Source organism: Enterococcus sp. AZ129 (assembly GCF_051714505.1).
Lineage (GTDB): Bacteria > Bacillota > Bacilli > Lactobacillales > Enterococcaceae > Enterococcus > Enterococcus faecalis.
Genome location: NZ_JBIORY010000002.1, coordinates 57,341 through 115,011, shown reverse-complemented (window position 1 = coordinate 115,011; position 57,671 = coordinate 57,341). Strand labels below are relative to the sequence as shown.

General features: G+C 30.6%; 54 protein-coding genes and 4 pseudogenes (2 of these 58 running past the window's edge). 15 read left to right on the top strand and 43 right to left on the bottom strand.

The features are described 5' to 3' along the window. From IGJ90_RS14515 to IGJ90_RS14500, 4 genes are all read left to right on the top strand, one after another. Positions 1-840, top strand: the 3' portion of a protein-coding gene (locus tag IGJ90_RS14515; protein WP_192411295.1) for a hypothetical protein. Its footprint begins 99 nt before the window's first position; the window shows 840 of its 939 coding nt (coding positions 100-939); the start codon falls outside the window, past its left edge; the stop codon is at positions 838-840. A 246-nt stretch (positions 841-1,086) separates the two neighbouring features. Then, entirely contained in the window at positions 1,087-1,689 is a 603-nt protein-coding gene (gene fic, locus IGJ90_RS14510; RefSeq protein ID WP_192411294.1) for a protein adenylyltransferase Fic, read from the top strand. A gap of 694 nt (positions 1,690-2,383) precedes the next feature. Further along, complete coding sequence (locus IGJ90_RS14505) at positions 2,384-2,650, top strand: type II toxin-antitoxin system RelB/DinJ family antitoxin (RefSeq protein WP_002369771.1); 267 nt, start codon at positions 2,384-2,386, stop codon at positions 2,648-2,650. Continuing rightward, entirely contained in the window at positions 2,643-2,918 is a 276-nt protein-coding gene (locus tag IGJ90_RS14500) for a type II toxin-antitoxin system YafQ family toxin (RefSeq protein WP_002360769.1), read from the top strand. Before IGJ90_RS14505 ends, IGJ90_RS14500 begins: the two co-directional genes overlap by 8 nt. Positions 2,919-3,806: 888 nt before the next feature. Here IGJ90_RS14500 and IGJ90_RS14495 read toward each other — a convergent pair. The 3 genes from IGJ90_RS14495 to IGJ90_RS14485 are packed head-to-tail and all read right to left on the bottom strand — an operon-like array spanning position 3,807 to position 9,102. Continuing rightward, on the bottom strand, positions 3,807-5,099 hold the full coding sequence (locus IGJ90_RS14495) for a glycoside hydrolase family 125 protein (RefSeq protein ID WP_192411293.1): 1,293 nt from the start codon (positions 5,097-5,099) through the stop codon (positions 3,807-3,809). 19 nt (positions 5,100-5,118) lie between these two features. Then, on the bottom strand, positions 5,119-7,737 hold the full coding sequence (locus tag IGJ90_RS14490; RefSeq protein WP_192411292.1) for a glycoside hydrolase family 38 C-terminal domain-containing protein: 2,619 nt from the start codon (positions 7,735-7,737) through the stop codon (positions 5,119-5,121). 30 nt (positions 7,738-7,767) lie between these two features. Beyond that, positions 7,768-9,102 (bottom strand): PTS sugar transporter subunit IIC, encoded by a 1,335-nt coding sequence (locus tag IGJ90_RS14485; RefSeq protein ID WP_104680790.1) that lies wholly within the window; start codon positions 9,100-9,102, stop codon positions 7,768-7,770. 157 nt (positions 9,103-9,259) lie between these two features. On the opposite strand from IGJ90_RS14485, the gene IGJ90_RS14480 reads away from it, so the two are divergent. Beyond that, positions 9,260-9,976: a GntR family transcriptional regulator gene (locus tag IGJ90_RS14480; RefSeq protein ID WP_174114384.1), complete on the top strand. Its 717-nt coding sequence runs from the start codon at positions 9,260-9,262 to the stop codon at positions 9,974-9,976. Positions 9,977-10,210: 234 nt separating this feature from the next. Here IGJ90_RS14480 and IGJ90_RS14475 read toward each other — a convergent pair whose 3' ends face one another. The 5 genes and pseudogenes from IGJ90_RS14475 to IGJ90_RS14455 all read right to left on the bottom strand — a co-directional run. Beyond that, entirely contained in the window at positions 10,211-10,483 is a 273-nt protein-coding gene (locus IGJ90_RS14475) for a bacteriocin immunity protein (protein WP_192411291.1), read from the bottom strand. Positions 10,484-10,507: 24 nt separating this feature from the next. Continuing rightward, positions 10,508-10,792 carry a bacteriocin immunity protein gene (locus IGJ90_RS14470; RefSeq protein ID WP_192411290.1) on the bottom strand — a complete coding sequence of 95 codons (285 nt, stop codon included), beginning with the start codon at positions 10,790-10,792 and terminating at the stop codon, positions 10,508-10,510. Positions 10,793-10,905: 113 nt separating this feature from the next. Continuing rightward, on the bottom strand, positions 10,906-11,709 hold the full coding sequence (locus IGJ90_RS14465; RefSeq protein ID WP_010709168.1) for a CPBP family intramembrane glutamic endopeptidase: 804 nt from the start codon (positions 11,707-11,709) through the stop codon (positions 10,906-10,908). A 134-nt stretch (positions 11,710-11,843) separates the two neighbouring features. Further along, a complete protein-coding gene (locus IGJ90_RS14460) occupies positions 11,844-12,131 on the bottom strand; it encodes a bacteriocin immunity protein (protein ID WP_225624574.1) in 288 nt (95 codons plus the stop codon). A gap of 131 nt (positions 12,132-12,262) precedes the next feature. Next, positions 12,263-12,400, bottom strand: a pseudogene (locus IGJ90_RS14455) (leucocin A/sakacin P family class II bacteriocin); the annotation flags it as partial. A 251-nt stretch (positions 12,401-12,651) separates the two neighbouring features. Here IGJ90_RS14455 and yajC (IGJ90_RS14450) point away from each other — a divergent pair. After that, positions 12,652-12,900, top strand: a complete 249-nt coding sequence (yajC, locus tag IGJ90_RS14450; RefSeq protein ID WP_202499197.1) for a preprotein translocase subunit YajC — start codon at positions 12,652-12,654, stop codon at positions 12,898-12,900. A 22-nt stretch (positions 12,901-12,922) separates the two neighbouring features. On the opposite strand, the gene IGJ90_RS14445 is transcribed toward yajC (IGJ90_RS14450), so the two are convergent. The 10 genes from IGJ90_RS14445 to IGJ90_RS14400 all read right to left on the bottom strand — a co-directional run bounded on the left by IGJ90_RS14445 (position 12,923) and on the right by IGJ90_RS14400 (position 20,561). Further along, on the bottom strand, positions 12,923-13,123 hold the full coding sequence (locus tag IGJ90_RS14445; protein ID WP_010709164.1) for a hypothetical protein: 201 nt from the start codon (positions 13,121-13,123) through the stop codon (positions 12,923-12,925). Between the two features lie 434 nt (positions 13,124-13,557). Continuing rightward, a complete protein-coding gene (locus IGJ90_RS14440; RefSeq protein WP_438768438.1) occupies positions 13,558-14,571 on the bottom strand; it encodes a DUF916 and DUF3324 domain-containing protein in 1,014 nt (337 codons plus the stop codon). After that, positions 14,568-14,774 carry a hypothetical protein gene (locus tag IGJ90_RS14435; RefSeq protein ID WP_438768436.1) on the bottom strand — a complete coding sequence of 69 codons (207 nt, stop codon included), beginning with the start codon at positions 14,772-14,774 and terminating at the stop codon, positions 14,568-14,570. Before IGJ90_RS14435 ends, IGJ90_RS14440 begins: the two co-directional genes overlap by 4 nt. Positions 14,775-14,796: 22 nt before the next feature. Continuing rightward, positions 14,797-15,036: a hypothetical protein gene (locus tag IGJ90_RS14430; protein WP_240186057.1), complete on the bottom strand. Its 240-nt coding sequence runs from the start codon at positions 15,034-15,036 to the stop codon at positions 14,797-14,799. 184 nt (positions 15,037-15,220) lie between these two features. Continuing rightward, positions 15,221-15,787: a WxL domain-containing protein gene (locus IGJ90_RS14425; protein ID WP_202579671.1), complete on the bottom strand. Its 567-nt coding sequence runs from the start codon at positions 15,785-15,787 to the stop codon at positions 15,221-15,223. Between the two features lie 71 nt (positions 15,788-15,858). Beyond that, positions 15,859-16,497 carry a SpaA isopeptide-forming pilin-related protein gene (locus IGJ90_RS14420; RefSeq protein ID WP_438768434.1) on the bottom strand — a complete coding sequence of 213 codons (639 nt, stop codon included), beginning with the start codon at positions 16,495-16,497 and terminating at the stop codon, positions 15,859-15,861. A 15-nt stretch (positions 16,498-16,512) separates the two neighbouring features. Beyond that, the gene (locus IGJ90_RS14415) at positions 16,513-18,183 is read right to left on the bottom strand and encodes a bacterial Ig-like domain-containing protein (protein WP_181034003.1); all 1,671 of its coding nucleotides are present in this window, start codon (positions 18,181-18,183) and stop codon (positions 16,513-16,515) included. Positions 18,184-19,590: 1,407 nt separating this feature from the next. Then, the gene (locus IGJ90_RS14410; protein ID WP_113851218.1) at positions 19,591-19,701 is read right to left on the bottom strand and encodes a type I toxin-antitoxin system Fst family toxin; all 111 of its coding nucleotides are present in this window, start codon (positions 19,699-19,701) and stop codon (positions 19,591-19,593) included. Between the two features lie 302 nt (positions 19,702-20,003). Beyond that, the gene (locus IGJ90_RS14405) at positions 20,004-20,345 is read right to left on the bottom strand and encodes a bacteriocin immunity protein (protein ID WP_438768432.1); all 342 of its coding nucleotides are present in this window, start codon (positions 20,343-20,345) and stop codon (positions 20,004-20,006) included. Continuing rightward, positions 20,346-20,561, bottom strand: a complete 216-nt coding sequence (locus IGJ90_RS14400) for a leucocin A/sakacin P family class II bacteriocin (protein ID WP_104680805.1) — start codon at positions 20,559-20,561, stop codon at positions 20,346-20,348. Between the two features lie 249 nt (positions 20,562-20,810). On the opposite strand from IGJ90_RS14400, the gene yajC (IGJ90_RS14395) reads away from it, so the two are divergent. Next, positions 20,811-21,059, top strand: coding sequence for a preprotein translocase subunit YajC (gene yajC, locus IGJ90_RS14395; RefSeq protein WP_202499197.1), 249 nt, complete (start codon positions 20,811-20,813; stop codon positions 21,057-21,059). A 22-nt stretch (positions 21,060-21,081) separates the two neighbouring features. Here yajC (IGJ90_RS14395) and IGJ90_RS14390 read toward each other — a convergent pair whose 3' ends face one another. The 6 genes from IGJ90_RS14390 to IGJ90_RS14365 form a co-directional block, all read right to left on the bottom strand. Continuing rightward, a complete protein-coding gene (locus tag IGJ90_RS14390) occupies positions 21,082-21,282 on the bottom strand; it encodes a hypothetical protein (protein ID WP_010709164.1) in 201 nt (66 codons plus the stop codon). A gap of 254 nt (positions 21,283-21,536) precedes the next feature. Continuing rightward, positions 21,537-22,550, bottom strand: a complete 1,014-nt coding sequence (locus IGJ90_RS14385) for a WxL protein host-binding domain-containing protein (protein ID WP_202579668.1) — start codon at positions 22,548-22,550, stop codon at positions 21,537-21,539. 217 nt (positions 22,551-22,767) lie between these two features. After that, a complete protein-coding gene (locus tag IGJ90_RS14380; protein ID WP_104680814.1) occupies positions 22,768-23,343 on the bottom strand; it encodes a WxL domain-containing protein in 576 nt (191 codons plus the stop codon). 71 nt (positions 23,344-23,414) lie between these two features. Beyond that, entirely contained in the window at positions 23,415-24,053 is a 639-nt protein-coding gene (locus IGJ90_RS14375) for a SpaA isopeptide-forming pilin-related protein (RefSeq protein WP_104680813.1), read from the bottom strand. Between the two features lie 15 nt (positions 24,054-24,068). Next, complete coding sequence (locus IGJ90_RS14370; RefSeq protein WP_438768430.1) at positions 24,069-28,301, bottom strand: InlB B-repeat-containing protein; 4,233 nt, start codon at positions 28,299-28,301, stop codon at positions 24,069-24,071. Positions 28,302-28,343: 42 nt separating this feature from the next. Then, entirely contained in the window at positions 28,344-29,012 is a 669-nt protein-coding gene (locus tag IGJ90_RS14365; protein WP_258076854.1) for a hypothetical protein, read from the bottom strand. A gap of 887 nt (positions 29,013-29,899) precedes the next feature. Here IGJ90_RS14365 and dltB point away from each other — a divergent pair. Continuing rightward, positions 29,900-31,099, top strand: coding sequence for a D-alanyl-lipoteichoic acid biosynthesis protein DltB (gene dltB / locus IGJ90_RS14360; protein ID WP_181034001.1), 1,200 nt, complete (start codon positions 29,900-29,902; stop codon positions 31,097-31,099). Between the two features lie 798 nt (positions 31,100-31,897). Continuing rightward, positions 31,898-32,455 carry a DUF805 domain-containing protein gene (locus tag IGJ90_RS14355; RefSeq protein WP_181034000.1) on the top strand — a complete coding sequence of 186 codons (558 nt, stop codon included), beginning with the start codon at positions 31,898-31,900 and terminating at the stop codon, positions 32,453-32,455. A gap of 1,028 nt (positions 32,456-33,483) precedes the next feature. On the opposite strand, the gene IGJ90_RS14350 is transcribed toward IGJ90_RS14355, so the two are convergent. The 4 genes from IGJ90_RS14350 to IGJ90_RS14335 form a co-directional block, all read right to left on the bottom strand. Further along, positions 33,484-34,083: a tyrosine-type recombinase/integrase gene (locus IGJ90_RS14350; RefSeq protein ID WP_192411281.1), complete on the bottom strand. Its 600-nt coding sequence runs from the start codon at positions 34,081-34,083 to the stop codon at positions 33,484-33,486. 131 nt (positions 34,084-34,214) lie between these two features. Further along, entirely contained in the window at positions 34,215-34,421 is a 207-nt protein-coding gene (locus IGJ90_RS14345) for a hypothetical protein (protein WP_010818055.1), read from the bottom strand. A 1-nt stretch (position 34,422) separates the two neighbouring features. Then, positions 34,423-34,707 (bottom strand): hypothetical protein, encoded by a 285-nt coding sequence (locus tag IGJ90_RS14340; RefSeq protein ID WP_289867765.1) that lies wholly within the window; start codon positions 34,705-34,707, stop codon positions 34,423-34,425. 13 nt (positions 34,708-34,720) lie between these two features. Beyond that, a complete protein-coding gene (locus IGJ90_RS14335) occupies positions 34,721-35,305 on the bottom strand; it encodes a recombinase family protein (RefSeq protein WP_033659946.1) in 585 nt (194 codons plus the stop codon). A gap of 264 nt (positions 35,306-35,569) precedes the next feature. Here IGJ90_RS14335 and mazE point away from each other — a divergent pair, with 264 nt between their 5' ends. Both mazE and IGJ90_RS14325 read left to right on the top strand, forming a co-directional pair. Beyond that, positions 35,570-35,791, top strand: coding sequence for a type II toxin-antitoxin system PemI/MazE family antitoxin (gene mazE / locus IGJ90_RS14330; protein ID WP_192411351.1), 222 nt, complete (start codon positions 35,570-35,572; stop codon positions 35,789-35,791). Positions 35,792-35,793: 2 nt separating this feature from the next. Further along, entirely contained in the window at positions 35,794-36,150 is a 357-nt protein-coding gene (locus IGJ90_RS14325) for a type II toxin-antitoxin system PemK/MazF family toxin (protein WP_192411352.1), read from the top strand. A gap of 196 nt (positions 36,151-36,346) precedes the next feature. On the opposite strand, the pseudogene IGJ90_RS14320 reads toward IGJ90_RS14325, so the two are convergent. Then, a pseudogene (locus IGJ90_RS14320) lies at positions 36,347-36,597 on the bottom strand (hypothetical protein). A 271-nt stretch (positions 36,598-36,868) separates the two neighbouring features. On the opposite strand from IGJ90_RS14320, the pseudogene IGJ90_RS14315 reads away from it, so the two are divergent. The 3 genes and pseudogenes from IGJ90_RS14315 to IGJ90_RS14305 all read left to right on the top strand — a co-directional run. Then, positions 36,869-37,523: pseudogene (locus IGJ90_RS14315) on the top strand (IS21 family transposase); the annotation flags it as partial. Continuing rightward, positions 37,518-37,984 (top strand): annotated as a pseudogene (gene istB / locus IGJ90_RS14310) (IS21-like element helper ATPase IstB); the annotation flags it as partial. The pseudogenes IGJ90_RS14315 and istB, both read left to right, overlap by 6 nt. A 644-nt stretch (positions 37,985-38,628) precedes the next feature. Next, positions 38,629-39,069: a TIR domain-containing protein gene (locus tag IGJ90_RS14305; RefSeq protein ID WP_438768427.1), complete on the top strand. Its 441-nt coding sequence runs from the start codon at positions 38,629-38,631 to the stop codon at positions 39,067-39,069. 513 nt (positions 39,070-39,582) lie between these two features. Here IGJ90_RS14305 and IGJ90_RS14300 read toward each other — a convergent pair. The 9 genes from IGJ90_RS14300 to IGJ90_RS14260 all read right to left on the bottom strand — a co-directional run bounded on the left by IGJ90_RS14300 (position 39,583) and on the right by IGJ90_RS14260 (position 49,704). Beyond that, positions 39,583-39,897: a hypothetical protein gene (locus IGJ90_RS14300; protein WP_438768425.1), complete on the bottom strand. Its 315-nt coding sequence runs from the start codon at positions 39,895-39,897 to the stop codon at positions 39,583-39,585. Positions 39,898-39,907: 10 nt separating this feature from the next. Further along, complete coding sequence (locus tag IGJ90_RS14295) at positions 39,908-40,234, bottom strand: hypothetical protein (protein ID WP_192411353.1); 327 nt, start codon at positions 40,232-40,234, stop codon at positions 39,908-39,910. A 201-nt stretch (positions 40,235-40,435) separates the two neighbouring features. Next, positions 40,436-43,102, bottom strand: coding sequence for a MucBP domain-containing protein (locus IGJ90_RS14290; protein ID WP_438768423.1), 2,667 nt, complete (start codon positions 43,100-43,102; stop codon positions 40,436-40,438). Between the two features lie 123 nt (positions 43,103-43,225). Continuing rightward, on the bottom strand, positions 43,226-43,435 hold the full coding sequence (locus IGJ90_RS14285; protein ID WP_438768394.1) for a hypothetical protein: 210 nt from the start codon (positions 43,433-43,435) through the stop codon (positions 43,226-43,228). Further along, on the bottom strand, positions 43,435-43,821 hold the full coding sequence (locus IGJ90_RS14280) for an LPXTG cell wall anchor domain-containing protein (protein ID WP_438768392.1): 387 nt from the start codon (positions 43,819-43,821) through the stop codon (positions 43,435-43,437). Before IGJ90_RS14280 ends, IGJ90_RS14285 begins: the two co-directional genes overlap by 1 nt. A 2-nt stretch (positions 43,822-43,823) precedes the next feature. Then, a complete protein-coding gene (locus tag IGJ90_RS14275; protein ID WP_438768390.1) occupies positions 43,824-44,852 on the bottom strand; it encodes a DUF916 and DUF3324 domain-containing protein in 1,029 nt (342 codons plus the stop codon). A gap of 377 nt (positions 44,853-45,229) precedes the next feature. Next, positions 45,230-45,946: a WxL domain-containing protein gene (locus IGJ90_RS14270; protein ID WP_438768388.1), complete on the bottom strand. Its 717-nt coding sequence runs from the start codon at positions 45,944-45,946 to the stop codon at positions 45,230-45,232. A 744-nt stretch (positions 45,947-46,690) separates the two neighbouring features. Further along, entirely contained in the window at positions 46,691-47,845 is a 1,155-nt protein-coding gene (locus IGJ90_RS14265; RefSeq protein WP_438768421.1) for a WxL domain-containing protein, read from the bottom strand. Between the two features lie 398 nt (positions 47,846-48,243). Beyond that, positions 48,244-49,704, bottom strand: coding sequence for a glucosaminidase domain-containing protein (locus IGJ90_RS14260; protein WP_438768419.1), 1,461 nt, complete (start codon positions 49,702-49,704; stop codon positions 48,244-48,246). An 847-nt stretch (positions 49,705-50,551) separates the two neighbouring features. Here IGJ90_RS14260 and bsh point away from each other — a divergent pair. Next, positions 50,552-51,529, top strand: a complete 978-nt coding sequence (gene bsh / locus IGJ90_RS14255) for a choloylglycine hydrolase (RefSeq protein ID WP_438768417.1) — start codon at positions 50,552-50,554, stop codon at positions 51,527-51,529. Between the two features lie 374 nt (positions 51,530-51,903). Here the strand turns inward: bsh and IGJ90_RS14250 are convergent, their stop codons facing one another. From IGJ90_RS14250 to IGJ90_RS14230, 5 genes are all read right to left on the bottom strand, one after another. Beyond that, positions 51,904-52,263 carry a hypothetical protein gene (locus tag IGJ90_RS14250; RefSeq protein ID WP_438768415.1) on the bottom strand — a complete coding sequence of 120 codons (360 nt, stop codon included), beginning with the start codon at positions 52,261-52,263 and terminating at the stop codon, positions 51,904-51,906. A gap of 1,004 nt (positions 52,264-53,267) precedes the next feature. Further along, positions 53,268-53,525: a Txe/YoeB family addiction module toxin gene (locus IGJ90_RS14245; protein ID WP_202576384.1), complete on the bottom strand. Its 258-nt coding sequence runs from the start codon at positions 53,523-53,525 to the stop codon at positions 53,268-53,270. Further along, complete coding sequence (locus IGJ90_RS14240; RefSeq protein WP_202576382.1) at positions 53,518-53,787, bottom strand: type II toxin-antitoxin system Phd/YefM family antitoxin; 270 nt, start codon at positions 53,785-53,787, stop codon at positions 53,518-53,520. Before IGJ90_RS14240 ends, IGJ90_RS14245 begins: the two co-directional genes overlap by 8 nt. A 307-nt stretch (positions 53,788-54,094) precedes the next feature. Next, entirely contained in the window at positions 54,095-55,516 is a 1,422-nt protein-coding gene (locus tag IGJ90_RS14235; RefSeq protein WP_438768413.1) for a helix-turn-helix domain-containing protein, read from the bottom strand. A 235-nt stretch (positions 55,517-55,751) separates the two neighbouring features. Further along, positions 55,752-57,671, bottom strand: the 3' portion of a protein-coding gene (locus tag IGJ90_RS14230; protein WP_438768411.1) for a MucBP domain-containing protein. 921 nt of this gene lie beyond the right edge of the window; the window shows 1,920 of its 2,841 coding nt (coding positions 922-2,841); its start codon lies beyond the right edge, outside the window — the gene reads right to left on this strand; it ends in the stop codon at positions 55,752-55,754.

Sequence of the window (57,671 nt, the reverse complement as noted above, 5' to 3'; positions counted from 1 at the left end):
AGTAAATTATGGCGTAATGAGTATAGTTCTTTTACACAGTGGATTAAACATTTAGCATATGTAACAGGAGTAACTGAATCTCTAATATGGAAAAGAAAAAAAGCAGGAGAAATATACTTTGACTACCAACAACGAGCAAGAAGTAGGGGAGTTAGTGTTCCTAACATAGAGGACGTAGAAGTCAGTCCAGATAACTTTGAATTAGTAGAAAAAATTAGCCAAGGAAATAGCCAAATCAAAGATGAATTAATGCAACAAGTTTTAGCAAAAGATATTAAGCGATCTGATTTAGTAAACACTTGGTCAACTATTAAAACGATTCAAGCTAAAGAGGGTGGGGGAATCGTTAAAAAGAATAGATACTCTAAAATTGATAGTAGTGACGAACAAATATTTACTATATCTGATTTTTCGTTTGCATTGTCAGAAAGTTCATGGTTACAAATTGCTAAGAATTCATATCACAAAGGAAAATCAGTTTATAAGCTAATTCCCAATTTTTCCTTTTATTCTTCGTTATTGATGAGATCTGTTACTTTAGATTTTTTATTGCTAGAAAACGTGTCTAGTAAATATACACAAGAATTAAATACACATAGCATCGAAATAGTTTTTTCGGATAACAAACTTAACAATATAATTTTAAATACTAAAACTAATTATAGCTGGGTCGTTGTTCCTGAAGATATCTCACTCATTGCACTTAAACAGCTTCCTAAAGAAATAGGGTTATTAAAAATTTCATCTAAAAGAATAATACAAGTTGTTAGGAATGCAGCACTTACTAATGAAACTAGTAAATTAGATATTTTACAAGCATTCATCGTTAAAACTATATAAATTAATATCTTATATGTAGAAAAAAGTGTTTATTATACATCATCAATAATCTATCATGACGATGCAGCATATCTCAAAAATGGCATTGAGTTTATTTTTACCATATGAAAAAATGGGAATAGCAAGTGTCTTTATATTTTTGATTGTTATGTAGATTTCGTGCTAAAATACATTGAAAAACTTAGCATGAAAGTTGAAAGAGTTATTGAAAAAAAAGGATTAATAATTAATAGGCGGTGAATTCAGTTGTTAGAAAACAAATTAGGTATTATTAATCAACTTGAGTTAAACAGAGTTGAGGAACGTGTCAGTAAAGAAAAGGCAAAACAATTATATGACTCTGGAGATATTGACAGAGTAGAAATTGGAACATTCAAGGGGCTATCATATATTCATAATTATTTGTTTGAAGATATTTATGAATTTGCAGGTAAAGTTAGAAGTCAAAATATTTCTAAAGGAAATTTTCGCTTTGCACCAGTAATGTACCTAGAAATCGCTTTAGAACATATAGATAAAATGCCCCAAAGAAATTTAGATGAAATTGTAGCTAAATATGTTGAAATGAACATCGCTCACCCTTTTCGTGAAGGTAATGGTAGAGCTACAAGAATATGGTTAGACCTAATTCTGAAAAAAGAATTAAAGCAAGTTGTAGACTGGAACTTAATTAATAAGGAAGATTATTTGTCTGCAATGGAAAGAAGTCCGGTCAACGATTTGGAAATCAAATACTTATTCTCAAATGCTTTAACTAATAAAATTAATGATAGAGAAATCTTCATGAAGGGTATTGATATTAGTTATTATTATGAAGGATATACCGAATACAGCGTTGAGGACTTATAAATATTAGTTTTGACTTCAACGTGGATTACTTAGGACACTTTACAGCTAACTAAATAAACAAACCTAAAATACTTCACCAGATAAATAGACAGCCGTTTTCCGCCGACTGCCTAAGATTAAGATAGATTTGTAAAGAAGTGAATAATATGCTTCCTACAATAAAATTCTAACATATTTAACTTTATTAAGCTAAAATTTTGCTAATACTGTATGCAACATTACTTAATATCAAAAATTGAATACATTATTTATTTTACTGATTTTTTTCAAATTAATACCAGTCAGTTTTCTCACAGTGATACATAGCACTGTGAGATTGTTTGAACTCCTAATGTTTTAAAAAGTCAACATTATTTGAAGTTAACTTCAAATAATGTTGAAATAATTTTATAATAGAATTTTACTTCAACAGAAGGATGAAAATGTTTAAAAGATCTATTTGTTTTAATTAGCTTATTCAGTTTAAAGATTCTGAATTTATTAAGGTTATTACCGAGATTCGTTGTGTAGGAAAATCAGTCTTGTTAATTCTTTGTAAAGAATATTTATTAGAAGAAGAGGTGTCTTAAACTACAACATTTACATAAATCTTGTATCCTTTATAAGATAGAACGTTTGAATCAAACAAACAACAAAAAATGTTGCTTTCAACAACATTAAATGTTATTGTTATTCACATAAAGGAGGGATAAAGTTGGCCACTACAAAAAAGAAACCTATACATGTAAATGTTGATGAAAATTTAAAAGAAGAAGCAGAACAATTATTTGATGATTTAGGGTTAAATATGACAAGTGCAATTACTATTTTCTTAAAACAGTCTATTAATGAGCAAGCAATTCCTTTTATGATTAATAAGGGAAACAAAGAAACTCTACAAGCATTAAAAGACATTAAAGAGGGAAACGTTCATGGTGGATTTTCTTCCGTGGAGGATTTAATGGAGGATTTAAATGCTTGAAATATTTTACACGAACCAATTCAAAAAAGACTTTAAGAAAGCAAAGAAACAAGGAAAGAATTTAGAGAAGTTAAAAGAAGTACTAGTACTTTTACAAGAACAACAAACATTGCCACCAAAGTATAAAGACCATGCACTAACAGGAAATTATATAGGCACACGAGAATGTCATATTGAACCAGACTGGTTGTTGATTTATAAAATTGATGGTGATAAATTAATTCTAACTTTAGCTAGAATAGGCTCACATAGTGAATTATTCCGATGAAACAGAATTAAAATTAAATTACTAAAATAATGTCAAATACAACTTAATTTCTGAAGACTACATATGATAAATACAGAATAGGTTAGAGCATTTGTGCAAATTCAAATCAAATAGGATATATTACTTTGGTTTATGCTTGGAGAACTAGATGTTTCTAGTTCTCTTTTTATTTCTTTAATCAAATTTAATGATAAACATTGCTAAACAAACGATTTAAAACAAAAAATATATGTAAATTACTTAAACAACCCGATTCCAAATATCGAAAGTTTTCTAGAAACCTGCAAACAAATTTTACATTGTTATAAAAAAATAAAACGAACAATACTATGTATACGTAAATCGAAACATGTTATAATAGATCAAATCACGAACTATTGTTATACTAAAACAATTATATGTTGCACTTAACCCTAACATTCTCCCTTTTTGTTCTACTTTTAATAATATATCTTATGTTAACTAGATTATTTATATTATAAAAACCTAATCGATAATTATTTCAAGTTTATTAGTATTTTTTTACACACTATTCCTATCAGAAAAATATCCTTATACTAAATCACCACCTTTTCGTAAATTGCGAACTACTACGTCAATATAACTTATCATATTCATCAAAATGCTTTACTGCCCTGTATCGTTAATATAGTACTTTTTGTTTAAAATTGTTTTGATAGACACATAATCTCCTAGATATATAGATCTTCTCTGTTTAAAACACCATAAGATTAGCTATTTAGCTTAATCTTATGGTGTTTTATTTATTTCTAAAAAAACTCCATTACTCTTGAGTTATTTTCTTTGTGATTAATTATTTAATAGTTTGTGCCAAATAAAATTACAAAAAAACTAAGTTCTTTAAAACATACTAAAGCTTCCCTTATTTTATCTTGTTTGATTTAATTTTAAATAATGAAAAACTAGCTCACAGTACATCATATTTGCCCAAGAAAACCATTCTCTTGTATAGTTTTTAGGATTCTCTACATCAATTCCTTCGTGACATTGCAAAGTTTCTGCATCTGTTTTTGCAATTTGATTGATTTTTTCTCTCACAAAGTCTTTATTTGACGAAGTTAAGCCTTCTACTGCAAGTGAAATTGGCCATACATAATTTGGAGGAGTATGTGGACTACCAATTCCTGCTAAATATTTTCCTGAGTAATAATAGGGATTTTCTTTACTTAGAATCTTTTCACGTGTTTTTTTATAGGTTTTATCATTTTCCTTTAAACAGCCTAAAAAAGGTAATGATAACAAACTAGGAATATTAGCATCATCCATAAATATATGATTTCCTAATCCATCAATTTCATATGCATAATAACTATCGCCTTTTTCATCTTCTAAAATAGCATATTTTTGAATTCCTAACTCTATATCTTTCTGTAATTTAGTTATCTTGTTTCGCAACACTGATTGGTTTTCTTTAAAATTCAATATTAAAAGCTCTTGTAACTGCTCTAATATTGATAGAATGAAGAAATTCCCTGGAATAAAATAGCCATAAACACACGCATCATCACTTGGTCTAAAGCCACTCCAAACCAAACCTGTATAAGCTACTGGAGATCCTTTACCATTTCGAGTCAAAGTATCTGATTCTGGACAATTTGTTCGTTGAAAAAAATATTCTGATGAATTATGATGTTGTTCTTTAATAAATGTATCAATTATTAATTCAGTAACCCTCCAAAATTCATCAGTTAAATGTTTTGTATAACCTACTTTTTTATACAAAGTAATTGCTAAAAAAATTGGTGCACACAAAGAATCAATTTCAAATTTTCTTTCCCAAACCCATGGAGAAATTGGTACATTCGATATATCATCACTGTAATGTTGATTAGTTGCTTCTTTATTAAATGCGTTCGCATACGGATCATGTTTTATATATTTTAATTGTTGTTGTAATACTCCTTGAACTAACTCAATAATTTTAGGCACTTCTTTTACAATTTCTAAATACGGCAATATTTGAAAAGTTGAATCTCTTAGCCACATTGCTGGAATATCTCCTGTTGCTATAAAAATCTCTCCATTGTCTCTAAAAAAAGTTGTATTAGTAATTGTATCAACTAAAGCAAGTTGAAATAATTTTGTTGCTTTTGCATCATTTAATTTGACTGTAGTTGCATATTTTTGAATTTCTTTTATTAGTTCTTGTTGATTTATCACATCATTACTCCATTTCTATTTAATAAAAAATGCCATATGTTCTTATTTCTCCTGGTTTAAATGACTCCATAATTAATACTTCTAAGTTTTCAGCTATTGAAACAAGTGGTTTTCCTTCTAAGTTAAGTAATTTTACTTGAACAGGATGCTCAAACACTAGTGTCCCTGGTGATTTTTTTTCTTCATTGGTTGGATTATATAATCGTAATTCCATACCTGGTTTATTTGCTGTCGCATAAAGACTACTAAATACAACATTCGAATGAACAAGTGTTACTTTCGTGTGAAGCTCTTCGTTCACTTTGATTGGATTTACCGGAAAATATTGAATAGGTGTCGTAAATCTATTTATTTCTTGCGTTTGATAATAAAGTCTCTCTTGGGTTGTTTCTAAATATTTTGTTTGTAATTTTTGTATATCAAATATTGTATCTAATACAATACTACCTTCAAATACAATTGGACCCACTAATTGACTATCTGGTGTAGGAACTTCTCTCATTTGTAGACCAGAAGCATCTCCAGGTCTTCTCAACGTATCTGGTCTCCCTAAATATCCTACTCCTCTAAAAACAGTAATCGCTAAAATTTGCTTATCATTATCAAGAACTTGAAAATCTTTACTACCTCTTGTTAAAAACGACCAACTTTCTTGTTCGTCATGTAAATTGGCTACATGTAACATTGGTCTCATACTTGTTGGCTCTTCTTTATATCCTATTTCTTTCCAATCAGATAAATGTTCATCATTAATTGGACGTTGAATCACCCCGAATGGGGTATCACTTGTGGAAAATGCAGCATTTGTTTCTGTTTCTATCATTAATCTTAGTCGATGATCCAATACCTGATTATCTAGGTTCAGTTTAACATCAATTAAATTTGTATATTTATTTAATTCTAAAATTAATTCATAATTTACTACTCCATCTAATATTTTTTCTTTCCTAGAAATTAAGTTATACGGTACAGTCCAACTACCTTCAATAACCATTCGACTAATTAATTCACCTTGTTCAATAGAAAGGTGTTCGTAATTTTCAAAATCAAGTTGTACTATCCAATCATTAAATGCTGGTGAATAATCATACGTATCTCCTTCATCTCCACCATCTTCAAACCATAAAAAATTATGACACCATTTATCCAGTTCTTTTGAATAAAGACAAATTTGCCCTTTTTTTAGTTGAATAGTATACCATTCGTTTGATATTTCAGTAGCTCTTATACGTTTAGGAGGATTTTCAACTGTTTCTTGAATTTCATAGCATTCATATCCCATTGAAGGTAATGAACATTCAATCGCTATTTCAGTAACAAAATAATGTTCATCTTTCATCATTTTTGTATTTCTTCTTAATAACGCAGCATTTTCTCTTCTCTGATTCAAAATTTCTACGTTAATATTTTTTCCCCTTGAATCAACTAGTGAAAAATTAGACATTTTTGTAGAAATTTCTACTTTACGAATTGTCGTTAATTCAAAAGGCAGTGGGTTCCAAAGGAAAACTTTATTATCCTGTCCTTCATTTAAAGAAATGCTTAGTTTCCGTAATAAATAATCAATACATGCTTGTACTTCTTGTAATCCATTGATACCTCGCATATAAATATCTTGATTCGTTTTATCGCTATTGCAGCCACCAGCACTATCATGAGCTTGTCCTCTCGCAACAACTTTCCAAAGACTAGTAATTAAACCTTGCTTAACAGAAATGCCATAATTTTTAGCTACAACAGATAGTGGCTCTAATTGATACGTTAGTTTACGCTCCAATCGATCATAAATTTGCTTCAAATCATATCTAGAAGAATAAATACCTCGATGTATTTTTGAATCCGAAGGCTCAATAAATTCACCAGATAATTCTGGAAACTCAATCGATTCTTTTTCTAATGCTTTAAAAAAAGCTGGGTAGTTACTTTCTATAAAATGTATATTATCTTTGCTTTCAGCATTTGCTAACGTAATTCGTTGTTTCAAATCAAAATCAACAGCTCTTTGATCTCCACCAACAGGTAATAAATGTGATTCATTAGTTGCTTGTGTACTTATTTTTTCTACTAACTCATCAAATTTATTTTGTTCAATTAATTCTACTCCAGCATAATAGCCATTTTTGATATTAGCCGTTAATACTTTTGAGCCATCATTGCTCGTCCAATAAAAATAACGAGCGTTTGCTTCTTTCGGCATTCCTCTCCAAAATAAAGCATGTTGAATATCAAAGCCTTGATAAATCTTTGGCATATCTTGACCTTGTCCAAAAGAGTCGGGTAAATACCCAACTCGCATTACATTTCCTAAAGCTTTTGCTTCCGAAATTCCTATTTTTAAATTACGAATAATCGATTCACCAGAAGTGGTCATTTCATCAATTTGTGTAAACCATGGTCCAATAAACAATCGGCCTTCTTTTACAAATTTTCTAATCTCCACCTCTTTTTCTGGAAATAACGATAAATAATCCTCAATAATCGACATTTGTCCATCCAGTGTATAAAAATCTAGTTGATTTGTTTCTAATGCTTCTAGAACTTCATCCATATGAAAAATAAATTGTACACGTGCTTCCTGACGTGTGAAATACCATTCATAATCCCAATGAGTATGGGCAACAGTATATATGTTTTTCATGAGTTTGCTCCTTTTCTTCTACAATTAATTTTATGATTCAATTGAACCAGCTGATAATCGTTCTTGTCTCTGATTTAACACAACAAAAGGTGCATACATAAGAACATCAAGAACAACCAATACAAACGTTAAAATTACTGGACTAATGTGAAAAGCTCCTAAAACCCATGTGCTAAGAAAAATTGGTTCATTACCAGAATTTAAAACAACTAATGGTACTACCCATCCTAAAGAAGTTACTATATATGCAATTACTGCATTAACAACAGGAACAACAATCCATGGGATAAACATCAAAGGATTTAAAACAATTGGTAAACCAAAGATAACTGGTTCATTAATTCCAAAGCATCCAGGAACTAATGATAGTTTAGCAACTTCTCGCTCTTTTTCTCCTTTTTTCGTAAAAATCAACATAGCTATAATTAAACCAAATGTAGCCCCTGAACCACCAATCATTGCATAAACATTTGTCATAGTATTTGGTGCTATAGAAATATCTGCAAAGCTTTGTGTTTCCGCAAATTTTGCCACATTTTCTAAGAAAACTGGTAACCAAAAAGCTGAAACTACACCCCAAACAATATTAAATCCATGTAATCCTAAAAACCACAAAATTTGTTGTAACAAAATAACAATAATGATTGCTGGTAATCCTGTTCCAACTGTTAATAATGGTTTAATTAAAACTTCTGAAATCATTTGTAATAAAGATACGTAGCCCAAGGATTGAATAATAATTCTAAGAATGCCAAATATTAGTAATACTTCACTAATAGGTATCAAAGAAAAGAAAGAATCAAATACATTTTGTGGGACATTTCCTGGCATTTTAATTGTAAATTTGCTTCGAGTAAAACGAGAAAAAAGAGCTACTGCAAGCATACCTACAATAAGTGCTGTAAACATCCCTTCATAACTGAAGAAAGAAGAGGCAAATCCTTCAATAATATCTGCCTTCGAATCCAGATAGTTCACATTGTTAGGAACCATTACAAAATAAGCTGACAAAGCAAGTAATGTAGCTATAATCGGATTTAAACGTTCATTCTTTTCTTTATTTTTTAATTCAACTGCATATGAATAGGCAGAAGAAAAGACAACAATAATTGCCACAATACCTAAAGTTGCATTTCCTAAATAACCAAATAGATTACTTATATTTGATAAAATTGCATTTTCAATTCCTTGACTTTTTATCAAAGCATCTATTTGCATTTTAATTAAGTTTGAAAATGATCCTACAACTGTAAATGGAATTGTACGAACAAATGCATTTTTTATGGCTTGTAAAATAGTATTTCCTTCAACCCAAGCAGAAACTTTTAGTAATGGTTCTTGAAGCTTTTGAATATCAAATCTCATAAATAGTACATCCTTCCAAATTTTATAGAAAACGTTTCCTGATTTAATTATATACAAATATCTATATTTGTAAATATTATTCACAAAAATTATATATACAAATTTATTAAGCTGGTGTACAATGTATATACAAATGAAAAGAATAGGAGTTTACAAATTGTATAAATATCGCGAAATATATTCAGACATTAAAAAGGATATTTTAACTAATCACTATCGAGCCGGCACTTTATTACCCACTCAAGAATTTTTTGCTGAAAAATATAACGTTTCTCGAATTACTTTAAAAAAAGCACTCTCATTATTAGAAAATGAAGGATTAATATATAGCAAACAAGGTTCTGGCACGTATATTCGGCCAATTATTGATAATAATACAAGTGAATTATTGCCTTTAGATTTACCGATTGGGGTTACATACTCTCATCGCGATCAAAAAATTGAAAGTAAAATTTTATTTTTTGATGCACGTTTACCTACCAAAGATGAACAACAACAATTATCTTTAAATACACCCGACCCTATCTATGAATTTAAAAGAGTTCGCTTATTAAATGGTAAAGTTTATAGTTTTGAACATGTAATTATGCCTGTGTCAATTGCACCTATTACTAAAGAAATTTTACAAGGTTCTGTATATGATTATTTAGGAAAAGAATTAAAATTACAATTGGTTGATGCGCGGAGAGTTATATACGCAGACAAAGCAACCGAAGAAATTAGTAATTCATTGAATATAAAAAAAAATGATGCCGTTCTTGTTATTGAACAAATTGGATATGATCAAAAAGGTAGGGCATTCGAATTTTCTAAATCTTACTTCATTAACAATAAAAGTAAATTTGTTTTAGATGTTCACTTAAACAAATCATAAATTGTACAGTTATCCATAATATTTAATGTAATAACGAACGTTTAAATATCTTTATTGCATAATTTTACCTAGTAATATTTTTGAAAATAGCTTAGAAGTGCTCTCTCAAATTTACAGTATAGTTAAATTCCACCTATATTTTAAGATTCATAAATATAGTCAAAAAACAACTAAAAAACTCACTGCTCTAATCGACAGTGAGTTTTTGTGTAATACATACTAGTTTATATTTAATTAAAATCCTGACCATCCTTTAAGTGGTTGTATCAGTGTTAGTAATTCTAACAGTTCACTAGGCGTTTGAAAATTATTTCTTAACGTAAATCCACTAATTATTGGTTGTAGCTCTTTTCTAAAATCATAGAATAATTTTCCTGATAAAGCTTCTTTTCTTATTTTCAATAAAAGATCCTTTAAGTTTTTATCTGAAAAAATTTGTGGATTCGCTAATGCATTATTTGTTAATTGAATAATTTTTTCTAGTACTTCTTTCTTCTTGGTATCCATAAACTCTCCTAAAAAAACGATTGTTTAACTCCAAATAGCGATAGACGCCCAGCCTCTATATTTTTGACCCTCTTTAGTCATAAATTTTTGCAATTCAATAATTGATTCAGGCATTTCAAAATGATGTCTTGCTAAATACTCACTATTAATTGCACTTAATTTATAACAAACTTCACCAATATTAGTTTCATTAGTTGTCAATCTTTTGGCACACTCAAATAACTTATCTTTCAAACCCTTATATTCATTTATTTTAGGGGCATTATACGATTTACTAAGTAACTTTAGCAATTCTTGTTGTTTATTCATTTTAAACTAATCCTTCCTATCTAGGAGCCTAGGGCTCATGCTACACCCAACCATTTTTTTAATTTCCCTTGAAGCTTTCAGCTTTTCCTATCTTTTATACAACTTTGTCCTTTTTAAAATAAATAATTCAAATTCTTATTATCTTTATTTAATTGAATTAAGCAAATAATAGACACAATCGCAATTGGTATAAATACTAAAAATATTTGTTCCCAAGACGATGCCGCAGTTCCTTTGTCAATTATTGTTGGCTGAAAATCGATTAAAAAATGCAAGAAAATAACATATTTTAATCCATTAAATCGAATTCGGATTACAGAGAAGCATAAGCCTAAAACTGTTGCATAAAAAATTTGCTGCATGGTTGCTTCAAAAGATTGCGTTGTTAAATTAGAAATGTGCAATACTCCAAATAAAAAGGAAGACGCTATTGAAGCAAAAACTAAAGAATACTTATTTTTTTTAAATATTTCTAAAAATGATGAAAATGCTAATAATCTAACTAAAAATTCTTCAAATACAGCTGCTGCAATAGCTACAAAAAAAGAATTTACTAATAAATTTAGTCCTCCACTGAAAATATCTTCAGTATTTTTTGGAATATTTATTACTATCAATAAAAACAGCACTAGAATTATTCCTAATATCGCTAGCCAGATATTTGTAATTTTACTAGTTAACAATCTATCATTAGTTAACTTAAACGTTCTTACTAATAAATATGAAATCCACGCTAAAATACAGTTAAAACCAAATTGTAAAACAGATTTTAAAATAGACGGATCTTCTATAGGTATATATTCTATACCTATATTACTAATTAAAAAAACTACATATATAACTACTACCATAATAATTTTAAAAAATATCGATTTCTTCATCTCTTTATTATCATACCTTTGTAAAAAAATTTGCATACCTATAAATTTTCATCCACAACTAAATTCCAATATCAGAGTAAATAACTAAAAAGTTACCTAGATTAAAAAAACTACAAAGTTGTCTAGGACAACAAGATTTTGTAATTATTTGATTGAACGCAGAACCATTACTACCTAATAGGTACTTTTTCAGAATAACTATAGAATTGAGACTTGTCTGTGAAATTAGCTTTATATTTACTGTTAATTTCAGCCTTTTTAGATATATCTCCCAATTCAATTAATAACTTTTCATCATTTCCTAAAAAATGAATTTTATTGTCAAATCCAACAATATAGATATAATTCACCATTTTATTTATTAATATTTCTGGATATTTTTCACTATCTATTTTTTTATAGACTTGCAGTAAAACATCTGTAATATCTAATATAGCTTTGGTCTTATCACGCTTCATTAAACTATTATATAGTTCATGAATTATTTTTTTGTTCCCTCAATATCAATCATTTAAATCCTTCCTTCACTAAAACTACCAAACAAATTATCTTCCCAACGTTTAACTCCTTCTGACCAAGCTTGTCCTCAATTTACCCAACATTTTTGCTTATTACAATAGACCCCATTTCCGTAATACGTGCCAGCTTCTACATTTGTTCCTAATGCTGTAAAACCAATTCCAATCATGCCACAAATAACTAAGCTTTTAACTAATTTCTTTTTCATGAATGTTCACCTCGAAAATAAAAATTAGAAAACGTCTTCTATATAGAAATTATAGAACTATTGGTATAGTTTTGTAAATGTAAAAATAAAAGAATTTCCCTAACATTTTTGTAAGTTGGTATCCATCAATTTCAATTGTTTTTTACCTGATTATTGTACCATTTCATTCGAAACAAATATTGCCATCAATACTTTCTTTTTATAGAATAGCCTTGATGTCTATATAAAAATTTTCAAATTAACAAGGAGAAATGAAACTGATGCTTATCATGTTGCTAGTTATTGTTGCTATGTATTTTTATCTGTTTCGTACACAAAAAAAGCAACAAAAAGAACGACAAGATTTTTTTAACAATTTACAACCAGGAGACGCTGTTGTGACTATTGGAGGGTTACATGGAGTAATATCTGAAATATCTTCAGATAAAAAGAAGGTAACTCTTGACTGTGAAGGTGCACTTTTCGACTTCGATCAACAATCTATACGAACGAAAAAATAAGCAAAAAGGAATCCCTCTCTGCTTATTTTTTTCTTTTATTTGGTAAAGAATAGCCTAACTCTTTCAACTGTTTTTTCGTGACCACATGACGAAATTCTCCATCAAAAACAATCACTGTATATTGATTTATCACTTCAACTTTTCCTTTGAGCGTTTGTCCCATGACAGATTGACAATGCACAAAGGATCCGATATCTATTAAATCTTTACTTTTTTTGGCCAAAACACAACCTCCGAAAATAATGATTAAAACCACCTATCTAGTTAGTAGGTGGTTTGGAAGAAATAGTCTCTGAAGAACAATTTCAACGTAACAGTCTATAAAAATTTTATCGTATTAACTTTCCTATTTCAATCTTAACTTCTCTAAAAAATCTTGGTACAATTATTCATGACTTTTATTTAACTAGGAGGAAATCATGAATATACTCTTCTTAAGTATCTGCCTTTTTTATATAGCCGCTATCTTAACAGGAGTTTATCACTGGCGAAATAACAAAAAGAAATAAAGAGGACATTTAGAAATTTTCCATCCCAAAATAAAAAGGTAACAACCGCAAAAAAATCGAGGTTTAAATTCATGACATTATTATATTGAGGGTGCGATCGTTACCTTAGTTCATTTTACCAATTTTTTTGCTAATTTTAAATCCCTCATTATTTCTTCTTTTTCAATACAACTATAAGAATAATCAACAGTAAGAAAATAATTCCTACTAAGCCAAGTACTAACCACTGAACGTTTCTGCTTTCTTCTTTCTCTGAAACATCTGTTTTATTCAATGCAGTAGCTTTTTCTTCTGTAATTGTAAATGATTTTTTTAATTGCCATTCTTGCTTTTCTGACCTTACGGTCATTTTTAACGTATACTTTCCTGCCTTCATTGCTTGTTTTTCATAATAAATTGGAAACTGAAACAGACTACTAGGCGCTATTTGCATGTCTTCTTTCTTTTCACTTAACACTTCTTTTCCACTAGCATCTGTTACACTTGCTTCAATCGATACTTTATTAATATAGTTTGCCGTTTTATTTTCAATTGCTGCACTAACTACATTCCGACTATTTACCTGTGTAGGGGTTACTTCTTTTAACATAACGGCATTTTCTACAGGTGTTTTGTCTCCATGAACAAGTAACGCAATAGCATAGGCAAATTTATTTTTAAACATCCCTGTTGTTTCATCTGAAGTCTTTTCTTCTGTAACATCCCGGAGAGTAATTCCTCCCGCCACAATGCCTGCATAATCTTTAGTCGGAACAGAAACATTTACTACAAAATCTACCGTCTGTTTAGAGGCAATTGTCTGCTTTTCTTTTTCAAAAGAAGCAACTTTCGTAATATCAAAAGGGACACTCGAAGTAAGTTGATTTTGAGTCTTGCCATATTCCACTACACCATTAATATTGGTGGTTGCTGGACTCAATTCCCCTGCCACTTCAATTGCTTCTTCCGAATTGTTTGTTACATGTATAACCAAAGGAACAGCTTCATTCACGGGTAATGACAAATCAAAATATGTTTTGCTTTTATCCACTTGATACGCAGATTGTTCTGCATTCACTGAAAAATCTGCTTGATTTTCTGTCGCTACTCCCGTAATGGAAAAACCTATTAAACTGAATAGCGAAATGATTCCTACTCCTATGTATACTGCTATTTGTTTCATACTCTTTCATCCTTTCTAATCATTTTAATTAGTCCAACTACTAAAATCATGGGTAATGTATAAACAATTGTTTGCCACCAAGTATCTGTAAAACCACTAAATATAGGCAGTTGTTTATCCAAAGAATAGATTACAGGTAATCCTATAATTGTTGCAAGATAGGAAAGAATAATTGATTGTACTTGTTGCCATCTTTTTTTCACAGTTCATCCCTTCTTTCATTAGTTATACGATTATCCCTTTGTTCTGACGCCATTTATTTAAATAAGATACAGAGACACCATAATAATCCGCAATCTCATGAAGTGTATACCCCAATGCTCGTAAACGCATATATTCTTCTTGACTCATTCTACGAATTTTTCTCTTATCAGAAGTTAATCGTCGTAATTCTTCACTACACGCCATAATTTTCTTATATAATTCACTGGTTTCATCTCTATGCCATTCATCATCTAATGCCATCAAACGTAATAATTCTATTCGTGTCGCTTTAATTTTGTTCTTGTCTTGAAGAATTTTTTCATCATTTATACATCTTGTTTCATACATATTTCTTTACTCCATTTACTTTCTTCCCACTGTTAAATACACCCATTATTCTTTGAAAAAAGGGAAGCGATTTGCTTCCCTCTATTTCTTTTATTATTTATGATGCTGGCGCATCCGTTAATGTCCAAGTTAAATCTGCAGTATATTGTTCTGCTGATTTTGTTGAAGTTCCTGGAACGTGTAATTTCACGCCTGTTGTTTGCCAAGTCCCAGTCGTCACTCCATTTCCGTTTCCAGCTGCTGCATTCATCACTTTCACTGACTGTTCTGGTGTCAAAGTCGTATCTGAAGCTGTGACTGTTTCATTACTTGAATTAGCTACTACTCCACTAGCTAGACTAACTTGAGCCCCTGTTAATTCTTTTACTCCAGCTTTCAACTTCCCTGCTGTAACTGTTAGTGTCCATCCAGCTGAAGAACCACGTAAATCTGTCACCTGAACTTCACTTTGTGCTTGCGCATCATAATCTTTATCTTGTGTCGTAATTTGTTGTGTACCAAAATCAAAACTTGGCACTTTATCCAACGTTAAGTCCCCTGCAGTAAATGTCACTTTCCCTGTAGTTTGTTGTGGTGCTACTGCATCTGCAGAAATTGAAGAGAATCCAATCCCTCCTGCAATCATAGCCACTGTCAATGCACTAGTTAATTTCATTGATTTCATAAATTTTCTCCTTCTTTCTAAAAAATATTTATATAAACAAAATCTAAGATTTGTTCATTCCACTTGTTTAGCTACTTTGTTATATATTTCCGATACATCCCATAAATAGTACTTGCCAAAATAAGGATACCTAGAATCATCCAAACGGATGACATTTTGACACCTGTTTTTGGAAGGTTTCCTTTTGCTTTTTTAGCTACTTCTTGTTTTTGAGCTACAGGCTCTTTACTGCTTGTACTTTGATTTTTATTCGTACTCTCTACAGGTGTTGTTGATTGCGTTGTACCACCTGTTTTTTTACTTTTTTCATTATAAGCTGTAACCTTTACAGAAGTTTGATCAAATCCCACTTCAAATGGGATTGGGGTTTGATCTAGTTGATACCCCTTTGGGCTTTTTGTTTCCACAAACGTATATTTTCCTGGAAACAATCGGGTAAGGTGTATTTCTCCTTTTCCATCTGTCGTCATCGATTGAGCTACTTCTACTACTGCTCCTTTTTCATCTCGTAGTTCAAACGTCGCTCCTGATAATACTTCTTTTGTTTCTTTATCCTTTTTTTGCAAAGTTACAGAGACTTCAATCGAACCATCACCAGTAAAAGTAATTCCAGCTTGACTCGTTTTAGACTCTGCATAAGTAGTAATGCCTAAACAAAAAGTCAAAACCATTAAGCTCCCCATTAACAACCATTGATAGACTTTTTTCATCGCTTCTATTCCTTTCTATGGCGTATCGTTTAACGTCCATTCAATTGTTCCTGTATACTCTCCTATTGAAGCCTCACCTGTTTTAATTTTCAATAAGATTCCTTTTTGAGCATTCCAATTTACTGTTATATCTGTGCTATCTTCCGACTCAGTAGTTGTTTTACTTGCTATCAATTGTGCAGAATTTTGTGTAATAATTTGTTCATCACTTTCTGTTTTATAAATTAAACTGTTAGGAAGTTCTTTTCCTTCATTATTTGTTAACACAGAATTCATTTTAGCTGTCAATTGCCACTTACTTCCTTTTCCTCGTCTATCAATAACAGTAAATTCTTCATTTTCAGAAAAGCGTGGCTCATAATAGCTTGTTCCTTTTTCTAATTCATGTATTCCAAAATCAAAAGTACTTGGAACATTCAATTCCAGTTTTCCTTTTACAGTAACTGTAGCAATTTTTTCAATGCTGCCATTTTTATAAGTTATTGGATATTTTCCTGGCCTTTGATTATCGACATTTCCAATTACCTGTATTTGATCAACAGTCAATGGAGTTCCTGATCTGTCAGTCGCTGAAACAAAATTATCTTCTTTCTTCCATGGATCTCCAACAAAAATCGAAGAATCTTTTACTTCAATACTACTCAAATCTTTATTTACTTGAATAGTATTGGTTACTATCATAGGATTATTTGCTACATTTTGTTGACTCCCAATAAATTTTACTGTGTTTGTCAGCTCTGTAATACCTGTAGAAATTTTCCCTTGGTATTTTACAATTAATTTCGTGTTTGCTTCCAAACTATTTAATGTAAAGCTGATTTTTTTCGTTGAATTTTCATGCATTGTTACTTGATTTGTGATGATTTCTTCCCCAGTCACTCCTACTTTACTAATAACTAGTGAATCAGGATCATACTCAAACCCTGTTGGTAATTCATCTTCAACAGTAATATTTTTTACATCAACAGTAGGTTTAGCTACTGTATTATTTAATTCACTTACATATTCAATAGTGTCTCCTTCGTAAAATTTGTCCGAAGAAGTATCACTTAAATTTTTCACTGTTTTTTGTGCTGTTAACTGATTTTTAGAACTAAAATAACCTGTTACACCAGAAACATACGTATTCCCATCCGCTGCTTGTGTAGTAATTCGCAAATTTAATGGAATTTGGGAGTAATCTCCAATAGAAAACTCTTTTATTTGTCCCTGAATTCTTATCGCCGGACTATAATTATTATCTGGCATTAACAACTGATCTGGAGTCAATGAAGCTGTAATTTTCTTATTTTCAGGACTATATATTACATCTTTTCCCCAAGTTAAAGGCTGTGATTTTCCATCTGGAAGAACAACTTGTGGCGCAATAGTTGTATCAATCTCAATTACATCATTATAATAAAACTCAAAATTCACTCTATTTATTTCTTTTTTCAATAACATACCTTCTACATGCAAATCCATTACTACTTTATCATTTGGGCCTACTTCCCAACCACCACTAATAGAAGAGCCATTTTGTGATTGATTCCCCGAGCTTATTGCCGTATTATCAGATATATTTCCAACACCTAAAACAGCAACCGTCTTTCTCAAATAGCCTTGTCCATTATTTTCAGAGTTTTCATTATAGCCATAATATGGCAAGGTGTTCTTATAATCCAACTCTTGTGCACTTGTTGTCATTCCTCCCAGAATAAATAGGATAAACACTCCTAAGAAAAAATTTTTTATGACTAACCAATACATTCTATTCTTAGTCAAAACCTTATCACTCCCTATTACTTTTTGAAACCATACAAAATTTTAAACTTATAGGCTTGATTAAACAGCTATAAAAATTTGACTTCTTACAACGCTGATTACCTCCTCTCTTAAGGGGTAAGAAGAGGTAAGAGCTATTTCTGATTCTGCTGCAAACACACTTCCTCCCTCTTTAATTTTATATAATAAAACTAACTTATCCCTTTAAAAAGCAATTTAGTTTTATCCAATTTTGCTATGCAATGCGACATAAACACCTTCCCTCTTTTACTATTTTTACAACTTCTCTTAAAGTGATTTCTCATCTTCAGAAAAAAGACTCAAGAAATTTTTGTCTTATTTTCAAACAAAAAAAGTTGTTATTTTATTGTTTTTTTCGCTTGATATGTAAGGTTTTAATTTATAAAAATAAATTTTTTTATTTAATCTTATTGAAAAAATATTATTTTTTGTGTAATTTTATGTATAGAAATATTCCTTGTAAAAGAGAGAAGTTTCGTTTCTAATCGAAAGCTATCAACAATAAAAAAAGAGACAAAAATTTCTTTTGTCTCTTTCACTATTTTTACCTAATAAATAACTTATACAACAATATAAATTTGTAGTCCTTTGACTTATTTGCAATCACTAAAATAAATATATCTATACGTTTATTTTAGTGTCTTTGATTTGATTTTTACATTTGTTGTTATAAACAACTTCCATATGGTAACAAACAACCATATTTTCCATTCCTCTTTTCAAATATACTTTATTAAAAATATCACAGTATTTTACACTATCTTTCAAAGATACAAAAAAGCGGATGGTAAAAGAAAGGTGTTATTTTATCGTAAAAAGCAAAAGACGAATTAGCCTGTATAGAAGCTAATTTGCTGAAAGAACTAGGGAATTGCCATGCGCGAATAACGAATAGAATAAAATTAACTCCTTTAGACCTAGTTCTTTCTATAAAAAAAGAAACAACTACTCACAAACGACTAAATAATTTATTACATAAAAAAGCACTAGGTCAATCATAAATATAACGTTTAAGAAAACTTACAATTATGTTAATCGTTTTCAATAAAACTTTATTAATCAAGTGTGCAACATAACTTACACGCATGGTCGTGCGCATAAACATGCACACAAATATATGTGTTAATTAGTTTCTAATTGTATAAAAATAGAACATTCACTTCTATTTGACCTTCTACAAAAATATGTTATACTAAAGATGCGAAACGACATTAAATCGTACAAATAACACAAAAAGCAATCCTACGGCGAATAGGATTGCTTTTTTTTACACTAGTTGCGACTCCTAGCGTGTGTGTTGATAACAGCTTACTTTCGGCTATCGTCTTCCTCGTCCAACACACGAGAAATCAATTCCAGAACCAATCCTACAAAGATTGGTGCGATAACCAACGACATTAAATCTTTCACAAATAACACACCTCCAATCGAGGCGAGCTGCCGCATTAATTATATCATAGATTGAAATTCTGCCAATTCAATAATAAAATCTTCAATAATTGATTTAACTGTCCTATGCTAGCGTGTAAACTCATTTACACTAGAAATATTTATACTTTCCTGAATCACTCGTAACTCTGCTTGCAAGACAACCACAGGTGCATTGTACATATGCAACGGCACTTATTTTATTGTTGTCTTTGATTACTGCACCTTGGTATTAAAAAAACTCACTGCTCTAATCAACAGTGAGTTTTTGTGTAATACATACTAGTTTATATTTATCTAATAGGTATTTTTTCAGAATAGCTATAGAATTGAGACTTATCTGTAAAATTAGCTTTATATTTACTGTTAATTCCAGCCTTTTTAGATATATCTCCCAATTTAATTAATAACTTTTCATCATTTCCTAAAAAATGAATTTTATTGTCAAAACCAACGATGTAGATATAATTCACCATTTTATTTATTAATATTTCTGGATATTTTTCACTATCTATTTTTTTATAGACTTGCAGTAAAACATCTGTAATATCTAATATAGCTTTGGTCTTATCACGCTTCATTAAACTATTATATAGTTCATGAATTATTTTTTTTGTTTCCTCAATATCAATCATTTAAATCCTTCCTCCACTAAAACTACCAAACAAATTATCTCCCCAACGTTTAACTCCTTCTGACCAAGCTTGTCCCCAATTTACCCAACATTTTTGCTTATTACAATACACACCATTTCCGTAATACGTAGCAGCTTCTGCATTTGTTCCTAATGCTATAAAACCAATCCCAATCATGCCACAAATAACTAAGCCTTTAACTAATTTCTTTTTCATGAATGTTCCCCTCGAAAATAAAAATTAGAAAACGTCTTCTATATAGAAATTATAGAACTATTGGTATAGTTTTGTAAATGTTAAAACAAAAGAATTTCCCTAACATTTTTGTAAGTTGGTATCCATCATTCCCAATTGTTTTTCGCCTGATTATTGTACCATTTTATTCAAAACAAATATTGTCATCAATACTTTTTTTATAAAATAGCCTTGATATCTATATAAAAATTTTCAAATTAACAAGGAGAAATGAAACTGATGCTTATCATGTTGCTAGTTATTGTTGCTATGTATTTTTATCTGTTTCGTACACAAAAAAAGCAACAAAAAGAACGACAAGATTTTTTTAACAATTTACAACCAGGAGACGCTGTTGTGACTATTGGAGGGTTACATGGAGTAATATCTGAAATATCTTCAGATAAAAAGAAGGTAACTCTTGACTGTGAAGGTGCACTTTTCGACTTCGATCAACAATCTATACGAACGAAAAAATAAGCAAAAAGGAATCCCTCTCTGCTTATTTTTTTCTTTTATTTGGTAAAGAATAGCCTAACTCTTTCAACTGTTTTTTCGTGACCACATGACGAAATTCTCCATCAAAAACAATCACTGTATATTGATTTATCACTTCAACTTTTCCTTTGAGCGTTTGTCCCATGACAGATTGACAATGCACAAAGGATCCGATATCTATTAAATCTTTACTTTTTTTGGCCAAAACACAACCTCCGAAAATAATGATTAAAACCACCTATCTAGTTAGTAGGTGGTTTGGAAGAAATAGTCTCTGAAGAACAATTTCAACGTAACAGTCTAGTAAAATTTTATCGTAATTCTTTTCATATTTCAATCTTCATTTTTATAAAAATCTTGGTACAATCATTTTTAAGTTTTATTTAACCCGGAGGTAAATCATGAATATACTCTTCTTAAGTATCTGCTTTTATATATTTGCAAGCTTTAAATCCCTCATTATTTCTTCTTTTTCAATACAACTATAAGAATAATCAACAGTAAGAAAATAATTCCTACTAAGCCAAGTACTAACCACTGAACGTTTCTGCTTTCTTCTTTCTCTGAAACATCTGTTTTATTCAATGCAGTAGCTTTTTCTTCTGTAATTGTAAATGATTTTTTTAATTGCCATTCTTGCTTTTCTGATCTTACGGTCATTGTTAACGTATACTTTCCTGCCTTCATCGCTTGTTTTTCATAATAAATTGGAAACTGAAACAGACTACTAGGCGCTATTTGCATGTCTTCTTTCTTTTCACTTAACACTTCTTTTCCACTAGTATCTGTTACACTTGCTTCAATCGATACTTTATTAATATAGTTTGCCGTTTTATTTTCAATTGCTGCACTAACTACATTCCGACTATTTACCTGTGTAGGGGTTACTTCTTTTAACGCAACGGCATTTTCTGCAGGTGTTTTGTCTCCATGAACAAGTAACGCAATGGCATAGGCAAATTTATTTTTAAACATCCCTTTTGTTTCATCTGAAGTCTTTTCTTCTGTAACATCCCGAAGAGTAATTCCTCCTGCCACAACCCCTGCATAATCTTTAGTCGGAACAGAAACATTTACTACAAAATCTACCGTTTGTTTAGGGGCAATTGTTTGCTTTTCTTTTTCAAAAGAAGCAACTTTTGTAATATCAAAAGGGACACTCGAAGTAAGTTGATTTTGAGTCTTACCATATTCCACTACACCATTAATATTGGTGGTTGCTGGACTCAATTCTCCTGCCACTTCAATTGTTTCCTCTGAATTGTTTGTTACATGTATAACCAGAGGCACAGATTCATTCACAGGTAACGACAAATCAAAATATGTTTTGCTTTTATCCACTTGATACGCAGATTGTTCTGCATTCACTGAAAAATCTGCTTGATTTTCTGTCGCTACTCCCGTAAGGGAAAAACCTATTAGACTGAGTAGCGAAATGATTCCTACTCCTATGTATACTGCTATTTGTTTCATACTCTTTCATCCTTTCTAATCGTTTTAATTAGTCCAATTACTAAAATCATGGGAAATGTATAAACAATTGTCTGCCACCAAGTATCTGTAAAGCCACTAAATATAGGCAGTTGTTTAATGTTTCGTACATATCTCTTACTTTATTCCCACTATTAAATGTCCCCATTCTCCTTTGAAAAAAGGGAAGCGATTTGCTTCCCTCTTTTTCTTTTATTATTTATGGTGCTGGCGCATCCGTTAATGTCCAAGTTAAATCGGCAGTATATTGTTCTGCTAATTTTGCAGATGTCCCAGGAACTTCTAACGTTACTCCTGTGTTTGCTGCCCATGTTCCAGTTGATACACCATTTCCTTGACCAATAGCTGCGTCTAATACTTTAACTGCCGAATCTGGTGTTAAAATACCATCTGTTACAGTCACTGTCTCACCGTTATCATTATTAGCTTGCCCTGAATGTAATGTTACTTGTGCACCTACTAACTCTTTCATACTAGCTGTTTTTAATTTCCCTGCTGTTACTGTTAAATTCCATCCAGCTGAAGAACCTCGTAAATCAGTTACTTGTACTTTACTTTCGTCTTGCGCACCATAAGTTTCCGTTGTAGCTTTTATTTCTTGTGCCCCAAAATTAAAATCAGGCACTTGATCCAAAGTTAAGTCTCCTGCAGTAAAAGTTACTTTCCCTGTAGAATTTTGTTTTTGTGGTGCTGCATCTGCAGAAATTGAAGAGAATCCAATCCCTCCTGCAATCATAGCCACTGTTAATGCACTAGTCAATTTCATTGATTTCATAAATTTTCTCCTTCTTTCTAAAAAATATTTATATAAACAAAATCTAAGATTTGTTCATTCCACTTGTTTAGCTACTTTGTTATATATTTCCGATACATCCCATAAATAGTACTTGCCAAAATAAGGATACCTAGAATCATCCAAACGGATGACATTTTGACACCTGTTTTTGGTAGGTTTCCTTTTGCTTTCTTAGCTACTTCTTGTTTTTGAGCTACAGGCTTTTTACTGCTTGTACTTTGATTTTTATTCGTACTCTCTACAGGTGTTGTTGATTGCGTTGTACCACCTGTTTTTTTACTTTTTTCATTATAAGCTGTAACCTTTACAGAAGGTTGATCAAATCCCACTTCAAATGAGATTGGGGTTTGATCTAGTTGATACCCCTTTGGGCTTTTTGTTTCCACAAACATATATTTTCCTGGAAACAATCGGGTAAGGTGTATTTCTCCTTTTCCATCTGTCGTCATCGATTGAGCTACTTCTACTACTGTTCCTTTTTCATCTCGTAGTTCAAACGTCGCATCTGATAATACTTCTTTTGTTTTTTTATCCTTTTTTTGCAAAGTTACAGAGACTTCAATCGAACCATCACCAGTAAAGGTAATTCCAGCATGACTCGTTTTAGACTCTGCATAAGTAGTAATGCCTAAACAAAAAGTCAAAACCATTAAGCCACCCATTAACAACCATTGATAGATTTTTTTCATCGCTTCTATTCCTTTCTATGGTGTGTCATTTAATGTCCATTCAATCGTTGTTGTATATTCACCTAAACTTGCTTTACCAGAGTCTACTTTTAATAACAACCCTGAATTTTCTGTCCAAGTTTTAGAAATATTCCATGTGAAATTATCTTCAGTTGTATTTTCAGTTTCTACTATTTGAGTATCTGAATCAGTTAATAGTTGTTCACCAGTCTTATTTTTGTATACCAAAGAGTTAAGTAATTGTTTTCCGTTATCAACATTCGTTAAAGGTTGTAATAATTTTACTCCTAGTTTCCAAGTATTATTCGAACCTCTATTATCAGTAACCGTTAATTCTTTACCTAAAACTTCTTCCACACCATAAATCTTATCTTCTTTAGATAGTTTTTTTGAGCCAAATCCTATCGAATCTGGAACTGATAATTGTAAGCCTTCAAGCCATACTGCATACAATCTGATTTCTCCATTTGCATTACTAACTAAATTTTTTACCACTTCTTTATCTTTATACTTAACATTACCATTTGGCTCTGTGGACCAACCTTTAAATATATATCCTTCTTTTATATATGCATTTTGTGTAAGATTTTCTGCTTGATCATATTTCATAACTTGGTCTGGCATTGTTCCCTTTCCACCATTTGCATCAAACTTAATCGTATAATCATTAGCTTCCCATACAGCATAAACTACTTTTGTATCCACAAAATCAATTTTACTATTTTCAAGGAAATCTGGTACAGTAGCTACGTTAGATTCACTCCAACCTTTAAAAGTATATCCTTCTCTTATTGGTATAGTCACATCAGATAATTGAACTGTATCTCCAAACCTATACTCTTTTGTTACTTCTCTTGGGGTATCCCCAAAATTATCGTTATATATCACATTAACTTTTTTAGCTTGCCAAATTGCTTTTAAGTTAATTTTCTTTTTAGAACTATTTTTAGTGAATTGTATCTTATCATTAGGACTATACCTATTTCCTTCTTCATCTTCCCAAGAAACGAAATTATATCCTGGTAATATTGGAATTATAGAAGGTATAGTAATTTCACCAGAGCCATCCGGTTTTAATAATATATTTTGAGTTTCTGGTATATTTGTAGCATCCGAGATACCTGGAACTAACACACTTGGTAAATTACTATCATAATAAACACTAGCTATTTCTGTAGAGAATATGACTTTTTCACTTACACCATTTAATAAAGTACCTGTTCCTACTTCTTGTGCAGAGTATTGAAATTGATTTACAGCTTTCTGATTTTCTGCTTTTGGAACAAAAAATTCTAAAATTGATTCAAATATAGAATTTGGCAATATTTGAGATTCTTCAAAATCTATAAATATTGCTGTTACAGTACTTAAATTTTTTGGTTTTTCAAGAGTAAAACCTAAACTTTCAAGTTTTTCGCTTGTCCAAGCATTAATATCTGTTCCGTATTCGGGCAACTCATCAACTGGTTTATTTGTATAGTATACTTTAGCACTAGTATTCGACTGTAATATTTCTTTAAATTCTATATTTCCTGTAGACCCTCTTTTATCTCCATCATAAGGCAGTACATTGTATATTTTAGCTTTATTAAAAGTTGTATTTCCTTCATTGGAAACAGCTACTTTCATTTGTGGTTTTTCTTCTTGATTTACACTTAAAATCGAAGTATTGCTCCAATTTGCTGAATTATTTTCCCGTACAAACGTTCTGCCAAATAATCTAGAACTTCTAACAATAGTTAGTGACGTGTTTTTTTCAACTGTTGCTGTATATGAGTGTGGAACATCATTCGACAAACCTAAAAGTTCTGCTAATTCTGATGAAAGATTATTAGTATATGAATCTATCTGTAAAAAATCTTTTCCAGTAATAGCAACTGCTGGTATCTTATAATTACCTTCCATAGCTCCATTTTTCACAGTAAATTCCAACGGAATTTCGAAGGCAACTTTTTCTCCATTCTTATCTACTGTCACGGAGCTTTCTATACTGTAATAATTATATTCATCATCTGTGTTTATTAATTTTACAACTACATTTTCTTTATATATTTTATTATTGACTTTATCTTCAAAAGTTTTTAATTCATTAGGATTTTTCAATTCTAAAACTTTAGGAATCGCTATTGCTATTTTAGGATTTTTCAATACACCTGTTGCTGAACTACCATTATATCCCTGAATAGTATAGTCAACCGTATCTCCTGGAGATTTGCCAAAAGAATTACTACTAACAATCTGGGCTTTTGCTTGCGTTGCCGCTGCAGTATAAAATACTTTTCCCATAGGTTGAGCTTTCTCAATTGCTATTACATTCTGTGGATTACTTTCGTCCTCATAATACATTTTAGCAGCAAAATCTATTTCATAAACTTTCTCTCGTTCAATTGTACTTCCATTTGGCCATTTACCACTTGTCCAATTTTTACATGTGTATCCTATTGCAAAACCATTTGATGGAAGAAAAACACCTTCAGAAGTCCCTGTTTCTCCCATTGGAATTACAGTAATTTTATTAATATATTCACCAGAAATTAAATCAGGGATAGGTACATTATGTATCCCTTTATATAGATTTGAAGAAACTTCCCTAGTATTACCTTCTGTATTTTTAATTTCAAAAACTGTTTTATAGTAAGTATCAGCAACATCTTTATTCGCTTTGGTTCCATAAATGGTTATAGAATTAAAATTGGCTAATGCTGAACTATCACTTTGTTGTAAAATTTCAAATTTCATTCCTTTAATAGGCTTCTTACCCGTATTTTTTGTAGTCCATACATGTTCGTAGGTTTTCCATCCAAATGCAATATTTTCTTTACTAATACTATTTGGTTCATTAATTACAACAGTAGCATTTGTAGAAGTCCCTGTACTATGATCTCCTCCCGTTCCACTAATTTGCCATTCAGGGGTATCAATTTTTTGATATTTAACTTGACTACTAATCACCTTTTTTTCAGAATTATATTTAAAATATTTCATACCAAAATTTACATAAAAATACTCTCCTGTTTTAATAGTTGATGGTGGAGTAAACTGAAAATCATACAGTATAGAATTTTTATTTGGATTTCCACCAGAATGCCAGTTAGTAAAACTACTAGAATCGTCTGTTAATTTTCTATAATACCTCGTATACCCCACAGGAATACTATTATCTTCAATATTAGTTTGTCCTGAACTAAAATCAAAATAATTTTTCGTAGCTTGATTATTTATTATTGATCCAGTAGGTAATTCTATATACATTTGATTATCTTTAGATACATCCAGTTTTGAATATTGATTAAAATCATTAACATATTTTAATCTAGTTGAAATCCTTCCATCAGAATAATACTGATCAGAAGGATTCATATAATTATAAGCTAGCCCCATACCATCTCTTGTTGATGATGTAATATTGACTGAATCTGTTTGATCTATTTTGTTATTTAGTATATATATTTCAGCATACAAATTACTCCAGATTATTTGATTAACAGGAATTTTCCCCATGTATTCATCATTAAATTTAAATTTCAAATTAATTGTTTCAACAGAAGTCACAGTTTCTTTAAGCCTTACAATAATTCTTTTGTTAACAACATCATTTTCATAGGAAGATACTATAGAATTAGAAGGTATATCAGTATTCTGTACGTATTCAAAAATAGAACTATTCATAGAAAAATTCGAAAAAACAGAATTATCTATTGATGGAATACAACCACCATAAGGAATGACTATATAAGCATCAGATATACCTTCTTCACTTACAGTTACAGGTACAGAAACTGTTAACTCTCCTGGTTTAACACCAGTTATTGGATCAATATATGTCTGATATTGATCTACTACTTGTATTTTCCCCAGAGAAATTCCCTGAGTAGATTTTAACTCTTCATTATTACTAAAAGAATTGTCGACTTTACTGTCTTCATCTTCATTTTTCACAATTTTATCTGTTGTATCATTAGAAATACTTGTATTTTCTTCAAGAGATATAGAATGATCTGTTTTATTATTTTCACTAGGAGTTACTACTGAATTATGTTTAGAACTTTCCTCTGAAATATTATTATCTTTTTCACTTGAAACAGTATTTTCATCTTCTACTTGAGAAGAATCGGTAGGTATCATTACTTGATTTTGATTATTACTATCAGTCGTATTTTGCTGATTAGTTTCTGCTATAGCTACAGTTGGCAAAAGTATCTGACTAGAAAATAATACTATTGTACTTAAAACAATACTTTTTTTCATAAAATCATCCCCTTCTTTATAAATCAATTCTCTATCTGAAGATTAGATATATAATTCATACCCTTTTAGTTTTCCATTTGAGAATGTTAATTTTGCATAATGATCTGTATCCTCTTGGTACGTTAAAATTGCAAAACCACTATCTCCAGTGTATTCATCTTTGGGCTCTCCATACATCTCCTTTACCTTCTCGATAGTAGTCCCCCATGTTAAACCACCCGGAAAGAAAACTGTTAAATCTTTATTTGTAGTATCCGTTATATTAATAGATGTCATACTTGACTCTTTAATATCAATTGTTTTATCAGTTAAATTTGAATACGTCCCAGAAATAGTATTACCTTTTTTATTTGTTAAATGTGTTCCTGCAACTGAATCTTTTGGGTTTAATACGTAAGGATCTGAATATTTCAATTCAAAACCTAACTTATTCAAATCTTTTAATTCTATAGGCATAGTCAATACTTGGTTATCTATTTGTATTTGATTATCATACCAATTTTTAGATAAATCTTTAGAAATTGCACCATTACTTTGTTTTTCTTCAATAGATGTAGACGTTTTATTCGTACTTAAACTTTCACTAATTTTAGTTGAACTTGTTTTGGTAGTTTCTTGCGTTGATTGTGCTTGTTTTATTTCTTTGGTTCCGCACCCTACTAGCACGCTTAGCAAACTAATTTCTACTGCTAACTGATAAAATTTCTTCAAACATATCTCCTCCTGATTAAAGTTTTCCTATAAAAAAAGACACAAGAATTTTTTGTCTTTTTTATAAACTAAAAAAGTTGTTATTTTATTGTTATTTTCACCTGATATGTAAGAGTTTGATTTATAAAAAGAGTTTTTTTTCAGTTTTTTATTTAATTCTATTGAAAAAAATATTATTTTTTAGTAATTATATATATAGAAATATACCTTACAAAAGAGAGAAGTTTCGCTTCTAATTGAAAACTATGAACAATAAAAAAAAGAGACAAAAAATTCTTGTGTCTCTTTCATTGTTTTTTACCTAATAAATAGCTTATACAACAATATCAATTTGTAGTTCTTTAACTTATTTGCAATCATTAAAAAAATAAATACACATTTATTTTATTGACTTTGATTTAAATTTTACATCTGTTGTTATAAACAACCTCCATATAGTGACAAACAACCATATTTTCTATTACCCTATTCAAATATACTCATTGGTAAGTATATTTTATTAAAAATATCACAGTATTTTACACTATTCCAACCAATTTTTTTTATAGTGTATTTTTTATTGAGAATTTTTAGTTACGATGCAGAATAATGAACTGTAAGATTCGTTTCTATAAAGAATTCAATACACTACTTTTTACACTCCAATTTTTGGAGCTGATATTCTTATTACTATTTTTTAAGTATATTTATGTAATGCAAAATAGAATTATAACCCTACTGAAAGCAATCGTTTCAGTATAATATTCTTCTTTTCTCACTATTGTTTTTTTAGATATACTAAATGTTACAACAATGTAAGAAAATCGTTAGACTTATATATGGAAATATTTTTTTTATTAACTATGATTAATAGATGAAAAAAACTATGAAAGACTGGTGGAAATATAGTGATGAATTTTCCTCATATGGTACCATATTACACCCCATTTTATTTTGTATTATTGATTATAGCATTGATACCAATAATCTTAACATTAATGTTTAAAGGAGAAAGATGGTCTTGGTATCAAACATTAATAACTTTACTTTTTCTTTATATAAGTTTTGGTGGTCATCGATGGCAACAAGGTATAACTATAATTGTATATACTATCTATCAAACACTATTGACATGGACTTATGCTACTTATCGAAAGAATAAGAATAAAAATAAAATATTTTATCTTTTCATTTTTCTAAATATTTTGCCACTTATCTTAGTAAAAATTTCTCCATTTATGCTAGAGAAAACTCCAATAGGCTTTTTAGGAATATCTTATCTAACATTTAAAGCTGTCCAAGTAAATATCGACTTGCGCGATGGATTGATTAAAGAATACTATCCATGGCATTACATTCAATTTTTACTTTTTTTTCCAACAATCTCTTCTGGTCCAATTGATAGATATCGGCGTTTTGAAAAAGATTTAACAAGTCCGCCCAATACAGAAAAATATTTAGACTTTCTAGATAGAGGTATTTTTTGTTTATTTTTAGGCTTTTTATACAAATTCATTATTAGTTATTATTTATATGAACTTTTACAATATGTTAAAGAAATTGCTTTAGCACAAGATGGTATTTCATTGTGGGCTTTAGGTTATATGTATGTTTATAGCTTATATCTTTTTTTTGATGTTGCTGGATACAGTTTATTTGCAGTAGGAACAAGTTATTTAATGGGGTATGATACTCCTATGAATTTTAATAAGCCTTTCTTAAGTTGGAATATAAAAGAATTTTGGAATCGTTGGCACACGACTTTATCTTTTTGGTTCCGTGATTATGTATATATGCGACTAATGTTCTTTTTAATGAAAAAGAACATGTTCAAAAGCAAAATTGTAGCTTCAAATATTGGATATTTTGTTTTATTTTTAATTATGGGGATATGGCACGGTTTAACCTGGTATTACATTATGTACGGAGTATATCATGCAACTTTGATTTGCTTAACAGATGCTTGGTTACGTTTCAAGAAAAAAAACAGAAAAAAAATTCCATCAAATAAATTGACCCACGCACTTGCAATATTTTTAACCTTCCACGCCATTTGTATTAGTTTTTTTATATTTTCAGGATTTTTAGATCAACTTTGGTTTAAATAGTTCAGTATCAAAACAAAAGAGATATAATAACTAAAATATACTTTTATGGTTAAAAAAAGGGAAGGTATAGTTTTCAATAAAAAAATATTGTAGGCTGTTATCATTTTATTAGAATTTTCTCATTATATTTATCATTTATTGAAATAGAATCAAAATTTTGTTAAATTCTCTTAGTAAATAAATTTAAGGAGGGATAATATGGACACTGTTCGCATTATTTTAAGCTTCATTGGTTTTTTTAGTAGCATTCTACTTTTATTTACATTTAAAGAAAGCTGGAAAGACTTAACTACTATGCAAAAAATCAATATTATAGTACTTGTTTGTTGTATATGTTTACCTTTTACCATAGAGTTTTTCCCAAAATTCTAAAACAACTACATTTACTTACACTATACGCCCTTGTATCTGTTATACAGAGGCGTTTTTTCAACAGACGTAGATGTTTCATTTATACTTAAACTTTCACTAATTTTAGTTGAACTTATTTGGGTAGTTTCTTACGTCTCTTTCATTGTTTTTTTCTATCTTTAGGAAAAATTATACAAAAAAACTAAAACAATTTCTAACTTGTCATTATAAACAACTTTTTTTCGATTTGTAAATTGAAATTAAATATTACACACCAGTCTTTTGGGTGGATATTCTTATTGCTGTTATTTTTCATATTCTATATATTTTTAAGTATACTTATATAATGAAAAATAGAATTACAACCCTTTTAAAAAATGTTGCACCTCATAATACAATATAGTGAAATCTTTTTTGATAAAATATCTAATTTCAGGAGGGATTATTTTGACTAAAATTGAACAAAAAGGTAAAGTATCTTTTAAACAAGCAATCAAAGACTTTTTTTTAGGGTATTTCGATTTTAAAGGACAAACAACACGTGCAGGTTATTGGTGGGTTATACTTGCATTTATTCTATTAACTATAATAACTTTAATTTTAGGAATGTTTTTCTTTTTTTCAATGTTTGTTTCTTCTTCTGCGGAGGCTTTAAAACGGCTGCTAATTGTAGTCTCTATCTTTATCTTATTCATAATTATTCCAAGCTTAGCCTTAAATGTCCGTCGAATTCGTGATGTCGGTTTGACAGGTTGGGGAACTCTTTGTCTGTATCTTTTAGCTTTTATACTTTTTATGGCTCAAGGAACTTATAGCTATGTTTATAATTTTGATTTCATAGAAGGAAGCAAAGAAAATATTACATTAGGAAACAATATTCTAGTTACATTTTTAGATTTTACTATCAATATTCTTATGCTTCTATTAACCATTTTCCCTACAAATATGCTGACTACGAAAAGCGAAAATAAAATTTTACGTTTCTTTTTCCGATTGGCAGAATAAAAGCTCTTAAAATGGAACTTTGCTTCTAATTTAAACATGTTATACTTTGTCTATTCAAAAATGCATCATTAATACTCCACAAAAACACTAGGTTTTATTCATTTACCTAGTGTTTTTTTATATTAATATTCAGAAAAAAATAGTTTATAATAACCATTTTTATTTACTAAAAAAGAACTAAGTTACTTATCAAAAATAACCTAGTTCTTTTTGTATAATAAATTATTTAAAAATGAGATCCCCTATTATCTAGTATTAGTTTTTAACTAGAACTCAAAATACAATACTACTTTTCATGCACAAAAACTAGAGGTAAGAGTTAAAAAGTTTACAAATTATAAGCCTCTAGTATTCTAGCATGAATTAAGAATGTAAGAAATCTTGTTACCAAGAATTTTATCATCCCTATTTACAAGTATTCAACCTTTTTTATGAATAGTTTCCTATAGATTCTAACTTTTTTAACACCCTATCTCTAAAAAATAATATCGACTATTTTAATTCTTTCTTTAACAAAAAAACTATTGATTTTTGTTGAAAAACCTTTTATATTTTTTTTAGGTTGAACACATAGTGAATTAGTCATTCAAGAGCTAATTCACTCTTTTGTTTTTTTCCATTCAAAATAAAATTTAACACTATTTTGGAGGTAACAAATGTCCGATTTCATATACATTTTTTCAAGTTTTATAAGCTTTTTCAGTAGCATTTTATTACTCTTTAGTTTTAAAACTGAGCGAAAAAAATTAACAACGCTTCAAAAAGTAAGCATTATTATACTGGTTTTCTCAATTTGGCTCCCTTTTTTCACTGGTTTTCTTTCAAACATAAAGTAAAAAATATGTTTTATTTTTACTCATAACAGTTCATTTGTTTAGTTCAAAGTCCTGTAAACTGTTACTATTTTTTTAAGACTCTATTATTCATAAAAAACAAAAAAATTGTGATATACATTCATAGAACCACAAAGCAGAAGAATAAAAATTGTAAATATGGTTTTTATTCTTCTGTTTTGTACTTTTATATTTTTATAAGTTTAAACTCATAACAGCTATATCTTTATCTTCTTGTGTAATCCCTATATACCTTAATGTATCTCTTTGGGAAGAATGATTTAATAAATCCTGAATAATTTCTATAGGTACTTTGTTTTTATATAAAAAATAACCAAATGTCTTTCTCATAGAGTGACTACCTATATTTGAGATTCCATTTTCACTTGCTGCACGGTTTAAAATGGCCCATAATGTTTGACGATTCATTGGTCTATCTATCCCTTTTCCACTAGGAAAAAGATAATGCTCTAACTCATCATTATTTACATATTCTGTAAAATTTTTATTGATATAAATCTCAAGTTCTTCTCGTAATTGGTCTGATAATATAACAGAATTGTACTTCCCTGTTTTTTGTTCTTTTAAAGACAATCTATTCTTAATCACTATTTTATTTTCTTCTATCATTGCTACATCTGATAATTTTAGATTTCTCAAATCCGAAATACGATAGGCTGTATTAATTCCCATAGAAAATATAAGCACATTTCGCTCACCATATCTCCCTTTACGCAAACTTTTTTTCATTTTATTTATTGACCGTTTATCTTTTAGAGGAACTACTGTATTCACTGTTCACACTTCTTTCATGTTTTTATATTTATCATAAAAAGAATTCAAATGTACCTCTTCTTTTTATTTCCAATAAAAACCATCATGAATTATCTACTTTGATCTAATTCATGATGGTTTTTAAAAGTGTTTTAATTCTTTCCTGCACCTATTTCTATATAAGAACCATTGCTTAATTTATATTCTTTTTTACAGCTACTACACTTAAAATGATTATATTTTCCCAACTCTCTTCTAGCCAATTGGCCACAATCACAAGCAACATAAGCAACTACATTTGTCTTATTCCACGTAGTAATTTCTATTCCCCAGTGATCATATTTTTTTCGAACAACCATCTTAAATCTCTCCGTTTCTAAAACTATATCTTACAACCATTTCTCTATATTCTTGTTTTGTTTTAGGTCGCACTCGTAATACTTCTTCGGCCAACTCTAATAATAGTTTTTCCACTTTTACTGACATCGTATCAAAAATAACCATTGGCTTTTTTTCTTTTTCGACGCGTTTTTTGTATCTTTGATAATTTGCAGAATAGAGTCGACCATTTGACATTTTTTCTATTCCATATCCTGAAATCAAAGGATTTTCCAACAATTGAATGATTTTCTTTCTATTCTCCATAATATCTGAAAAACTAGTGAACATTTGTTTTTCCATTTTTTTCCTCCATTTTATCTAAATAGCGATAAATCGTTGTTCGAGAAACATTCCAACGTTCGGCAATGGTTTTTATCGGTGTTCCACTATCAACTAGAGTCTTTAGTAATTCTAAGTCTTGTGCTTTTAATTTTTCAGGACGACCTCCAAATCGCCCTCTTGCTCTAGCTGCCGCTCGTCCTGCCGCAGATCTTTCTAAAATTAGATTTCGTTCAAATTCCGCAAATGCTGCAAACAAATGGAACATAAGCTGTCCAGTAGAACTTGATTTATCCATTGTTATATTTTCTTGAACACTATGAAAACTAACACCTCGTTCATTCAAGCGATTGACGATTGAAATCAAGTCTTCCATATTTCTGCCTAGACGATCTAAACGCCAAACGACAAGTGTATCTCCAGATCGTACAAAATCAATGGCTGTTTCTAATCCTGGCCGATTACTTTTTGCACCACTCATATGATCTGAAAAAATTTTTTCGCATCCGAATTTATTTAAGCTATCTTCTTGTAAATCCAAATTTTGTAAACCAGTAGACACCCGGGCGTATCCTATTTTCAAAAAAATCACTCCTTTACAAAATCTATTGTAACATAACTTTAATCAACTAGTATATTTGAACATAGATTTTGATATGAGTTTATGAACACGAAAAGGAGTTAAAAATTTAAAAACTAGATAAAAAAATACTGTGTACAGAAACGCTGATTTTATGAACATTTTCTGCTTGATTATTTTTCATAAGAACAACTACATAAATGAATACATTGTATTTACTTGCAACTTATATTATAATAGTAATAAATTAAATAGAGGAGTTTTTTCATGAAAACTAGACGACAAGGAAATGCAATTGTTTTAACTGTTCCAACTAAGTTCGGAATTAATGAAAATGTTGACTACTTGGCTGTTAAAGGAGACGATGATTCAATCACGTTTATCAAAAAACGAGCAAATATTTTTGATGCAGCAGCTGCTGCAGGTAAAAAAATCGATGCAAGTTCAGGATTCCCAGATGATAAACCCATTGGAAAGGAAATTCTTTAAAAATGGATAAACCTAAAGAATTTCCTAAACAAGGGGATATTATAACTATAAATTTCAACCCTAGTGCAGGACGAGAAATTCAAAAAAGACGACCAGCTCTAGTTGTAAGCACCGATAACTATAATCTAGTTACTGGATTAGTAGCTGTTTGCTCAATCACAAGCACAAAAAAAGAACATTTTATTCCACTAAATGAAAATCATCAGATAAAAGGTTATGTCAACTCTTTACAATTAAAAACTTTAGACTATAAAGCACGTCACTGGAAAAAAATAGAAAAAGCAACATTATCAGAACTTGGACAGGTAGCACAAACAATAAACATGATTTTTAGCTTTGATACTTTATTGGGAGAATAAAAAGCTCATCCTGCTACATAGAGTGTGTTTTTCTCATTACTTATTTATCGCAAAAAAGATTAGATATATTTTCACTTAAATATCATAGATTATGTCAAATAAAATAAAAATTTATTCCATTTAAAAAGAAAAATGACAAAACAACAAAAAAAGAGTACACAGAAAATCATCTACTTTCTGTGTACTTTTTTTATTTTTACATATATTGTTCTACCTGATCAATTTCTTTTTGTAATTTTTTTTATCGTACTTGTCATACTTACCAGCTTCATGTACAATCTTTTTAATTTCATGCATCGCTCTTTTTTCAACCAACCATTTTTTCATGCTATGTTTTTTGCCATCTTCATTTAAAGAATCTAATTCTTCTAAATTTGAATCCAATTTATTCAAAACCTCTACAATTTTCACCAATGCTTTTGCTTCTTTTTCTTCATAGTTTGCCATAATAAATAACACTACTTAAGTATTAATACTTTAAGTTTACTCTTCAAATAGTTTATTTTCAAATAAAAACACCTCTACTCAAATGACTTCATAACATGTTTCTATAAATGTTTTAAGGCTATCAGCATCCATTATATAATCCTATAATTAGTTATAAAAAAATAAAATAGAATAACAAATATTAATTATGTAAATGGCCAAATAAAAATGTAGGTTTATGCGTCATCTGGTACGCTTTCCTTGTGTTATTTTATTCAAGGAGGAAAGTGTATTGAGAAAAGATATTTATGAAAGAGTGTTACCTTTCATTATGACTCATACGAAACCTAATTATGCTGCTAGCTAAACAATACAATTGCGATTATCGTACAGTAAAACGTTATTATGAAGCTGGAATAAGCAATAAATTACCTTTACTTGCTCAAAAGAATAAAAACAAAAAAACTTTGGTTAGTGATTTTGAAGATATTATCGCTGACAAATTAGCTTTAGGTTGTTCTTCTTCTGCTATTTATCATTTTATTTCTAAACGTGGCTATCGTGGAAGTGCACGAACACTGAGAAGATATTGTCGCAATATCGAAGCAGATAAAATACAAAAAGCAACGATTCGTGTTGAAACAACTCCTGGTTTATCTGCTCAAGTTGATTGGAAAGAAGACCACAAATTAGTCAATAAATTCGGCGAAGTTATTTCTTGTAATATCTTCCTTTACGTTTTAGGATATTCCAGAATTAAGTATTTAGAACTAACTTTTGATCGTTCTCAAACTACTTTATTTCGTTGCTTAACCAATGCTTTTCAATACACCGGAGGTGTTCCTACAGAAATATGGTTTGATAATATGAAAACTGTTGTTGACCGTAGTCGTAGTCAATTTTCTAAAGTTGTTTTTAATGAGCGGTTCCGACAATACGCGATGGATACAAATAATAATATATTGTTTATTGGAAATAGCGGAGTGGGGAAAACTCACTTAGCTATTTCCATTACACTAGAAGCTATAACCAAAGGTTATTCTTGCCATTTTGCTTTAAGCAATGAATTAGTCAATCGACTAAATCTTGCAAATCAACGTGGAAATTTAGATCGATTGTTAAAAAAATATGCTTCTTACGATTTACTAATTATTGATGAAATTGGTTATTTGCCTTTTACCCCTGACGGGGCAAAGTTGTTCTTTCAATTAATTAATCTACGCTATGAAAAAAATCAACCATTATTACAACGAATATTCCTTTGTCTCAATGGGCTGAAACTTTTCAAGATAAAAAATTAACAAATGCACTAATCGATCGATTAGTGCACCACGCTAAGATTATTCAAATTACTGGAAAGTCTTATCGAATTAAAGATTATAAAGAAAAAAAGTTGTCGTATAAGTAACCTTGTTATTTATGGGCCAAAAACCTACATTTTTGAATGGCCATTGACATTAATTATTCAAAAATAAAACAAACTTTACTTTTACAACAAAATTTTTAATCCCGTATGTTTGTGAAATGGCCTACTAAGTAAAGTTGAATTTTTTAAAGAAAGTACTATAATAAAATTATGGTTTATTACTCACTCGTTGTTATCATGTTAATCTTATAGCCAAATAAGATTATTACTCGTCGTTTTTTATTAATTACCCATTGATTTCTTAGTAGTAGTTATTACAAATTATCCACATTCTCATGCTAGTTACCTCACTTTTAGCTTGATTTTTGTTACAACTTTTACTAAGAACTCAACTAGAAGCTTAACTACTAAACAGAGTAGTTAAGTTTCTTTTTTTATTTCATCAAAAAACAACAAAAAATTCTTATAAATTGAGGATCGTGGAGTGTAACTGTAAAGAATTTTTTGTTGCTATACATTTATTAAAAAGTTGTCTTTAGAAATCTTTGATTTCTAAAGACAGGTGGTAAAACTGTTGATTATCCTCTAGATTTAGTGATGGTAAAGAATTAAAAGACGAGTTAATTGAGTTATTCGACTCATCAACCGAGGTCATTAACAGATCGGAAGAAGTGAATAGACGTGAGATGAGAGAAGACACTATTCAAGAATATTTATATGAAAAATTAAAAAACACTTCTGTTACTATAGTTATCTTAACCCCAGAAGCTGTAGACTATAGAAAAAACTTATGTGTGGAATACGACGACTGGTTATATGATGAATTAAGATACACACTAGAAGATAGAATTAGTAATAGAACTAATGGTGTTATTGCGCTCTACACTAATGATAGTAAGTCCTTAATTTTGAAGAGTAGTTCTCATACTTGTAACAAGTGCAATGAAACCAGAACTTGTCGAACCTTGCTAAATTTTGACAATTTAGCAAGGAAAAATATGTTGAATGTAAAAGAGAAGTACAAAGCAAATAAATGTGATAATTTTTATGATGACGATAAAGATTCTTATGTTTCGTTAGTTCATTTTGATGATTTTAAAAAAGAGTATGAAAGTATATCAATTTAGCAAAAGAAAAAAGAGATCGTAAAGAAGAATTTAAACTTGTTAAACGGATGTAAATTATAAAAATTTTGATAACATATAGAAATAATAAAGGTATATTCAACTAGCATCAATACTGGTTCAAATTGGGGCAAGTACCATCAGTAAACATCTAATTTTTTTCATTTCAATCCATATCATAAACAACTATAATAATATGGATTGAAATGTGCTTAATTGATAGTAATTTATGTTTTTAAATATTAGGTTGGATTTCTTAGCTCAGAACGATGTAAACAAGATCAGTGAATTAGATATTGTATAAATGTTCATTCAACCTAGCAAACGAACAAAACTCACAAAAATATGTATACTTGTTAAGTATAATCTTAACATTCGTATTTTCTCACCCACTTTGCATAAATTTATTTTATGTTAGTTGGATTATTTTTTGTAATAAAACATTCCATCCTTCTACTTCCGAAAATTATTTATATTGCTACATGAAATAACATCGTATTTTCTTTATCAAAATATTTATACATTAATTGTTATGTTAGTCACATTATAAATTTGTTTTCTACATACATAGTAAGACATGTGGTTAGCTATTGGTAATGGTTTCTTTGCATTGAGACATCTTTGTATCTCATTTAGCAGTTCTTTTTCTGCAAGATCTAAACATGTTGAAACTAACTCAGTTTTTATAAGAATATTACTTATATTAGGAAAAAAGCCGTACACTAAATCATCATCAAATACTATAATAAATGGATATTTTTTTATCATTGAAACTCCTTTATATACATTCATAATTGCTAAAATTGTCAATATTTTAATAGTTATTCCCATATATTTTTATTTAAAATGTAATTTCTTTTTTTTGACGCCAGCTATTCAAATAAGAAACGGAAACACCATAATAATCCGCAATCTCATTTAGAGTAAATCCTACTTTACGTAAGCGCATATACTCTTCTTGGCTCATCCTACGAATTTTTCGTTTATCGGAAGTTAATTTTCTTAATTCTTCACTACAAATCATAATTTTGTTATACAATTCACTGGTTTCATCTCTATGCCATTCATCATCTAATGCCATCAAATACAATAATTCTGTTCGTTTTTCTTTTATTTTCTTCTTATCTTGCATAATTTTTTCATCTTGTATTTTTTGACCATTAATCATGATACTATTTCACTCCAAACTATAATATTTCACTTTCTATTTTATCAAATACACAAAAACATGATTCTATTAAATTACTAATACTTATATAAAGCTAAACAAAAAATATATCTATTATTTAACTAATTTATTATCAGTTACCTATCTTTTTTATATAAAAAACTCCCTCAAAAATTCATTTCTTTTTGAGGGAGCTAATAATTATAGAGTATTTGCTAAATTCCATTCGACATAACCTTCATACCTTCCTGGTTGAATCATTCTTGCCTCAGGAATTTCTAATGAAACATCTCCTAGATTATAGTTATACACGGCATTGTGCGAAACATTGTTCGCAGTCATAATTAGCGTTGGAACATTGGTGATGGTTACATCTGTTTCACCTTGTACTTCATTATTACTACCTATTAAATCCGTGTCTGGATTAAATAGGTCGGTTCCGTTATTAATGTTCTTCATCACAACACCTGTTTTATTCGTGGTTTTGATTGAACTTCCTGGAAGCTCTTTTCCTACATTCCACACAAGTTGTGCATTTAACGTCCATTGATTCTCTTTATTCCGTAAATCCCGAACCCCTACATCAAAGCGATCGGTTTTATTCACTGGAATACTTTGCGGACCTGCATCATTCAATACAGTACTTTCTGTTTGAAATTGTTTTGGTAAATACGCAATGCCATAGTTAGATAACTCCTCCGGCGTTGTTGGTTTGGTATTATCTTCTCCTTCAGACGGAATGTGTATGTCTAATGGTTTATAAGTTAGGGTAATTTCTTTCGCTTCCTCGGTGAATGTTCCTTTTATTCCTTCTGGAATTTTACTCTCATCTAGTTTATACCCAGGAATAGGCGTTTCCATTATCTCTGTTAAATCATACGCTTGATCTTTATAACCTTTAATTATTTGAGGATTTTTGATTGGCTTACCACTTTCATCAACAAAGTTCACTGTAATTTTCGATGTTATATTAGTAAATACAACGTGATCTATTGAATTTGCATACGATGAAGGAGCTGTACCACTACCAGAACGAATCGTCCTCATTTGAAACCTTGTCATTGTTTGTCCCTCAGGGACTTTGTACAATCCGCTATATTTTTTCCAAGCTGTTTTAGGTGTAGTCATTTGTTGTTGCACTGCTAATTGGCCATCAGGCTTTCCTATTTCTACTGCAGCAGTATCTGTCCCATCCGTTCCACGATGATAGACTTCCCAATATAAGGTATCTCCAGGTGTTGTTTTTATATCCTGGTACAATGCAGCATCTCTATCATAATTGAGTTCTGTCCATTGGTTTCCATCTACTGCTGGAATTGGCCAACTTGGCCCTGCTTTTTGTAATTCAATATAAGAACCGGTTGTCTTCCATCCCGGAATACTTGAAAATCCTTGCCAATAATAGCCTCTAGGAGAAAGGTTAGGACTTGAAATTACAGGATCTTCAAAGCTACCATTCACTAGCGAAAGTGGCGCAGCTTTATAATAATAAACAATTTCCTGTGGTTCTTTTGTAAAAGTCCCTGTCGCATTTTCTGGCAAGCGACTTTCGTCTAAAACATAACCGTCTATATTTAATTTATATTCTGGTGTAGTTGCATCATACGATTCGCCAGTATTTCCAAGAATTTCTTTTTCCTCATGAATTTCTTTTCCAGTATCTTCAAATACATATTTCACTTTAACAGAAGCGTCTGACCATTGTGCTTGATATTTTACACTAAATAAATCAGGAACTACATTTGTTGCATCAGTATCACTTCCTTCGCTTACCTTCCAGCCTAAAAATTTACTTCCTTCTTTTGTAGGTATATTTTCTTTTTTAAATTGCTCAAGATTGGATAATTCATTTAGTTTATTAAATTCTTCTGGTGTATAAACAAACTTAGTAAAATATCTTTTTACAGTGCTGTTATCTTCAAATTTACCGCCATTAGCATCTAAACTAGGATTATACCATTTAGATTTATCAAACGCCCAATTGCTTGCTGAAAAAAATTGAGGATCTGTTGCTATTACTAATCCGTAAGGATAACCAGAACTAAAAAAACTAGAGTTATATAAAGAACAAGAAGATAAGTCAAAATCTCGAACATCTAAATAATATAGTGAATTCAGACCATAAAACATCTTATACATGTCTGTTACTTTACTTGTATCAAAACCTCTTAGATTTATACTTCTTGTTGCAACACAACCATTAAACATCTCTCGCATATTTGTTACATTACTCGTATCTAACCCTGATAAATCAATTGTCTTAAGTGAGGGTTTAGCATAAAAAGCTTGAGACAAATTCGTAGATTCCACGCCTACTTTTGTTCCATCTTCTCTTGGTAATACCTTAAAACTCTGCATCACTTTATATCTATCAGGAAAGACCGTTGAATCAATATCCTTTAATTTAGTTGGTTTCCCATCAATTTCATTTGGAACGACAACATGAGCAATATCTCCAGTATATTTTGTAAGCAATACATAGCTTCCTCTATCTTCTGTTTCCCAATCCGCAAGTCGCACTTCTTGATTAGTGGTTGTTCCCGCATCTGTTTCCACTTCCGCATTAGTAGCTCCTTCTGGAGCTTCTTCTTCATTTTCTACAACCGGTGTTTCCTCTAGTGTTACAGGAGTTTCTTCTTTGGGTTGTCCTCCTTCTACTTTTTCACCATTGGTTGCTGGCACCTTTTGCGGTTGTTCTTGTTTTACTTCAGTTGAGTTTGACGGTTCTTCTTGCTTCTCTGCTTTTTCAGCCACTTCTGGCGATGAATTTTCTTGCATCGTTTCGGCAATCACCGTCATAGGCGTCGTTGCTGCATTGGCCAATAAAACTGTTGTCGCGAATAAATACGCATACTTCTTCCTTTTCATCTAAGTTTCTACCTCCTTAACTAGTTAGTTTTCCCAAACAAGCTCTTGCTTTGAAAGTTGCTTCACTAGTTTTTTACATAATAGCGCTGAACAAGTATATATCTATTTCTTCCTACCCGCTCTTTAGCTCAATTGACTATTAATCATAAAGATATACACCGTACTTAACACAATCACTCCTACAGAAGAAAGAAGGACAATGCCATTGACGTATAACCGACTTTTTTTCATAGATTTTGTTAATGTTGCTTTGTAGTCGTTGAAAAAAAGTAAACTATTTACTATCAGTAAAAGGATGCCCACAACCAGTAAACAAATAGGTAAGCTATACATTATTCTTCCACTTCCTTTTCTTTATTTTTTCTAATTATCAATAAACACAAACTACAGCCAAGGAACACGCCACCTAAAATGGAATACATCAGATTTTTTTCTCCATTCGTATGAGGCAAACGTCCAGTTGATGAGCCACCAATAGCTATATTCATTTGTGCATTAGCGTTTGCGTTACTATTAGTATTAGTATGAATCGTCGAATTCGAGCCACCAGTTCCACCTGAAGACTCTCCTCCTGGCAATTTATCTGGCCCAATAGGACGAGCTAATTGAACCGTTACGCCCGTTTGGGCGACATCCGTACTTGGTTGTTCTGCCGCATACACTACGCTTCCCATCAGTAACGTGCTACATAACAATCCTCCGATTAGCCATTTCTTCATGCTTATTCCGCCTCTCTTTGTTTTCTTCGTACAACGATATAAATTGTGCCTCCAACACTAATAATGACTAAAGCATATACGCCATAAGTAACCCATTTTGGAATATAGACTTTAAAGACCGATTTAGTATTGATTTCTTTGGCTTTCTCATCGGTAATTTCAAATTCTCTTTCAAATTTCCAGGTTTTTCCTCCGGCATCCACACTCCCTACAAAGACATATTTTCCTGGTTTTAACTCTTCTTTTTTCCAGTCAAATTGGAACGGATACACAGAGTATGGCGCAATATTCACATTTTTCTTTTCTTCTTTTTTGATGACTTCTCCTGAAGCTTTCGGTTTAATTTCTCCTTTGACCGTCGCATCAGGGAAAATATACGGATTCGGGTTTAAAATGTCCGCTTGGACAATCTTTTTCCCATCGGATAATTTCGCTCCTACGGTATCTAGTTCTACCGAATTATTTTTCTTTGGTTCTACCGTATCTTCATTGGTTAACACTAACCCAATCGTATACGTATAGATATTGCCTAAGCTAAGTGCCTGTTTCTCCTTTTCCACCGTTTGTTTTTCTGAAACGACAATACCACCAACAACGACACCTGACATTGTCTTTTCCGGCATTTGAATATCAATCGCTGTTTCTACACTACTTTTTGCAGGCACTTGGACTTCTTTTTGGCTAACCTTGGCCATAGAAGTCAAGGGATCTTTTAAAGACGCATGGTCTTTGATTTTCCCCGTATAATCAACGGCACCATTGGAATTAGTATTCGCATTGGTTAGCTTTACTTCGAGTGTTTTTTCTTTATCCGAATCATTGGTTAGTTTTACCTTTACTTGATCTTTTTCACCTGGATTCTCTTTTAAGTAGAAATAACTCACCGTTTTATCCAGTTGATGATCACTCGGGATTCCTTCAATCGTATAGCCGCCGGCTAATTGACTGGAATCTGATTCTTCTGCTTGTGCATGATAGCCTCCTGCGAATAAACTTAAAATACACATACTATATAGTGCCCATTTTTTCACGTTCGCTCTTCCTTTCTTTTTTATTTATCTATATCAACTAAAAGGAAGAAACAAATTGTTCTATCCTTTCAGAGAAAAACTTTGTCAAGGGTATTTTATAAGAAAATACACGGTAAAGATTCTAATAAAAACGACATCTTTATATGGTTATTTCTAAAAAAAGAAATTGACAAAATGATACCAAGATGTAAAATATATAGTTTAAGCTAAAAAACTCATACAATACTCAAAAAAATAAAATCCTTTCAATCATATGACAACTTGCGCATTGATTAGAATCGGATTTTCCTTCTCACCACACTCCATTCATTCAATTATTTCTATGTAAACCAAAAGGAAAGATAATTCTTACCTTTCCTTTTGATAAAAACAACGGATTATTCCACTACATTAGACAATGTCCAGTTGATATTTCCTGAATATGTTCCTGCAGCTACATTTTCAGAAGTTGGAATTACTAATTTAGGATCTTTGAATTGGTAGTTGTACACACCATTCACTGTTTTTCCTTTTTGTGCAGTCAAAATAGTCGTAGGAGCATCTTTTTGAATAGTTAGAGAAGCTGCAGTTGTTGTAACTTCTCCCTCTGTAATTTCGCTAAGATTTCCTTTTCCATCGTTCAATTTTGCATTACCTTCAGAAGCGGTGATTGTTGCACCTTCCATATAACCTTGTGTGTCACCTGTCCACTCTAATTGTGCAGATAATGTCCAGTTACGATCTTTGGCACGTGTTTTATCTTGGACACCTACGTTGTATTTATTGTTTGTATTAGTCGCAGAATTATTAGTTAAAGATACTTCTGTTTGCCCTTTTTCTTGTAATTCAGCTGTACCACTTAATGCTTTTGGCGCATAAGCAATACCGAATAATCCTGTAATTTCTGTCCCTTCATCTGTACCACCTTCATCTGGACCTTTTGGCGGTTCTGGTTTAGTTGGTGTTTGATTCACTGTTAATTCTGCGCTAATTGGTGTTTGTGCAGTTTTTGGATCTCCTTCTGCTGGTTGTGACACCTCCGCAAAGGCACTTGCCGCTCCTAATAAGGTAGTTGAAGCTAACAATGTCGCTCCTAGTAATCGAATGCTTTTCATTTTCTATCCTTCTTCCTTTCAAATAAAATATTTTTTAGGCAAGTGATTTTTATCACTTAACCTTACGGTCATATCTTATACGAAAATAAACAAGTACGATTCTAAACAAAAACATATCCTTATATAAATTTTCACAAAAATAAATATTGACAAAACTCACAAAAAGAGTAAAATGTTTGATTTTATAACCAAGAAAACAATGAAAAATCCACTAAAAAAGCAAAAAAAGAACCCAAAATAAAAAGAACGATAGTTATTTTTACAAAAATCTACAAACTTATTTGTTTTCGTTTTTATTTTTTGTTTCTTTTTCTCTTGCTATTTTTTCAAATTTTAAAATATAGACAAAAATTCTATCTCTTTATCAAATAATATCGGCAAAGTAAAAGAAAAAACACTCTAGCTTTTTTATTTAATTTATAAAGCATATCTTTCCTTAGTTAGATGAATTCTAAATTATATAACTTCAAGAAAACCATAATTATTCCGCTTTAACACTTCATTATTTGGATACTCCAATCAACTATCCAAATAAGAACAAGCCAAAACATGGTGGAATCTGTTTTTAATATTTTTTAGGATTGTAAGGCTGCGTTAATAAGTTCCCTATATAATTTCTTTCTAAACCCTAATAATTTTAATTATTATACAGAATTTCGAGATACCGCTTTTGTGAATCAAAAAGCAACTCTAAAAAATATAAAGCCCGAATTCCTATAATAGAAATTCGGACTCTATATTCTATTACTTAACAGGACCAGAAATATCTTCTCCTTCAAGGTTTGTTACTGAAGATTCTTTTATCCCACTAACCAAATACCAACTGGTACCTCCCCACACATATCTTGATCTTTGTTGGCTATATTCTTGCATATAATTTTTAGCCTGCTGATAAGTTACAAATTTCTGGGGTGAGACTACTTCAATAGTCCCTCCTCCTATTTTTCTAATAAATACTATTCTGTACTTATATTTAAAATAACCTTCAGGAATATCTAATGCTTCATGTTCAGAATTAGTTACCATACTTTCTGGTCCAGGCACTGTATCCAAAGCTCCAAAATGTTCCATCACGTATTGATGTCTAGCCTCTTCTGCTTCTTCATATGAAGAAAATGTCTGAGGAGATAAATATTCATTTACCTTAAAACTATATTGTTTTTCTTCAGAAGGAGCCTCTCCTTCAAGTACATTGGATAAGTTCCAAACTATATTCCCAGTATAAGAGCCTGTAGCTACTCTCTCAGAATTTGGAATTACTAATTTAGGATCTTTGAATTGGTAGTTGTACACACCGTTCACTGTTTTTCCTGTATTAGCTTTCATGATTTCAACTTGAGAATCTTTTGAAATAGTTAAAGTCGCTGCGCTACCTCCAATAGTAACCGCATCTTCAGGAACCGCAGATAAGTTCCCTTTTCCATCGTTTAATTGCACTTTTCCTTCAGTTGCAGTAATTGTCGCTCCATCCATATAACCTTGGTCGTCGCCAGTCCATTCTAACTGCGCTTTAAGTGACCAGTTACGATCTTTTGCACGTGTTTTATCTTGGACACCAACATTATGTTTGTTGGTAGAATTAGAACCAGTATTATTTGCTAAATCAACCGTAGTTATTCCTGTTTCAGACAATTGTTTTTGTCCACTTAACGCTCCTGGCGCATACGCAATACCAAACAATCCTTCAATTTCTGTCCCTTCATCTGTACCACCATCTGGTTCTTTTGGCGGTTCTGGTTTGTCTGGCGTTTGATTGACTGTTAACTTGGTGCTAATTGGTGTTTGATCAGTGTTTGGATTTCCTTCTGTTGGTTGTGACACCTCCGCAAAAGTACTTACTGCTCCTAATAAGGTTGTGGAAGCTAATAATGTCGCTCCTAGTAATCGAATGCTTTTCATTTTCCTTCTTCCTTCTTCCTTTCCAATTAAATTATTTTTTAGATCAAACGATCCTATCATTTAACCTTACAGTCATATCTTATACAAAAACAAACAAGAACAATTCTAAATAAAAATACATCCTTATATCTATTTTCAAAAAAATAAATATTGACAAAACTAATAAAAAGAGTAAAATTTAAATTTCATAACAAAGAAACTACCTAAAAATCCGTCAAAAAGTTCAAAAAGAAACAAATAAAATAAGAACAATAGTTATTTTTCCCTAACTATTCTTTCAAAGCTAAGAATTAATTTATATTTTTTCAATGATTAACATTCATAGCATATTATAAAGTACTAGCTTTTCATCAACACAATCAAAAAGCAGACAATTAATTTTGCCTGCCTTTTTGTCTTTATTTAGGAGTAATATAACTTAATAAACTAGTTTGATTCGCTGAGATTGTACGTGTAGATACAATATTAAGACCTTGCACATTCATTTCTGAAATGAAAATAGAACCATCTTGATTCACTTTCTCCACAAATGCTACATGTCCATATAATGGGTCTGCCCCTAATACTCCTGCAGGAAAAGAAACGGCTGTTCCTGCTTGTGGGGTGCGACTTACTTCATATCCTCGTGCCTGTCCTGTAGATCCCCAATCTTTTCCATTTCCCATTGTCAAATCAATATGTTTTCCTAATTGGGTAATTCGATTGTAAACATATTGCGTACAATTTCCCCAAGCATAACTATTAAACGTGTCATAATTTTCACCATTATATGCTGGGAAATCAGAGTTAGACATTTCTACCGTTGCTTTTGGACGATCATACATCGTCAATTCATAAGTTTCAATCAAACCATTTAATTTTTTGTCATATTGACTATCAGTTGCATAACGTCCTGTTAAATAATGGGTTGCCTCTTGATAAGTTTTGGCATTATTTTTCCATACACCTTCATAAAAATTAGCATTTCCTGATATTCCTTCTTTTAAAAGTTTTGCATAATCTTTTAAACTTTCATCATAGTTCGGATATTGTTTAAAAGTAGCTTGAGTTGCATAATACAGGCCATTACCTAGATCCTCTTGTGTTGCAAAAAAAATCCCTCTACCGTTGTATGTGCCTTTAATCCCAAATAAATTATAATTTGGAGCTTTTGATAATAAACTTTGCCCACTAGCAGATTCTAAAATTGCCTGTGCAATCATGACAGAAGCATACAAATCATTTTCCTGACCAACTTTTCTAGCTGCTTCCCCAATCTTTTGAATAAATTGTTCCACACTTTTGTCTTTTTCAAAATAAAAATCACCGTCATAAGTAACATCACTTGCTGGGACTAATTCCTGAATCGGCGCTGATGGGGCTTGATGATATTCTTTTACTTTCTCTGTTTCTACAGGCACTTCTACTTGAGTTACTGAGCTTGGTTCTTTGTTAGACTGGGATCCTGGTTGTACTTCTGTTGAATCTTGAGAATTTTCTATAGGCTTAGAATCATTTGGTTTTGATTCTAAATCTGTTTGAGTTTCATCCGGCTTTTGTTCAGGTATTACAGGTACAGTCTCAGATGTTCCTGAATCTGAAATCTCTGGATCTTCTGATTCTACAGGTTTCTCTCCATCTGAGGAATCCCCAGTAGATGAAGAGTCTTCAGATGGAACTTCAGGAGTTGATTCTGGAATAGAATCTGTTGTTTCTTCAGTTAAATTCTCATTTTCCTCTTTTATTACAATAGATTCTGTAGAAAGAGGAGGTATAGTGCCTTCTTTCGCAAAAACAGCAGGTGTATATCCAAATACTTGACTGACTACTAATAATGTTGATAACATTTTGCTTGATTTTTTCACGTTTTCTTCCTCCATTACCTTATTTTTTATACTTGCTAATTTTTTACTACAAGATTTCCATGTATATTTAATTTTATGTAATCATACACTTCGTTCCTATTTTCTTTTAATTACATATCAACACAAAATAAGAATCATTTTTATTTATGCTTTATAGGATTTTTAATAACTCCTTTATTTTCTGTTATACTGATAAATTAATAAAGAAATCAATATTCCCAATGACAAGAAACCGACAACTTTTAAAATTAAAAAAAAGATATTTAAACAACTTACTAACACTAATAGCCTCCCCTTTTTTTTAAATTTTAAACTTAAAACTTCTATCGTTATTCTAACAACGTTATGTATGTAATAACTCTTAATAATATTTATATACATCAAAATTTATTTCAAAAAAAAATATTGACTTTATGTAACAGATGCTATATTCTCTTTACTTTCTATATTAAAAAATTACTGTATACTATTTTATTTAAAGAAAAATATTCATAAACAAAGTTAAATAAAAATAAGATCCACTTTCTTTCATAAGATTTTAAAATAGTTATTGAAATTTTTTTATTTATTATAAAAAATTTTCTCAATAACTTACACAAAAAATAAAATATCTTGATATTGATTCCTAACTAAGTTCATGATATAAACAAATTGATAGGAAGCACAATAACTTCTTTACAAATCTATCTCTTTAGTCAGTCGGCGGAAAACGGCTGACTATTTTTATTATGGATCCTATCGTAGCTGTTTACATCCTTGATTTTACTGAAACATTGATATACTCTGTACTTATTTTTTTAGTTTTGTTAATCTTAATTAATAAAATTAAACAATATATAAATTCAACGGAGGAATAGACATTATGTGTACAGGATTGAGTATCACAAATAAAGAGTTCTACTTTGGAAGAAACTTAGACTTAGAATATCATTTTGATGAACGAGTTGTTATTACACCTCGTAACTACCTTTTAACTTATAAAGCCGAACCAGAACAAGCACAGCACTTTGCTATGATTGGCATGGCTACTATAATAGATGACTATCCACTTTACGCTGACGCTATGAATGAGCATGGCTTGGGAATGGCTGGATTAAATTTTCCAGGATATGCACAGTATAATTCTAAAACTAAACGAAATAAATTTAATGTAACACCTTATGAACTCATTCCATGGACCCTTGCCCAATTTAAAACAGTTTCTGAAGTAAAACAAACCTATAATAATTTAAATTTAGTTTCTATTGACTTTAAAAAAGGAATTTCTGTAGCACCTTTGCATTGGATTATATCGGATAAAAAAGAATCTATTGTATTAGAAATGACTTCTGAAGGAATAAAAGTCTTTGATAATCCAATAGGAGTCTTAACAAATAATCCAACCTTTGATTACCATTTAACAAATCTTCAAAATTATATGGGAATTTCTGCTAAACAACCGTCAAATAACTTTTCTACGAATTTCGCTTTAAATCCTTTAGGTCAAGGTATGGGTGGGATTGGCCTTCCAGGAGATTCATCTCCTACCTCTAGGTTCATTAAAGCTTCTTTTTTAAAAGAAAATTCTTCCTGCACAACAGATGAAAAATCTAATGTTTCTCAATTTTTCCATATATTGGATGCTGTAGCATTTGTTCAAGGATCTGTAATCACTCCCGAAGAAAAAAATGATATCACTATATATTCTTGCTGCATAAATGGTGATTCAGGTGACTACTATTACAAAACATACAATAATAATCAGATATCAGTGGTTTCAATGAAAAAAGAAAATTTAGATACCTCCAAATTAATTCAATATGAATTAGTTACTGAACAAAATATTTATGAAGTAAACTAAAAAACACATACACTATTATGAAAAAAATAGTGTATGTGTTTTTTAGTTAGCATAGAGCTTCTTGAATAATTAATCCGGAAATAAAGAAATGATCTATCCTTGGCAAAAAAACAATTAAAGAAAAAATAATCACATGTTTCCCTATAAAAAAGTAATTTAGTTCTTTCAAAAATATGATTGTTAATTTGCTAAAAATCTAATACTCTTAAGTATTTTTTTCATCTTTAACACAGTTTTCATAAGGAAATCGCAGGATACCTAATCAGCCTGAGGTTTGGATTATAAATTGTTCAGCATATTAAAACCATTGATAAAGTTTCTTTATCATAAATTATTTGTTTTTTGCTAGTTAAAATATATCATTAACTGTCCATCTAAATTTTCAACTTTAAAATTTTTCTTACTAAATCTTGAATTCTAGGTGTATTTAGTGGATACCTTAAATTTCTTTTTGGTACATCTGGATAATTATTTCTTATAATAAATGGACTTCTATTAATGGACCACCCCCAAGCATGAATAATTGCACCATTACATCTAATCCAATTTTCCCTTAAATGCGTACGCTCACAAAGCATGCACCATTGAATCTCTTCTTTAGAAAGCAATTGATCACAAATTTTTTCTTTTACTACTTGAGAAAGCATATTTAAAACTTCTCCTTTATTTTTTGACAAGCCATTTTTATTTTCTTTTACATTACCTTCACTTGCTTTAATTGTTGTTCCTTGCACCTATCCTGACTTATCGTTCCCCCAAGATAAGTGCTTTAAAAAAGGCCAATTACGATATTTAGCACATGTTTTATCTTCGACACTTACGTTATATTTTACTTTATTATCATTGGCTAACTCTTTTTAAGCTACTAATTCTTCATTAACACTTAACATTTTTAATGCATCTGTACCTTGGTTGCCATTGACTTCACCTGGTTCATTTTTGAGAGGTGGTTTCTCTGCGTTTAATTAACCATTAATTTGCAGTAATTAGCGTTCTACCAATGTTTAGAGTTCCTTCTGTTGGTTATGAAACCTCCGCAAAGTCAGCACTTGCACTCCTAATAATATAGTTGAAGCTAATAATGTTGCTCCTACTAATCGAAGATTTTTTATGATAAATCTTCTCTTTCTTATTTTATTCATCGAAGAAATAGTTATTCAATATTTCGTATGTATCATAAGACAAAAAAGAAACCTGTGCTTCTAAAAAAACAGTCTTTTGTATATTTCTCTTAAAAAAAATAAGTATTGACAACCTACCCATAAATGAATAGAATTATTTACTTTAAGTGAAAAAAGAACCCCAAGCCTGTCCAGAGGCTTGGGGTTTTATGGTGTCAGTCAGCGTGACTTAATCGCTTTTCGCACCTTTATTATAGCAAATGACTATATAAAAATCAAAAGAGAAAGAATACTAGAAATTTAATATTTTTTACATACATTGTTCTACCTGATTAATTTCTTTTTCTTCATAATTTGGCATAATAGATAACACTTCTTACGTATTGATATTTTAAGTTTGCTTTTTCAAATAAAAATAAAAGCTCTTGCATGATATTAACTCTTATAAATCTATCATAAGTCTTACGTGATTATTGATTGAAAAATCATATACTTGGTTATTAAAAAACAAATAAAAGAACAATCACCATTACTAGATAATATAAAAAAATTTAGCAATGATTTTATTAGTTAAATAAATGACTCCTTGTTATAAAAGATTTGTTACTTTTGATTTGTTAATAGTGATCTTTTACAGAATAAATGAATATTGTTTCATTTTCAACTTTATATATCAGTCTATGCTCATCTGTAATTCTTCTAGACCATTTTCCAGATAAATCATGCTTTAAAGGTTCGGGTTTTCCTAATCCAGAAAAGGGCGAACGATCTATATCTTTTATTAACTTATTAATTTTTTTTATGTTGCTTTTGTTTCCTTGCTCGTGCCAATAAAGATAGTCATCCCAAGCATCATCAGACCAAGCCTTAATCATCAGATTCAACCTCGATTAAGTCATGTGTCTTAAATAAACCTTTGGAAAACTGCTCATCTCCTCGACGAATTTTTTCCATAACATAATTATTACTAAGTGTTCTCAAAGTTTCTTGCATAGAATCATAATCTCTTTTTGATAACACAACAACTGTGTCTTCTACATCTTTACTTGTTACAATAAGCGTTTCAGCGTCTTCATTAACTTGTTTCATATAACTACGTAGATTTTGGCGGAAATTTGAATAAGCTACTGCTTCCATTTTATTCACCTCTCATTTATTACTTCGAATCTATTGTACACTATATTGTACAACGAATCAAATGATTATAGTTATTGGATAATTCTACTTGTGTCATATTGTTTTTTTTTCGCCTTAAAAATAGCTTTAAAACCAATAATAAGTTACTTCTTTTAATTTAGGCCTAAATCATTTTATTATTAAAGTCTTAATTCCCTTACCTTACTGGTTATAATCTCTCTAAAAAAACTACTTTTTTCATTGTGCTTGTCAATGGCCATTGACAATTTATGCTTAAAAATAAAAACAAGAAACAAGTCTAATTTCATTAATGAAAGATATACTGAAAAAACTCAGTTAAGTCTGGGGTGATTGAAATCAAAGAAATAGGAAATGTCTTTGTTTGTCGTACTTTTTCATCCATTACATTCATTAAAGACCTCTCACAAATAATTATACTATTTTCTGTATTTATATATATTGGTAATTCTTCTAATGAGTAATACAAAACATTATCCACCACAATATATGTTGTATTTACATTTCGTTGTAACCACTCCCTATAGGCCATATGTGTGAATTCATCACTTGCTACAAAAAAAACATGCCATTTTTTCGTTCGATTATTTAATAATAAATCCGCTACTTGTAAACAAAATTGATCTGTTGCTTTTTTTGAGATAGAAATATCATACGCATAGTAAGCTACCCACTCTTCCATTATGGTTTCTATTTCCTTACTAAGCTTCCTTTGTTTCTGATTAAGAAAATAATGTTTTTCAACCAAAAAAATTTGACGATCAATACAAGTTAAAAGAATATATCGAAGAAATGGCTTTTCAAATAGAATATCCTTTAAAAGCTCTCTATCAAATTTCCTTTCAAAACGATGTATGAGATCTTCTAATTCTAAAATATTCTCTAAATAAGGCTTTCTGAAAGTTTCATGATCCATTATTAAATATTGATAATTCGTTAAATTTTTATTTAACAAACGATGCATAAGCGTAATATAAATAATCTCTTCTTCATTTAGACGATAATCTAATAATAAATTTTTTATTCTACCATAAAAAAAACCTTGTTGAATATAGCCTATCTCTCGTTTTGGAATAAACAAATCTTTATTTTTTCTTTTCAAAGAAAGATAAATTGCTAATTTAAGAAAATGTAATTCTCTATCACTACAATTATTAGAGAATTCTTTCGTAAAGCGACGAACTATTTTTTCAGATTCTTGAAAAAGAAACATATCCAAATGATTTTCTTCTATGTCAATACGCATCCATACCGTTAAAACTATTAAACGTTTGGTAAATTCATTATTTAATAATTCTTTTGTTCCATTCATAATTTCTGCCTCCATAAAAAATTGTTCTGCTTGTCTTTTTAATCCAAATGCTTTGGCTACAGAAATATGTTCTCTTTCAACAATTTTCATATAATTGGTTTCTCCCAATAAATAATAAGCACATACTCTTAAAAACTGAGATTGGCTATAAAGTTTTTTGATTAATTGATATCGAGTAACTGTGGCATGAAATTGAACATTTAATGTGGAGGCAGTGTTCTCAATGACTATAATATCAGGCATTAAAAAGAGTATTCGTTCAACATCTCGTTTAATTGTTCCTCTACTTACTTCTAAAAAATCTGCGATTTCTTGAATATGAATTTTTTTCATTTCAAATAAATATTCCACTATCTTAATTTGACGCATAATGTCTTTTTCAATATATTCTTCAATCAATCTGACCACTCCATTCTCATAGTATATATCTTAATAATACCTTACTACTACCAAAATGAATATCTTTATCCTCAATCTAACCAAAACTTCTTAAGCTATAAACTTATACGGAAGATATAGTTTTGTCTGATCATTCTGGATATACAAAAAAAACAGTACCTTATTATTGTTTAAGGTACTGTTCTTTACTAATAATTAATGAACCGAAATAAACTTTTTATTCTACTACCAACCATTATAAAACATTACTTAAATTCCATTCAACATATCCTTCATAGCTGCCTGGTTGAACCGTTCTTGCTTCAGGAATTTCTAACGACACATCCCCTAGATTATAGTTATACACGGCATTGTGCGAAACATTGTTCGCAGTCATAATTAGCGTTGGAACATTGGTGATGGTTACATCTGTTTCACCTTGTACTTCATTATTACTACCTATTAAATCCGTGTCTGGATTAAATAGGTCGGTTCCGTTATTAATGTTCTTCATCACAACACCTGTTTTATTCGTGGTTTTGATTGAACTTCCTGGAAGCTCTTTTCCTACATTCCACACAAGTTGTGCATTTAACGTCCATTGATTCTCTTTATTCCGTAAATCCCGAACCCCTACATCAAAGCGATCGGTTTTATTCACTGGAATACTTTGCGGACCTGCATCATTCAATACAGTACTTTCTGTTTGAAATTGTTTTGGTAAATACGCAATGCCATAGTTAGATAACTCCTCCGGCGTTGTTGGTTTGGTATTATCTTCTCCTTCAGACGGAATGTGTATGTCTAATGGTTTATAAGTTAGGGTAATTTCTTTCGCTTCCTCGGTGAATGTTCCTTTTATTCCTTCTGGAATTTTACTCTCATCTAGTTTATACCCAGGAATAGGTGTTTCCACAATATCTGTTAAATCATACGCTTGATCTTTATAGCCTGTAATTATTTGTGGTTCTTTAATAGACTTACCACTTTGATCGACAAAATTCACTTTAACTGTTGATTTTATATTGGTAAAAATCACCTTATCAAAGAAATTCCCATGATCAGACTCCCATGGTTGTACCACTCTTATAGATTTCAATTGAAATCTAGTGGTTGTCTGTCCTTCTGGTACAGTATAATACCCACTATAGGTTTTCCATTCGGTATGTGGTGACGTTACTTGCTTTTGTTCAACTAATTCACCGTCTGGTGCACCAATTTGAATAGCTGCAGTATCTTCTCCATATACTCCTCTTTGAGAAACCTCCCAATATAACGTTTCTCCTGGTGTTGTTTTTACATCTTGATAAATACCAAAATCAGAAGTAAACGCTACTGTTTGAAGTTCTACCCATTGTTTTCCATCGATTGCTGGAACTGCTCCAGGACGTTGTTGATTTAATCTAAAAACTCTATCATGAAGGGATTTCCAACCTGGAATTGCTTGAAAGAATTGTTCATAATTTCCAGCATCTATTACTGGATCTTCAAAACTTCCATTAACGATAGATGTTTGCAACGCTTTATAGTAATAAACGACTTCCTTCGCTTCTTTTGAAAAGGTTCCTTTTGCGTTATCTGGCAAGCGACTTTCATCCAAGACATAGCCATCTATGTTTAATTTATATTCTGGTGTGGTCGCATCGTAAGACTCGCCTACTTCCCCTTCAATTGTCTTAGAGCTTGCAATTTCTTTTCCTGTATCTTCAAATACATATTTCACCTTCACAGAAGTGTTTGCCCATTGTGCTTGATATTTTGTTCCTATCAAATCAGGGACTACATTAGTTGCATTAGAATCATCACCTTCAACTAACTTCCATCCCAAAAATTTCCTTCCTTTTTTTGTAGGTATATTTTCTTTTTTGAACTGTTCAAAAGTAACTAAGTCATTTTCTTCTGGTGTAATAACAAATCTCCCTGTTATATAACGTAATTCATCGGCAGAGTTGTTAAAGCTTCCACCATTCGCATCTAGTATTGGAAATCTAGAAAGCGCCGCTCTATATTGTGCCCAAATACTTGAAGAAAAAAACTTAGGGTCAGTTGCTATTACTACAGAGCCTACAGGACGGTGCGGCAAGGGCAGACTGCTAATATCAAATATAGAAAAAAAATTAGAACTATTAAGATTAGTTGAAGATAAATCAAAACTTGATACATCTAAAACGACTAT

Excerpts from the sequence above, each read along its gene's own strand:
- IGJ90_RS14500 (WP_002360769.1), top strand. The coding sequence starts at position 2,643 with ATGCTTGAAATATTTTACACGAACCAATTCAAAAAAGACTTTAAGAAA.
- IGJ90_RS14490 (WP_192411292.1), bottom strand. The coding sequence starts at position 7,737 with ATGAAAAACATATATACTGTTGCCCATACTCATTGGGATTATGAATGG.
- IGJ90_RS14485 (WP_104680790.1), bottom strand. The coding sequence starts at position 9,102 with ATGAGATTTGATATTCAAAAGCTTCAAGAACCATTACTAAAAGTTTCT.
- IGJ90_RS14475 (WP_192411291.1), bottom strand. The coding sequence starts at position 10,483 with ATGGATACCAAGAAGAAAGAAGTACTAGAAAAAATTATTCAATTAACA.
- IGJ90_RS14470 (WP_192411290.1), bottom strand. The coding sequence starts at position 10,792 with ATGAATAAACAACAAGAATTGCTAAAGTTACTTAGTAAATCGTATAAT.
- IGJ90_RS14465 (WP_010709168.1), bottom strand. The coding sequence starts at position 11,709 with ATGCAAATTTTTTTACAAAGGTATGATAATAAAGAGATGAAGAAATCG.
- IGJ90_RS14460 (WP_225624574.1), bottom strand. The coding sequence starts at position 12,131 with ATGAAGCGTGATAAGACCAAAGCTATATTAGATATTACAGATGTTTTA.
- yajC (WP_202499197.1), top strand. The coding sequence starts at position 12,652 with ATGAAACTGATGCTTATCATGTTGCTAGTTATTGTTGCTATGTATTTT.
- IGJ90_RS14440 (WP_438768438.1), bottom strand. The coding sequence starts at position 14,571 with ATGAAACAAATAGCAGTATACATAGGAGTAGGAATCATTTCGCTATTC.
- IGJ90_RS14430 (WP_240186057.1), bottom strand. The coding sequence starts at position 15,036 with ATGGCATTAGATGATGAATGGCATAGAGATGAAACCAGTGAATTATAT.
- IGJ90_RS14425 (WP_202579671.1), bottom strand. The coding sequence starts at position 15,787 with ATGAAATCAATGAAATTAACTAGTGCATTGACAGTGGCTATGATTGCA.
- IGJ90_RS14420 (WP_438768434.1), bottom strand. The coding sequence starts at position 16,497 with ATGAAAAAAGTCTATCAATGGTTGTTAATGGGGAGCTTAATGGTTTTG.
- IGJ90_RS14415 (WP_181034003.1), bottom strand. The coding sequence starts at position 18,183 with ATGACAACAAGTGCACAAGAGTTGGATTATAAGAACACCTTGCCATAT.
- IGJ90_RS14405 (WP_438768432.1), bottom strand. The coding sequence starts at position 20,345 with ATGATTGATATTGAGGAAACAAAAAAAATAATTCATGAACTATATAAT.
- IGJ90_RS14400 (WP_104680805.1), bottom strand. The coding sequence starts at position 20,561 with ATGAAAAAGAAATTAGTTAAAGGCTTAGTTATTTGTGGCATGATTGGG.
- yajC (WP_202499197.1), top strand. The coding sequence starts at position 20,811 with ATGAAACTGATGCTTATCATGTTGCTAGTTATTGTTGCTATGTATTTT.
- IGJ90_RS14385 (WP_202579668.1), bottom strand. The coding sequence starts at position 22,550 with ATGAAACAAATAGCAGTATACATAGGAGTAGGAATCATTTCGCTACTC.
- IGJ90_RS14380 (WP_104680814.1), bottom strand. The coding sequence starts at position 23,343 with ATGAAATCAATGAAATTGACTAGTGCATTAACAGTGGCTATGATTGCA.
- IGJ90_RS14375 (WP_104680813.1), bottom strand. The coding sequence starts at position 24,053 with ATGAAAAAAATCTATCAATGGTTGTTAATGGGTGGCTTAATGGTTTTG.
- IGJ90_RS14370 (WP_438768430.1), bottom strand. The coding sequence starts at position 28,301 with ATGAAAAAAAGTATTGTTTTAAGTACAATAGTATTATTTTCTAGTCAG.
- IGJ90_RS14345 (WP_010818055.1), bottom strand. The coding sequence starts at position 34,421 with ATGGTTGTTCGAAAAAAATATGATCACTGGGGAATAGAAATTACTACG.
- IGJ90_RS14340 (WP_289867765.1), bottom strand. The coding sequence starts at position 34,707 with ATGGAGAATAGAAAGAAAATCATTCAATTGTTGGAAAATCCTTTGATT.
- mazE (WP_192411351.1), top strand. The coding sequence starts at position 35,570 with ATGAAAACTAGACGACAAGGAAATGCAATTGTTTTAACTGTTCCAACT.
- IGJ90_RS14325 (WP_192411352.1), top strand. The coding sequence starts at position 35,794 with ATGGATAAACCTAAAGAATTTCCTAAACAAGGGGATATTATAACTATA.
- IGJ90_RS14305 (WP_438768427.1), top strand. The coding sequence starts at position 38,629 with ATGAGAGAAGACACTATTCAAGAATATTTATATGAAAAATTAAAAAAC.
- IGJ90_RS14300 (WP_438768425.1), bottom strand. The coding sequence starts at position 39,897 with ATGGGAATAACTATTAAAATATTGACAATTTTAGCAATTATGAATGTA.
- IGJ90_RS14295 (WP_192411353.1), bottom strand. The coding sequence starts at position 40,234 with ATGATTAATGGTCAAAAAATACAAGATGAAAAAATTATGCAAGATAAG.
- IGJ90_RS14290 (WP_438768423.1), bottom strand. The coding sequence starts at position 43,102 with ATGAAAAGGAAGAAGTATGCGTATTTATTCGCGACAACAGTTTTATTG.
- IGJ90_RS14285 (WP_438768394.1), bottom strand. The coding sequence starts at position 43,435 with ATGTATAGCTTACCTATTTGTTTACTGGTTGTGGGCATCCTTTTACTG.
- IGJ90_RS14280 (WP_438768392.1), bottom strand. The coding sequence starts at position 43,821 with ATGAAGAAATGGCTAATCGGAGGATTGTTATGTAGCACGTTACTGATG.
- IGJ90_RS14270 (WP_438768388.1), bottom strand. The coding sequence starts at position 45,946 with ATGAAAAGCATTCGATTACTAGGAGCGACATTGTTAGCTTCAACTACC.
- IGJ90_RS14265 (WP_438768421.1), bottom strand. The coding sequence starts at position 47,845 with ATGAAAAGCATTCGATTACTAGGAGCGACATTATTAGCTTCCACAACC.
- IGJ90_RS14260 (WP_438768419.1), bottom strand. The coding sequence starts at position 49,704 with ATGGAGGAAGAAAACGTGAAAAAATCAAGCAAAATGTTATCAACATTA.
- bsh (WP_438768417.1), top strand. The coding sequence starts at position 50,552 with ATGTGTACAGGATTGAGTATCACAAATAAAGAGTTCTACTTTGGAAGA.
- IGJ90_RS14245 (WP_202576384.1), bottom strand. The coding sequence starts at position 53,525 with ATGATTAAGGCTTGGTCTGATGATGCTTGGGATGACTATCTTTATTGG.
- IGJ90_RS14240 (WP_202576382.1), bottom strand. The coding sequence starts at position 53,787 with ATGGAAGCAGTAGCTTATTCAAATTTCCGCCAAAATCTACGTAGTTAT.